The sequence below is a fragment of the Paenibacillus sp. FSL R5-0341 genome (assembly GCF_037975235.1).
Lineage (GTDB): Bacteria > Bacillota > Bacilli > Paenibacillales > Paenibacillaceae > Paenibacillus > Paenibacillus amylolyticus_A.
The window spans coordinates 3515368-3573038 of the sequence record NZ_CP150241.1; the positions used below are offsets into that span (position 1 = coordinate 3515368).

Genomic DNA, 57671 nt, shown 5'->3' on the forward strand with positions numbered 1-57671 from the left:
CTAATTAGTCCTTAGAATTCCATTATAAAAAATAGCTTGCCATAATAAATGATTTGTCATAAACTGTTGATACATCAACGTTGATACATCAACAAAATTAAAAGTTACGAAGCAGGGAATTTATGATTGCTCGTAATAAAAGGAGAAAAACAAATGACAAAGACAGCATTAGTAACTGGTGCGAATAAAGGTATTGGATATGAGATTGCAAAACGGTTGTTAGAATCGGGGTATCGTGTTTTAGTTGGGGCACGTGATCAGGAGCGAGGAGAAACGGCAGTAACTGCGCTCCAAGCATTTGGAGATGCACAATTGGTATTGTTAGACGTTGCCGACTTATACAGTGTTGATAATGCAGTAAAAACGATTACTGAGAATCATCCAGAGTTGTCACTCTTGGTGAACAATGCTGGTATTCCAGGAGATATGCATAAAGTGGGATGGGAATTCTCGGTAGAGGATCTGCAAGCAACTCATCATGTTAACTTTATTGGTCCTTTTGCACTTTCAAAAGGCTTGCTTCCCCTATTGATTGCCAATAAAGGCACAATTCAAAATATCAGTATACCAATTGAGCCGTTGCCTTACTTCAATGCGTTTGCCTATACAACATCCAAGGCTCCTTTGAATGTCATGACAAAGTCTTGGGGAATGAGTTTTGAGAAGGAAAATATACCTGTAGAGATTTTTACAGTGATGCCAGGGGCGGTTTCAACCGATTTGAACGGGCGTATGACAGGAGATTATGTGAAAACACCTGTTCAAGCTGCGGAATTAATCGTTAACTTTGTTCTGGATGAAGAGAGTCACAATGGACAGGTTATTAATTACGACGGTACTTTATCAGTATACTGAGTTTACTTCACAATATTAATCTAATTCCAAACCTAAAAGCCCTTCTCCGCTGGAGAGAGGGCTTTTAGGTTTGGATGATACAATGGGAAGTACTATAACTCAATAGAAAATCGAAAAACCTCTCACTTACAAGAGCGTTGTGTCTAGGAGCCGAATTGCTTGTAAAATGAGAATTTAAGTTGTATATTGACAATACATTGCAAGCCGTTAGCAATAAATATGATTAAGAAAGATGTGATGGTTTTGAGTAAAGATTGGTCACAGAAGTCCACGTTATTATACGAGATGTATCGTGTGAATAACGCCATAAATACTACGTTTGATACCTATATCAGCATCAGCCAATCTCGCTTTGAAATACTCGCATTGATATATAAAGAAATCGAAATCAGTCAAGGTGACTTACAAAAAAAAGTGACACTTGATAAGGCTGCTGTCGCTAGACATCTCAAACAGCTTGAAGACCATAAAATTGTGTCTAGAAGAAAAAAAGATGAGGATAACCGAATTATTTTAGTTCAATTAACTGATTACGGAAGAGAATTAATTGAAACTTCACAAAAGGAAAAAGAACATTTTGCACAGGAACTGTTAACTGATATTAGTGATACTGAGCTTACTTTGCTAAGGAAAATATTAGTTCAATTAAATAAGAATGTTGAACAAATGAAGGAAAAGTAATTTTCATATGTATTAAAAAAGCACTGCCATCTTGATGAGGAACTGACCCCATAACGAGAGACAAATTAAAACACCTTCAAGTGAATGAAACCTTGTCGTAAGATAAGGAGATCATCTTAGAGGTGTTTTTTTACATTGGCAACTAGAGTGAGTTATCCCGTGGAACTAAAAGAAATGAGATTAGCAGAGGTACCCGTTAAAGAAGTTATGGAGAAGCTGGGAATATGGAAGAAGTCACAGCTGAAAACGTGGATGAGGTGGTATCGAAAAGGAGAAGTTCATCTCCTAGAGCAACCCGTTGGCAAGCAGTATAGCTATGGAAAAGGCCCAAAGCAGAAAACCGTTTCCTGAAGCAATAATTGGAACGGAGGTCGTCATCATCTATCTTAAACGGCTATTGTAAGGAAAATACTGTGAGTCAAGGTTGGTTAAACAAAATTCCATTATTTATTAATTTTAAGGCAAGCTAGAGTTTTAGCCACGTTCTATAGAAGCAGAGATTTTAACGCTCCTGATTGGAGCGAATGGGATGAGCAAGCCCGACGCTTCTACTATGAAAATTTGTTAAATAACACTCCCTATATTGATATGGACTTTTTGTGTTAATTTCACTAAAAAGGTGTCGAGGGAAAAGAACATGTTCCTATTACCGATTAAGTATGTATCTAATCGGTCGTCTCCTCATCAATTCATTAAACTAACGGGCAAAATACCGTAATAAACCCAATGTCAGGATCGTTAGAATAAAGGATATAAGTTGGAAATTTACTATTCAATAAAATATTGATTCTGGTCCCGTGTATCTCTCTTGGGTCGAAAACAGGAGCTGTCCTGAACCTTCGGACTTGATATCGCTATAAACGAGGGGATAATCACCTTGACGATAGGCGATGAAGAATCTGCCGCGAAAGCCGAAACATAAAATTAAATACACTACGTCGATTTAGTTAAAACGTACTTATAACTAATTAATATTTTGACATATTGCAAATATACAATGTATAATAGTGTCCATGAACAATCCACTAGATATTTTTAAGGCACTAGCTAATGAGTCGCGTATTCAAATACTAGAATGGTTAAAAAAACCAGAAGCTCACTTTTCACCCCAAGAAGGGATTGATCTTGTTGAAGTAGGGGTATGTGTGAGTCAAATAACTAGTAAAATGAATATGAATCAATCCACTGTTTCTCAATATCTCTCAATACTACATCGAGCTGGTTTAATTAATGCCAAACGTATTGGTAAATGGACATATTATAAGAGAAACGAAGATGTAATTAATCAAATTGGTCTGTATCTACAAAAAGGTGAATGATACTGAGTTAACAATCGTTCAGTAGCATTCACCTGCTTTCCACTTTAATATATTGTTAATTTGCAATATATAAATATGACGAATTAAATAATTCTCAAGGGAGATGATGATGGTTGAATCACACTAGCTGTTCTAGTTTGAACAATTATTTACCACTCAGCATTCCCTTAATAAATGTAGTTAGAAAGAAGGTTTATAAATGAATAGTAAAAAAAAATTAAAACTAGGCGCCGTGATTGAAGGGGTAGGGTTCAACTATATGGGATGGCGCCATCCAGACATGCCTACTAATGCGAGTGAAAATATTGATTACTATGTAAAACAAGCGAAAATAGCAGAAGCAGGAAAATTTGATACCATATTTTTATTCGATGTCAGTCATGTTGGGCCAGGGAATATTCCACATCACTTAAGTATGTTTGAGGGTATAAGTATTTTGTCCGCACTTAGTATGGCAACGACAAATATAGGCCTTACAGCAACAATCGCTACGTCGTATGCTGATCCATTTACTGCAGCGAGACAGATCCTTTCACTTGATAAAATTAGTAAGGGACGAGCAGGTTTGAATGCTATTACGTCAAATCCAGGAGGTATGTTGAATTATAGCAGGTCCCACCTTTCAAAAGCAGATCAATATCCTATGCAAAAAGAATTTATGGAAATTGTATTAGGTCTATGGGATTCATATGAAGATGATGCATTTATACGTGATAAAGCGAATGGTATTTACCTCGATCCGCAAAAAATGCACGCTTTAAGATATAGAGGGAAGTATTTCTCAGTAGATGGTCCATTAAATCTTAGCCGTTCAATCCAAGCCAGACCGCCAATCTTCACGGCTGGTAGTTCTTCTAATTTTGTAGCAAATGCAGCGAAATATACAGATGGTGGATTTATAGCTGCTATTTCACTTGATTATGCTAAAGGAATTGCGGCAGAGCTTAGAAAGCGAGTTGCCTTGGAAGGACGAACAACAGAAGATTTTATTGTTGTGACTTCTCACATACCGATTGTCGGTAGTACTGAAGCAGAAGCAGAAGAAAAATTCCGAGAAATGCAAAGTTTAATGCCAGCTTACAGGATACAAAGACCTTTGTTTTTTGGTTCAGCCGAGAAAGTGGCCGATCAAGTTCAGGAATGGTATGAAGCAGGTGCGATGGATATGTTATTGATACAACAGGAATATCCATCAGGTTTAAAAGATTTCGTAGATTTAGTTGTTCCGATTTTACAAGAAAGAGGCATTTTCCATACAGAATATGAATCAAATACTTTACGTGGGAATTTGGGTCTACCTTATCCAGAAAATAAATTTTCACTATGAAAGAGTAACATAAAATCTATTAATTGTTTCGATAAAATTTCGATATACCGTGGTTCTAAGGACAAGGGAGGTACAAAGAAGTGATTAGAGTGAAGATTACGAGAAGCGCTTCTTCTGGTAAAATCATGTCTTACCGATCAGAGGGACATGCAGCATATGAGGTACCCGGCAAAGATATTGTTTGTGCTGGAGTATCAGCTGTAACGATTGGAACGTATAACTCAATAGAAGCGTTATTGGGGGTTCATCTGAAACACAGAATGTATCACGGTTTTTTGGAAGTGAACGTGTCTGAACAACTGGAATACAAAACATTTGAGCAATTACAGCTTCTCCTGGAATCAATGGTGGTCACATTGCAATCTATACGACAATCTTACGGTGAATATTTATCTATCGAAGAAACTATAAGAAGTCGTTAAATTAAATTTATTGAAATAACAGGAACGAAAATTGAGCTAGAACGGCAATCGGTACAAATCAGGGAGCACACCTGATGAGGATAAAAAGATACTCCAAAAATCAAATGAAGCATATGTGAAAAAATTCAATGTCGAGGGACAAGAACTTGTACCGATTGCCGGAATTGACAAGAACATAGTCCGATTTCCGATTAGATGTATATCTAAACAATGCACGCATGGACTTAAAACCTTTTTTAGCACCATAATACATGAAAATGTTCACATTGTTATGGACAACTAACAAATTAAGAGGGGAGAAATACGCGTGGCTAAGTATTAAAATTGGACTGAAACTAGCTGCTGAGGACAAGAACTTGTACGATTGCCAAAATGGACAAGAACATAGACCGATTGCCGATTAGGTGTATATCTAAATAATCAGCATATGCACTTATTTGGGAACAACTATAAACAAGAGATATATTCGGGCGGACAACCAACTAACAGTATTGAGCCTAATCCGTTAAAAAAAAGTATTCAGAATACCCGATAAAAATAATTGAATAAAATTTTGTTAACTGTATTCTGAAGTAATTATTATATAATTACTTCAAGAGATCTGAAAATTTTTTTTACATAGAATGCGGTATAAAACAGTAGTGTCAACCATAGGACGTGGTAATAAGTTGAGTCGTTGTACGGACAGCAAAGGTGATAAATTAAGCCAAGTAAAGATTATTGATAGTTGGAGATTGCCTTATCAGGAGAGAGTTTCTCGAAGCGAGGGTGAGATTGGCTTACGTCCCCGCCAACTTGGGGCTCTATCGACAATTCGTGCACATTGGGTAACATCATCAAATAACAAATATTGCATTAGGCATGATTGCACTACTTATTGGATCGATCTTTGAAGGGAATCGCATTAAACAAGAACAGGCTGCGGCGAAGCAGCAGCCTGTCAATCCGGAGAAACGGCCTGTTCGGCAGTACACCCCGAATGAACAAGCAGCAGAAGAGAAGCAGGCCGAAGAGGTAGAAGTGCCAACGGAAGAAATGCAGACGGAGATTCAGAAAGTGATTCCGGAGTTTCTGAAGGTGTACGTAGCGTTCAATGCTAAAGATGATTTTTTGAAGAATTCAAAGCCGTATCTGACTGAAAACCTTTATAAAGCATTAGAGCAAGAACAGCACCGCGGAACGCTAACGATCGTCAAAACCAAAATGACCAATGTAGAGCTGGAGCCGCAGAAGGAAGGACTCAAGGAACAATGGTGGAATGCAGATATCGAGGTAGAGAATACCGATCAGGAAGGCCAAATTAGTGGATGGACAATGGAAGATTGATGATTTGGGTGTACGTTCAAGGGCGTGGAACCCATGAGGATATTGCGAAAGAAATCCATGTCGCTCGTGCCATCGACTACCGGAGGATCGAACGGGGAAAGGACTGTGTGTTCTCCAATACCCGTACCGGGCTGGAAGAACTGCTTCAGTGGGTGAAGGAGCTTCAGCAGGAACACGCCAAGAGTGACGTACTCTTTGGCACCCGTGCTTGCCGCATGCGGGTGGTCACTTGATCGGTCAGTTCCAGAATAATGTTACATTAATTAAATCCAAACCCCCGAGTTAGCTGTCTATATAACAGGAGGTGAACGACAATGATCGATGCACAGCAACAAATCAACGCCGCACAAAACGGAGATCACGATGCCTTCGTTTCTCTTATAAAGGATCGAACGGATAAGCTGCACCGAGTGGCTCGCCATTATGTACGGGAGTCCAAAGATGCGGAGGATATCGTTCAGGATGCCCTGGTTAAGGCTTATGAGTCACTGCAAACGCTGCAGCAAGCCGAAGCGTTTGAGAGCTGGCTTACCAGAATTGTGGTGAACCGGGCGCTCAATCATTTGGAGAAATCCAAGCGTGTTCACCTGAGCGAAGACCCGCAGGCGCAAGAGCCATTGGTCGTTAATGATATCGATCAAACCCTGGATCTGGAGCGTGCATTGGCCAGTCTGAATCCGAAGCTGCGTCAGCTCCTGTTCTTAAAATATAAGAAGGACCTGACCCAGCAGCAAATCGCCCATCTCCTGGATATGCCATTAGGTACTGTAAAAACACAATTACGGAAGGGGCTGGAACATTTGCGCAACGAAATGGTTCAAGATTTTCTCGAACGAGACATGGATACATTACGTCTGCAGTTAAGACAACAGGCAGAGCACCAGTTTGCCGTTTCATCGGATTATGATCTGATCGTCAATGACTATCAAGAGAACACCATGAGGGGAACATGGAAGGGAGAAGCGGGATTCTTATGGGTTAAAACGGGGAGTGATGACGCCGTTTCTGCCACGCTTTCCAGGGACGGCAACTTGCTAGACTATGCCATTTCCTGGGCCTCATTGGACAACGAGACACGGCTATCTGAGGAGGAGCTCAAACAGCAGGCAGAGCAATTCCTGGAAGATCATTATCCCGGCGCACTGCGTAATTTTCCGTATTGTGAGATGGAGTGGATGGAAGGAATGTTTGGGTACACACGACAGCAGAAGGCGATGGGCCTGCCGCTTCCTGAGACGGGATGCCTGATTATGGTTCACCCCAGCGGTCGCGTGGTCGGATTTAGGTACTACGGAACCGTTCCAGGGCCAGCACTCCCAACCATGATCACACCAGAAGAGGAACAGATGGCGTGTATGAAGGCGAATTTTTTGCTACATGTGGAATATTGCGTATTGGACAAAGCCGTCTACACGGATGGTGACGATCAGGTCCATCTTGTTTACGCCCCCCGAAATAGAGGACTAATCTATACTGCATCATCACAGGAGGAAGTTCCGACAGCCTATAGGGCAGAAGCTGTACCCTCTGACCCAAGAACTCTGGACGAGTGGCCAGGTGAGTTCCCGCCCGCACGAAGCCTAGAAGAGTGGATTGGCGTAGACAACGACCAATTTCAGTTAGTACAAGACGACAATATTGGCTTGAACACCAAGTTGATGGTGTGGAAGCAACAGAATGAAGAGCGTCCAGACAAGAATGACCAGTCTTGGAAGGCCTATTGGGCTGATCAGATGGAGGGAGCGGTCAAGGCGCGAGTAGACAGCCAAACCGGACAACTGATTGACTTTGTTTCGCATGGTAAGCCAGATCAACTTGCTCCATTAACCTGGGATCGAGACGCATGTATAGAAGTAGCTATGGACTATGTCCGAGGACTAGCAGCCGAAATGTTGCCGTATCTCAAGCTTCTAACTGAAGAGACTGACGACGAAGATCGTTTGGAAATCATTCGCTTTGGTGTATATGTTCAAGACGTATCTGTCAGGGATGAATGCTATCAACTAGCTGTTGACCGCTCTAATGGGAGGGTCCAAAGTTTGATGTCCCCCTCCATAAGGCCAGAACAGTTAAAGAAGCTGGAGACCGTGCCTTCATTTGATTCCCAGACAGCCATCCTCCGATGGATGGCACAGGCCAAGCTGCGTCTGCAATGGGAACGGATGCACAATGCTAGGGCGGAAGAGGCCCCGTACGAACTAGTGTATCGAATGATTGGTAGCGAGCACGAGCGGACACCCGAAGTGCTTGATGCGCATACGGGGAAGTTATACGAAAATACTTTTTACTGACAAACAAAAACATCTAGCCCGAAACTAAGGGCTGGAAGGCTTTCAAAAGCCTGCGGACGTAGAACAGCATTGGAAGGAGGTTGGTGTTCATTCCAGAATGCCCATCGATGTTCCTTATGGAAGGACGACCCCATCCTTTCTTCCTATACTCCGTCCCGTGTATACAAGGTCATCGAGCGAGATCATGCAGGAAGAGCGATGGAGTTTTTGAGAAAGCCAGAGAAGCGGTCTTTGCGTTCAACCGTAATTGGAAAGCTAGCTCGTATTCTCATTGGTATGGTTCAGCATGGAGAAACGTATCGCAGCCTAACCAGAGCACGCAGCAATAACAAAATAACAAAAACCGCACACACTAAGGAAACGCATAGAGACGTTTATTGCAGCACCTGTAGGACGCAAAATGTCGAGGGACAAGAACATTGTCCCATTGAAAGTCGCTATTTTAGCGGCTTTTTTTGTTTTATCGGTACAAGTTCGGGTCCCAAGCCAAGGACAAGAATTTGTACCGATTGCCGGAATGGACAAGAACATAGTCCGATCACCAATTAGATGATCATCTAAATGAAAAAAGCTTTATAATTAGCGTAAAACAGGGCAGTTTTCACATTCTTGTGGAAAACAAAGACTCGATAAGAGAAACACGGTCAGCTAAGGATTTCAGGGAGCGTAATCTATAATTCTTTAATTATTTTGTATTTTCATTTTAAACGTACGCCTTCCAAATCTTCGATTTGCAAATCAGAAATGGAATATAAGACAGCTCTGCCAGCCATTTTCACACGATCATTTCGAGTTTGCAGTATAAAATTTCACCACGTTTAGAAAGCTGTCTTACCGTTAACCTTTTTGCCCAGTAGGGAATGAAGTTACAGTGCGCGGAACCCCATACTGGATCTTCATTTACGTTTAACTTTGGAAAAAAGCTTCTAGATGCAAAATCGAATTTGTCGCTTTTCGCTGTAATGGAGACACCAAGACCGTCTGGTAACTCTTAAGAAAAAACCAACTGAGTGTGCAAACATTTTGAGGAGAAATGCACCCTTTAGGGTGGACATTGAAAAAAAACCAGGTTCAACCTATGAAATTCTATGGGATTAGAATTATTCTGACGAATTCAGGGGAGGGGCTCATTATCATAGGCACGTCGTTCGGATTGATCCATAACGACCAGAAGCATAGAGGAAGCCCCATTTTGCAAACTCCTTCGGTAAAATTAGTAAACCATATAGAATGCAAAGTTAACTTGACACATAATGCAAAGTGAACTATGCTAAAAATGCAAAGTAAACATTGCAAGGACGTGATCATTTGAAGACAAGAATTGCAGAACTGCGTAAGCAGCATAAGCTGTCACAGGAAGAGCTGGGACGAATTGTTGGTGTTACCCGGCAAACCATCACCTCTCTTGAAAGGGGAAAGTATACGGCTTCCCTTATTCTTGCTTACAAAATTGCCAATTTTTTCAGACTCGCCATTGAAGATGTTTTTGATTTCAGCGAAGTGGAGGAAATGTAAATGGACAAGTACAAGATTAAAGTAAAAACTCGCAAAAACGTACTGTCACTGGTAGCCGCTGCTACCCTATTGATCTATGTAGGACTTATATTTTACCAAGGTGGACTACCCGATTTACCTAGTTTTATAAAGGGATTTCACACAGGGGCTTTTATCGGGGTTGAAGTGGCCATCGCATTTTTCCTCGTCAGGTATATAAAAGCCAGCAATAATGAAGCCGAGCTGAAGAAGCAGTATATTGAGGAGAATGACGAGCGGAGTGTAATGATACTCCAGAGTGCCGGCACACTCAGCGCAGCAATCATTCTCATTGGTCTGGGCATTGCCTCCGTGATCGCCGGTTTCTTTAATCCCTTGATATTCTACACCTTACTAACTTGCTTATTATTTGTTTTAATCGTATTTTTTGCACTGTGGATGTATTATGCGAGGAAAATTTAAGGTTTAGATCAAAGCAGAGGAGAGAGGTAAATGTTTAGCGGATATCGAAATATTGGTTCATCAAGCGAAAATTTTTAATAAGACAGTTGATCGTTTCATAACTTAAGAAGAGAATGATGCTCATACAACCAAAATGAATACGTTCAAGGGCGAGATTCTCTCTCCGGTTATCGGCTGGACAACCCACCACTCCTTTGTGCAAGTTGAAGACAAGTGGTATCTGTTCTATCACGACAGCTCCCTGTCGGAAGGTGTCCACCACAAGCGTTGCGTTAAATATTCCGAGCTGAAATACAACGAAGACGGAACGATCCAGAAGATCAATCCTTATCCGGATGCTGAGTAAGTTGGCAGGTTAGCGTAAACAGATAAAATTACAAGATAAGGCATAACATGAGGCAGCACCTGACGGGGCTGCTTTTTTGATAGGAGGATCAGTTGTGTCACTCAAACTTGGAGAAAATCTCTGCTGAACAAAGAATATTTTTACTGTGACACTATGTGTAGAACAGTAGAAAATGATTCTTTCTATTGAGGACATTTGTCGAGGGACAAGAACATATTCCCATTGAAGTCGCTATTCTAGCGGCTTTTTTTATTTTATCGGTACAAGTTGATAATACAGAGGGAATAAGCTAACGAGAACCGTTAGCTCAATCAAACATAACATATGTACAAAATACGAGTTTTGTGAAACAGTAGTAATGATTTAAAAGCTGCACCGGGATTTTTACCCTATAAAGTCGTGAATCGCACGTCGATCTTCACGCAGACCGACCATAAACGCACTCACGATAACTCCGATACCCAAAGTTATTACATACACCACAAGTCCAGCCACAACAACTCGCATCAGCATCGTACCAATTTTTGGTGGTTCATGTGTATCGTAATTACGGATTCGAATTCCACATATACGTTTTCCTATGGTTCGACCATACCAGTAAACTGGTAATAAAATTGAGTATAACGCACTAAGTAGTTTTGCAATCGGCTCATCCGTATCAAAGTTACCCGTAAGAATACCTGCAATAATCACTAACGGAATTGAAATAATAAGACTATCCAATACACCTGCTCCTAATCTAATCCAAAAACCTGCTTTATACAAAATGCTTTCCTCCAAACTACAATTTTAAACTAGACGGCTAATTTACTTCATGAACTCCCTTCATTAAAATATCTAACTTTATGTACACAACTCAGATAGTATAACAGAAAATTTTACCTTTTTACGATATATCTCCTAATTCTTTTCAATTGCATTCTTTGTGAATTTTATAACAAACTCTTAACTGCTGTCCGTGTTTACTACTACTAAACACAATATTAATTATGTAAACCAAAAAGGCTACTCAACTTTTGTTAAGTAGCCTTCTGTTCGTTCTGTATCTGCTCTCTTCGCCAAATCTTATTCTCTACAATAGCATAGACTAACCCAGCGATGCCAAAGATCCATATCGATGTCACTCGATTAAGATGGTATCCATTCACGAAATATGGATTGTACATGAGATCAAAAACCCACAGCCCGCCCCATCCAAAACCCGCCATATAGATGAAAGGTCTCACCATAGGAAAGCGTACATATTTCCGTAGCAGCCATGAGATCGGGCTGAGAATAACAACATAAAATGCGAGTAAATAGTGCCCGAATCCCAGGATGAGCGACAAAATATATATCAGCCCCCCCAAATTACGTAAGCCGTAATACTCTGTCGTTGTAATTTGATACCCTTCAATCCTTTCAAGAATGAGGCCTGCCGTTAAGCTTATCCCGATAAATATAAATGCTAATATCATGTAACGTTGAACCGCGTTCACCAACATCAGATCACCCCAATGTCTAAACGAAACCAGAACAGCTCAAGTTACATGAATTCAAACAAATTAAACAATTACACATATACTGCCATTAAGTTCTGTTAATTGTTAAAGTTAATCCATAGTGAATGCTCTAATCCACCTACACTACTTCTGATCTTCCAGAATCATCGTACCCAGGCGGTCCATAAGCTCCATTCTTCCCATGGCTGTGTACGAGTAGTTGTAATTATCGACATTGGAGATTTTATAGATTTTTCCATTTTTCACGGCGTTCATGTTATTCCACACTTTGCTATCGACCATCTTGTTCTCACTATTCTCCATCAGCAGCAGACGATCCGGATTGACCGATACCATAGCCTCCAGCGCGATCTGTTTACCGCCCCAGCCCTCTGGATCAGGAATACCGTCTGTGCGCTTCAGGCCCCACTCACCGTATAACATCTCCGCTGCACCTTTGTTCGAATAGATGACTAGATTGTTTGGATATGTCTCAATTACGGCAAAGGATTCACCATGTACAGCCGCCTCCAGCTTTTGTTTCCACTCTGCAGATTTCGCATCATATTTGGCCAGATATTCATCTTTCTTGCTTTCTTCTCCAAACGTATCTGCCAGGTAGGTCAGGCGTTCTCTCCAATCGTAGTAGGAGTATGGCAATGCAATCGTAGGCGCTATTTTAGACAAAGTTTCATACTGATCCGTGTTAAAATCCTTACCCAGGATGATCAGATCCGGATTGGCACCCGCTATAGCTTCAATGCTGAAGGGGAAACCATACCAGCCCAGATTAACGGTATCTGCACTCAGCTGATCCTTAATGGTTGGCGTAAGTTCCTCCGGGTTACCATAATCCGCGCTCATTGTCGCTACAGGTGTTTTCCCAATGATCAACAGCTCTTCTGTAGAGCCAGACAGATCAACAATGCGCTCTGGATTCAAAGGGATCGTAATTTCTTCTCCATTCGGGTTAGTAATCAATTTGGTCGTCGCTTGTGTGGTTGCCTCTGAGGAGCTGACCACTTCACTGGTGGTCTCGGTCGTTCCACAGGCCGCCAAGGTGAGCATACAGCATAGTGCAATCCATACAGGAATTCGTTTAAACATCGTCGTCATTCTCCTTTTATGTCAGTTCATTTGCCACATTAGGCTTATTTGCTTCAGTTACTTTATCTATCTCATCGAACTCATGATCCGTTCACTTTTACCTGCCAGCCTTCCGCATCCTGTTGTAATTGCCACAGACGAGCGTAGATGCCCGAGTAATCTAACAATTGCGCATGAGTTCCTTGCTCTACGAGCTGACCTTGGTCCAGAACGAGAATCTGATCGGCATTCTGAATGGTCTTTAATCGGTGTGCAATCAAAATAACCGTCTTGTCCGCAACCAACTCATTGATCGCTTGCTGCACCGCAGCTTCGTTCTCCGGATCAAGTGAAGCAGTGGCTTCGTCAAGCAATACGATCGATGCATTTTTTAACAAAGCACGCGCAATGGAAATCCGTTGTTTCTCCCCACCAGATAACGTCGATCCACCCTCGCCAACGAGCGTATCGTACCCTTGAGGCAGATTGGAGATGAACTCATGACAACAAGCTCTGCGTGCGGCCTCTTCAATCTCAAATTGCGAAGCGTCTTTCTTTCCCACACGAATGTTGTTGCCGATCGTATCCTGGAACAGATACACGTCCTGGAAGACCACAGAGATATCCTGCAACAGCTTCTCCGGGTCCATCTGATCAACGGGTCTGTCACCAATGCGAATGCTTCCTTGCTGTACATCCCAGAAACGGGCAATGAGACGTGTGACTGTACTCTTACCACTACCGGATGGACCAACCAAGGCAGTAATGGTATGCGGCTCAATCGTAAAGGACAAGTCTTTCAACACCGGCTGATGGTCATCATATCCAAAGGTCACCTGTTCAAATGAAATCGCCTGATTAGGCTGTACATCTCCCGTTCCTGCCAACGGAGCCTCCTGCTGCACATCCATAATGCGTCTTGCACTATAAGCGGAGTACCGCATCTCCCCATAACTCATCAGTACAACCGTCAAGGGCTCAAATACCTTTGTACCTACCAGCAAAAATAGCAGAAATACCGGTAGGGACAACTCACCGCCTGCAAGCAAATAACTGCCCACGAGAATCATCCATGTCATTCCTGATCGTGCAAGCAACATCGCGCCCATGATCATTGGCCCCATAATGCCTTCCAACCGAATGGAAGCGGACTTCAATTCGTCAAAAGAACGACGCAGCCGTTCAAAACGTTTGCCCCCCATATTTTGGGCCTTAATCTCACGAATACCGCTCAGGTACTTCTGCAGCCGACTGGCGGCTTCGTTTTTGGCTCGATCATGGTTCTCACTCAGTCGTGCCTGAATGGAATCCGTAAGCCATAACAGCGCCACACCAAAGGGAACCGCAACAAACATGGCTACGGCCATTCTCCAATCCACCAACAGAAGTCCGCCAAAAGCGAGTACCGGAAGCACAGTCGCGCTGATCAGCTGCGACAGATTGTGAGAGATCGTATGCTCGACCTGACCATAATCGCTCAGGATCAGATTCGTTAGATCCCCAGGATCACGTTTTCCGAAAAATCCTAACGACAAATGCCGAATATGTTCGGCCAACTTCAACCTTCCTGAGGCCGCGAGGCTGTATGCTGCTCGATAGGTCTTGTCATAGAGTGAAGCGTAAGCCGCGTATTCAACCAGAAGCCAGGCAAACAGGATGCAGCACACAATCCACATTCGGTTGATATCCAGTCCAATATCCGGATCAGCGAAAGACTTATAGATCGTATTGAATATGTCCACAAGCAGCGCCGCAGGAACGATCTTTGCAATCCCGTCCAGAATCGCTGCAATCACTGAAGGAAGCAGACTACGCGGGTTACCGCCAGATATATTGGTTAAATAATTCTTCATCGCACTGCACCTCCAAGCTTCCAGGAAGCTGCACTGATATGAGCCTGCCACATGTGCTCGTATACCCCGCCTAGTGCACGCAATTGATCATGTGTCCCACGCTCGGCAATCGTACCCTTTCGGATCACGAGTATTTGCTCGGCTGCCCGAATCGTTGTTAGACGATGAGCAATAATCAGTACCGTTTTGCCTTGAACCAATTGGGCCAGACCTTGCTGGATCTTGTGTTCATTCTCTGCATCCGCATAGGCTGTCGCTTCATCCAGGACCAGAATGGGAGCATTTTTGAGCAACGCCCGTGCAATTGCAATTCGCTGTGCTTCACCGCCGGACAGGTACGTGCCGCCTTCTCCGATTTTGGTATCATATCCGGCGTCCAGCTTCTCGATAAATTCATGACAGCAAGCAGTTTGAGCCGCAGCTATAACATCCTGTAGTGAAGCCGATGTATTGCCCATCCGAATATTTTCTTCAATCGTATCGTAGAACAGATGTACATCCTGAAATACAAAGGACACGGTATCCATCAGCTTCTCCGTCCCCATCTCCTGAATCGGAATTCCACCAATCGTAATCTCACCTTCCTGTACATCCCAGAAACGAAGCAATAGATTGGCAATGGTCGACTTTCCTCCACCAGAAGGTCCGACAAGTGCAGTCATCTCTCCTGCTTTGGCTACAAAATCAATCTTTTCAAGTACGGGTTTATATGCTTCGCTCTCCTTACGCTCATAAGCAAAAGATACCTGCTGAAAGGCAACCTCATATGTATCCGGAACTTTAGGCAACACAGGCTCTTGTACAACCGGCTCGGCAAACACCGATTCAATCCGTTTCTGTCCTTCCACAATCTCTCGCATCCCACTACCCAGATACATCAACTTCAATAACGGAGCAGATAGACTCGGGGTAATAATCAGAAACAGAATAAACGTGATCGCAAACGACTGATTCCCCGTATTTCCACTCGACAGCAGAATACCCACCGGAACAATGAAAGTAAATAAAGAGATCATGATCACAAAAAACAGCCCGTAAGATGTTTTACACAAATCTGTTATTCTCAACGAAATATCCCGGTAACGCGTTACCGCCTGTTTAAACGTCAAAAACGAATCGGCTGTAATGCCAAATACTTTCACTGCCGGCATACCTCTCACGTATTCAACTCCAGTCGCATTCATCTCTTCGATGGCAAGTTGAAAATTACGATAAGCCTGACGGCCGCGTTCGCTACGGAAGATACGACTTTGCAGCCAGAACCCAATTCCGATCGGAACTAACAGCGTCAGCGCCATACGATAATCGAGCCAGAATAAGTATCCCAGCAGCATTAACGGAATTACAATCGCACTGACCAGATCCGGCAACTGATGGGCGATAAACTTCTCGATTTTCTCCACACTGACCTCGATAATCTTCTTCAGCTCACCGGTTGCCGTTCGGGTGTGATACCCCATGGGGACTTTGGCAACATGCTCCGCAAGTCTTACTCTGAGCTGGTACAAAATGTTGAATGCGGCAATGTGTGAGCACATCCCCCCGATATAGAGCGCAATAAGCCCCCCAATCAGGGCTACGAATGCGACGATCCCCCAATAGATCAACAGATCCCTATCCATGGCTGAGGGTTGCCCCGCATGAGTTAGCAGTTCCTCGACGATCTTGTACACCCCGATAAAAGGAACAATCTGCAACAGACTCGACAGCGTCGAGAAGATACTTGCTGTGATCAGCAGACCTTTACGCTCCTTCGTCACCTGCATTAACCCGGACACTTCAGATGTGTTGTTCATCTCATCCCTCCTGATATTAATAATCATTCTCAATATGGCGCAGTGCTATATACGCACATTAATATCTCACAGGGACGTGGGCAACCGCTACCCCAATCCGGAGCAAAAATACCTCAATACGGATTAAAAGTAAATGCTACGAGAAGCCTACTAGAACGTTTGATTAAAATACGTGGATGGTGTCATGCCATACTTGCGTTTGAATTGAGCGGAGAAGTGACTCGTTTTATTAAAACCCACCGCTGCAGCAGCCGTGGTCACATTCATCTGTCTGGTCTCCAGCAGGTAATACGCTGCCTCCAGCCTCTGCTCAATGACATACGCATGTACAGGAAGACCGAACAATTGCTTGAATCCTTTTTTCAGCTTGAATTCATTCAGACACACTTGTCTGGAGAGCCCTTCAAGAGTTGGCGGATGTGCCAGATTCGCATCGAGAATGTGCTTCGCCTGTTGCAAACTGGTCAGGTCCGTCCGGGACAAGCCACTATGCTTCGCAGGTAACTGACGCTCCAGAATACATTCACTGAAATATACCGCGAGCAGCTCAAGTGCTTTTCCGTTTAAATACAGTTGTTTCAGTTCTCCCGAATACGGGCATTGTGTCATCTCGTTAACGATTCGAATCATCGTCGGTGTCATCTTCGCATTATAGAAACCTCCCCCACTTCCAGCGATGGCTGTCATGAGCTGTTGTATGGGAAGCTGCTGCATCATTCCACTGATCGGTGTCTGATCCAGCTTCAACGTAAATCCCTTGAAGTGCTGCTGTAATCCAAACTCACACGTACTGCTCGTATATCGACTGCCATATGCAGAACTTTCCTGATTATGTACATGAAATTCACCCAGCTTGCCATCAATGTTCCATGATATGCTCTCACCAATACAGAAGCTTAACTTGATACTATCATCCTGCTCCAAACTGCTCAAAGCGGTTGGTCGATGGAATATCGCATCACTATACACGAGTTCCATGGAGGGATGAATGCGATTCAGCTGCCAGTATCCCTGACCAATCTCTTCAGGAATATGAATGATTCGTTCGGCAGAGCTGCTTTGGTAAAATGTATTTAATCTCGCTGCCAATGCACAGCGCTGATCTTCTTTATTTTGAATGGCGTACCATGTCTCTGACACCTTGGATTGCATCTGGCTTCCCCTCTCGTTGTCTGTTGTTTCAGCTTATTATATAAGAAAGAAGCCATATTGGACATATGGCCTCTGTTACTCAGAATTTAGCGTATGATGTTATGAATGAATACTCACATATGGAATGCTTTCCAGAACGAACCTTCTGTATCAATGATATCCTTGATCTGGGTGAAAGGAATTGTAAACGTTGGAAATCCTGCTGCATAAGGAGCGATATCATAGGGATTGAAGTAGAGATGCAGCGCATCCGCTGTAACAAAAAACGGTTGATCCGCACTAATCCCCTTATACGTGTCCGGAAACACATACGAGTACTGAGGATCATTTTTGATCTGATCTCCCACAATCTGGCTCAACACTTTTACATAGTCACTATTTGGCTTAAATAGATCCTTCAACTCATACAACTGACCATTCGTCAGATTAATGATTGCATAGATCATCGTAGGCATACCATGCGCTGCACCAGCCGGGTAGTTATAACCGGTGAGTTGGAGTTGAAGCAATTGCTGCTGATAGAACGTAATATCAAAATCGCCTGTATACGTGTAATCCAGCTGCTGATCGGCAGGGATCGGTTTAACCTGAGAAAGGGTCTTTAACTTTACATTTACTGCAAGTTGTGCCGCTTGATCCGTCATCCCCTCTACCTGTGGGTAATATACGAGATAGTCCGGATTGGGCTTATACTTCTCTTCGCGTACACGGTACGGTGGGTGAAGTGGAACGATTGTATTTTGTCGCCAGATGATCTGTCCGGCCCGGTTTACATAAGATAAACGCTGATCTACATAAGCCTTAATCAGATCGGGTGCAACGACCTCCAACGTACCCGATCCTTCAACACGTGGATATCCCGGTGCCGGTCTTCCACTCAGATCAAGCAGATAGGTCTGTCTTCTGTCCGATGCGGAAGCAAGGCCGTTTTTGTAATTGCCCACATCGCGATATACAAACTCCGTAAGCCTTCTACCGTTAGTTTCTGCAATTGCGTACACAGAGCCAATATAAGGCTGCTCCGGGTTAATCGCTTGCCCCAGTGCATATCTCTGTTCGCCTAATTCGCGAATGTTATTATAAGCGGGTTGAATGATAAATGATCCTTGCGTATTAATGACACCGTAGATCGATTTGTAATCCTCTGCTGTATTGACGATTGCTTGCCCGCCACTAAAAGGAAATGCCGATGAAAATTTGGGTTGAATGCGAATATTACCCCGTTCGTCGATGTACCCATATTTGCCCGAGGCCTCTTTTTGAAAAGCAAGCAGTCCATCTCCTAAAGGTCCCACATAAGCAAATGGATACGTCGCGAGCCGATGTCCATTGCGATTGATGAGCGCATATTCATTGTCCTTGATCTGCACAACCGCTTTGCCATCTTGAAAATCGTTCGCTGACACGAACTGTGCCGGAATCACCTCATTGCCTGAGGCATCCAGATAACCATACAGACTCACCGATCCATCTGTCTGACCAGGATTAGAATCGTAAAATAACGCTCGGCCGTCCTTCATATTCGAGATATACGAGTATGGACGTTTGGTCAGGACCGTGCCTTGTTCATTAATCATCTTAAATCCTTGAGAATCGATCACCATCGCCCGTTCTTCGGAAAAGGAATTGATGGAATCGTATACAGGTTGAACGACATACTGCCCCTGAAGATTAATCACACCAGCATGGCCGTCCTTCACAACTACAGCCAATCCATTGGGCTGAAACGCTTGCGCGTCATCCAGAACCGGCTCTAGCCGTACATGCCCCTGGGCATCCATATACCCCCAACGGGTCCCCCTCGTGGTTCGAACGGAGATCGGATATAACCATGTCGCAACCCGAGCATGACTTATAGGGACCATCGCCTGCTTAATTTTCTTTTCCAGTTCCAGCAACGCCTCTCGGGAAGGATACGCTTCCGGGAAACTGAGTGCCTTCTGAACGGAAACCAGTGCTGCCGGATACTGGCCTGCGTGGAACTGAGCATCCGCAAGGTAATACCAGTAGAAGATATAATCAGGGTAATGCTGAGTTAATTGCTCGTAATACTGCACCACTTTGGGATAATAGGTTTCATATACGTCCGGTGCAGGAACCCATTTCCCATTCTGCCAACGGATAATCTCCACACGATAGGCTTCCCCTGTGTCATGTATCCAGAGTGCAATCTCCACTTTCCCATCTCGGCCATGCGGACCAGGCATATCTATAATCTCTGCATAGCTATAATATAGATCGTCAGGGGCCAAATCTTTGAGTCCTGATTCCGTCCACTCATATACGGCAAGCTTAGACCAAATAGAACCAATCCGCCAACCGATAATGAGATTGTTCCTTGCCGTTGATGTTACAGGGGCTGCAGTCATTAAAGTCACCCCATACCCCAATCCCTTAATGAGTGCCATCTTGATCCAATGTGCTTGAACAAATTTCAGAATGAGCAAATACAGCTCACCATTCAACTGATAGACTGCAGCAATCTCCGGCATGCCGTCACCGGTAAGATCAGCCGCGTAGATCGCTGGATGTTGGACAGGTTTATCAATAGTGACGACCGTTGCACCAGCCGGAATATGTTGATTCACAATTTGCGTTAACAGCGGTTCGCTCATGGACATCTCAGTTTCCTCCCTTATGACCGCATTCGCCTAATGGTATGCGTCATAAATCGGGATATGACATCAAAACGAATATAACTGAGAACAATTGAAATTCTCATCCTGTTTCTAAACAAACATCAAATGATGATATTTTTCGATCTGTAATACATCAAACTCCAAAATAGCAAAAAAAGATTTGCAGTGACCTTATGGTCTTCTGCAAATCTTCTTATATTCTATAATACATCTTATTTATTACATCATATCGCTTCATGTGCCTTCGCTTGGAATACTAACCAATATTACGCCTCTTCTTGCACACTCAATTGTACATATTGGGTGAGACGACAATACTGAAATAACAGCAACTCTTCATTACCTTGTCCAAGAGCCACGCTACGCCCTTCCTTGATGAGTTGATTCAACAACTCATGCAAGAAAGTCATCTGCAACCGCGAGGATTCAGCTGCGAGCTGCTCAAGTACCTCAATATCCCGAATCGTAAACTGAGATAACCCACGTAGGAGCAACTCTTCCGACCAGCCGCTAATTTTCTGCATGAACTGATTATGATCTTCCAAGTATTCCCATCCTTCCATTGCCGATATCCAGTTTTAGACTGAGCACCGTTTGACCCTTCAGGAAACTGATCGGGCTAATCCGTTTGGATTCCACACGAACAAAGGCATAGAAGTGCTCAAGCGATTGGGAACCATATCCTGACTCCAGTCTTAGGATCATCGTCTGCCAGTCTGTTGAATACGGGAGAGTGAGTGCCAATCGTTCTCCTTCGATACTCTCAACCGTCAGGACAAGCTCCTGTGTTTGTTTGACAAAGTTATGGTCCACGATTCGAGCAACTTTGATCACAGCCAATCGTTCTTTGGGAGCAGCAAACAAATCGAACGATCGCGATTCCTCTTGAAGTACAGACGTTACATCTTGCATGATTTTGCCCATATTCAACGCTTCCACACCCGTTCGAGGCAAAATAGCAAGCTTGGCACCTTCCCCGGAAGAGATCCGGCGCTCTTCATTCACTTTAACGGAATGGAATTGAACTTCTTCACCCACGAACTGGCGAAAGGTCAGATTAGGTAACCATGGTGTGAATCCACCATAATGCTCTGTATACGAGAACTGCTGATCATCATAATATACAGCACGTACATCGCTATAGGTGTACATTTCCTCATCATCGAAACAATAGAAGTAATAGGTAATTCCACGGAAACCGGATCTTGTCTCCCACGCATCAGCCCCCAGTCCATACAGGTGAAGTGAAGGAACTGTATAGTATTTACTTCGAAAACTGCCAATGAGCTGACTCTGCTGAATGACAGATACCTTTTCTTCTTCAAGAACCTGGAGTGCAAGATACAGATTGCTTACCCGATCCAACATGGATTGCATGGAGAAACGTATATGTCTGTTGAAAAACAACTGTAGTTCCCCTTGTATCCCTCGTAAACTGCGTTCTATGTCAGGCAGTTTGCCACTATGAGCTGCGATTGCCAAGGTCTCCAGTTGTGCCATATAAGACTGAGGAAGACGGGCCAGTCCCGTCTTCAACAATCCTGCCAGCATCACGCGACATTCCTGCACCGTCTGCAGAGAGAACTTGGCTTCGTACACTCGTCCGCTTAATGCATCCGTATCATCCAGGCCTCTTAGTACCCGATATCGTAGCAAAGCTTCCAGCTTGGCCATCTTCCCAGCAGTCTGCGGCACTTTACAAAGTGCTTTTGCAAGGCTCGCTTCCTCCGTAAAAGATACCTCGATATTCTGGCTTGTCAGATGCACCGTAAGAAGCGAATCTTCGATGATCTTAATTTCTTCTGGGTATCTCAATCGGAAAACAACTTCCTCAATCATAGAAGAACTATATGACTTAATTAACACGGTAAGGTCAGACTCCGTCATCCAGCGGAAGCGAGACTCGATCTCACGTGATACCGTATGCGGAACTTCGCTTGGACCGTCCACGTTTAATACTACGTTTGATACTGATACTTCTTTTGATGCGTCCGTCGAAGCATTATTCGATATCCCTGAGTTCTTAGCCGGCACATGCTTTTCGTCTGCACTCATCGAATCCTCTGACGATTGTTCCCGTTGATCATATAGAATTGCAATCAGTACATGCTTGCAGATATGTTCTGCCGGGCAGGAGCATTCCCAATGATCCAGCGTATTTTCAAGCGTACAGTGTGTCCCGTCACTGAGCTGACAACTCACCGATGATGCATTCCATGTGTACGTTACACTTACACCATTGTCCAACTCTTTCAAAGACCTTTTGTACAGCCCCTTGTTGGCATAACGAATCAGATAATCCTCTGTACACAGCTTCGAAAAACTTCGGAATTTCTCCTTGAATCCACTCACGTCATCAACGCCCCGTTGCTCTTAGAATATCGTAGATCGTTTCACTGAACACGCGACCTGGAACGTTGCCCAGAGCAATGGATTTATTGTCACCATAATAATAATGTTGCTTGCTACTCGGTTTGAAGAAATGTAGGGATTCCAGTGTAATATCATCCAATCCCTCGTAATACGTGATGCTCGTACCGCTGAATTGCAATTCTGCAACAAGATCTCCGTACTCTTTATAAAATTCATGGTACCAGCCGCCGTCCTGTGCCGGTCCTTTGATCCATCCATATTTCTCCAGTGCTTTAGGGAATGCCGTTGGCGAGAAATCAGACTCGGGCAGATGATCGTATTCATTCTTCGTTTTATCCTCATCTTCTGGCTGGTGAATTTCACGATTCAATTGCTCGAATGGCTGCTTGATCTCGTAATCCTCCAACTGCGTTGTCCAACCTTCAAGGGTAGCCTGATCCAATTCCAGCGGGTGTATAAGTCCCACCTGCGCACCTGAAGGCAGATCAACCTCATCCTCGTCCACTGTATTGAATGTGCCATCCTCCATATAGCGGAACGTGCTGATCAGAGCGCCATCCTCATACGTTCCCCAGATCAGACCAACAGCAAATTTCTGCATAATTACATTTTGTACAAAAAGGGCTTTCCACTCATCAGCAGACCATAGACGTTGTTTGGACAATGACTCTTCCAGACGCTGTGCCTGAATGCTAACCATGGATTTGAGATCTTTTTTCAGTTGCGTGAAACGTGCCTTGGACTGCGCTGCCAATTCAGGATCATCTTTCTGTGCAGGAGCAGGCAGACTCTTCACGGATTTGCCTGTTTCTTCATTTAAGACAACGACTTGCAAGTCTCCATTCACCTTAATCAGGAATGAGCGCTCTCCGTAACTAAGCTGCATGGTTCCTTTTTCATCAAAACCAAGTGTGGTGACCAGACGATCCTCCAGTTGTTCCGAGGTAAGTCCCATATTATCGGCTGCAAGCTGCAACGCTTCTTCTGCTGCACCTTTCACCTGACGGTTCTTCACGCCACGTTTGATCTTGTCAATCGCCATAAGAGCAGATGGATCTTTCAGATAAGCGAGCACTTTCACAGCATCTGCAGCAATCGCGCCGCGGCTATTTTCTGTCCATTCCTTAATTTGCGGAGCTAAAATATTTACAATCTGAATATCGCCAAAGAGTGCGGATACATACATCACCCATTTCTCTTTTGCAGGAGCACCTTCCTGAATCCAGACCTGGAGCAGCTCACTTGCAAAACGAGCGAGAGATGCCTCACTTACGTAATCTCGTAATTCATTCAACCGTTCATTAGGACCGGATGTATGATCCAATGATTGGACCAAAGCATACTGCTTAATCCGATTATCTAAAGGCTGATTGTCTTCAATACGTATCAGTGAAGGGAGATCTTTTAGGGACAACCAGCTCAGTCTCGACAACTTTTTGGCATCTGCCTGATCAGCGAGTGCAGCATGGGCATACTCTGGACTTAAATCTGCGGTATCCAGCAGAATTTGGATCAAGCTCTTCCACTCATCGGACTTCTCTTTCTTCAAAAGTTCACCGTACAGCTCCTTGCTGTTTTCCAGACTGCGGATCGCGGTCAAAGCCATCTCTTTAATCGACACTTTTTTCTCGGAGAGATATACGAGTGTATACAAGTCCTGATCAGGTATCCGGTTGAATTCGGCTAAGGCCACACCGTTGGCCTTTTTGGACGAATCCTGCAATCCGGCACGAATCGCTTCAGCCAGTTGTTTCTTCGTTAGCTCATCCCGCTGTTCAAAGGTAATTTCCAGAATCAAAATACGCGTATCCGTTGGCAGTTTCTTGTACTGTGTCAGCGCATAGTCCAGATTCTGCTGAATGATTCGGCGGTATTCGTCATGTGGCATGGATCTGTATCTATAGTCGGTCATGCCATTGAGAGAGAGCAGACTGGTTAGCAATTTCTCTCGTTGTACCTCAGGATCTTGTCCATAACGTTGAAGCAGTTTCTCTCCACTAAAAGCGTATGAATTGTACATGTCTGAGACAATATCCAGCGTCCAATCGGGATGGGTGGTCAGGATTGCGAATCTGCGCATTGCCTCCGACTCCAAGGGTAAGAAACTGATGCTTATCAGATTGTGAATACGCTTTTTATCCCGATTCAGGTTATTAAACAGACCACGACTATTCGAGTCCTCCCAGTATTCCTCAAGGGTGTTTTCCCCACTTAAGTATCTAGCAATCGCAAGTCCTTGACGCCCCCCATCCAAAGGATGCCGAAGAGCGTTGAATACCGCTTGCTCCAGTGCCCCTTCCGCATTGGGCAAGGTCAATCCCTGATCATCCATGAATTTCTGAATGCAAAGTTTGAGGAATGGCGGTTTGATAATCTCATATGCTCGAATCGCTTGTTCAGGATGATTCGCGATCGCAGATTGTAGCATGTTCCAGGATATCGTGTACGAATTAAGCTCGTCCCGCATCATTTCAACCAACTGGTAAGGCTCATCCAGAGGCACAAGTCCAGCAAGCAGATCATTGGGACTCTTCGCTCTAGGGTCCATACTCAGCAAGTAACGGCGAACTTCGAGTGGGTAAATCTCGTGTAATTGATGTATTGTGTGAAGCAGAACATGTCCAATCTCACTGTTCGTATCAAGGAACCGTTGTTTACCTCCACTAATGTTAATCAGGTACAGCAAGGCACTGCTCACTAGTACCATAGTTTGATGGAACACCGTGTGTGAACATTGCTCTTTTGGAGAGAAAGACGTATTGGGATAAACCTCAGCTATGAGCTGACTACGCTTCTCCTTGAGGAATTCATCCTTCAATTCCTGGGAAGATCCGTTATGCTTCCCTTGAATATTACCGACCACTACAGGTTCAATCAACGTATGTAGCTCGTCCCGCAACTTATCTGGATCATTAGCCATCACATGTTGAAACAACACGGGTAACGATTGAACAGAAGATTGAACCTCTGCAAGATGAGAGGCCGTGTCACTGAGTTTTGAATATAGTTGTAGCAGCATTAACGCATTGATTACATCTCGATAATCCCCCTGGGTGTCAGCCTTTTTGGAATCAAAAAGCCACTGGGCACGCTTTAATTTGCTCTTTAATTCAGCCGAAATTTCGTTCTCGCCCGCAAACTGTTTGATCTTCTCCAACCGGCCCAACAACCCACCCATGCGATCAGCGCTTTTGCTCTTCCCGCTCAATCCGTAGGCTTCTGAATCATTTCCCATACAGACAGTAAAAGCATCCGTTCTCCATGAACTTCTTTTGGAATAATTGGATTCCAGATATATCACAATAGCCCCGGCCCGGTAAAAGATATCTCCATCGTCTTTTTTGGCGAGCTTCATAAGCAGATCAATTGTTTGATACACATAATGACTCGAATTTCCCATCATATCCGGGAATTTGTCTGTCGTTCCCAATACATAATCAATAATTTCGGAGCTTCGGTCTGTTTTTAATGAATACTCGTTTGAACAGGTCACTGCGAATTTCTCCACCAAAGTTTCTACTGCGCGGTCTGCGGTAAGCATTACACATTCCTCCTCAAATTTAAGTGATGATCTCGCCAATCCAATCTGCCAACTCGTTTGGGGTAATTGCTGCTACATGAGCGCCCATATTCGTTAAGGTCTGTGCTGCATGTTTGTTATAGACTGAATCCCCGTTAAAATCGAGTGCGGTGAGAACCAGTAGCTTGCATCCTGCATCGATGATATCTTTACAGGCTTTGTACATCTGCGCAATCGGGTAACCTTCCTCCAGATCACTGACCAGAATAAAGATGGTTTTGCCCGGATTATCGATTAGCGTCTCGCCATAACGCAACGCTTTGGTAATATGTGTTCCCCCGCCGAGCTGTACATTCATGAGCACATCTACGGGGTCTTCCAGCCTGTCGCTCAGATCAACAACTTGCGTATCAAATATGAATAATTTCGTACGTAGCGCATTTAAGCGATAGAAGATGCTCGCCATTACCGAACTGTAGATGACTGAATCCAGCATACTGCCACTTTCGTCAACACCAATGATGATGTTCCACTTGTTATGGGGCTGTATACTCCCATCGAAATACAGACGATCAATTACAAACCTGCGCTTGTTTTTATCGTAATTCTTCAGGTTCTTGGTGATGGTTCGCTTGAAATTCAGATTGCGTAAGGATCGTACTGAACTCGAGGTATAGCGACTGCGTTTGCCCATGATACTGGCTCGGGTCTGAGATTCCAGCTTGCTGCGCAGCTCCTCAACTACGGTTCGTACGATCTCCTTGGCGCTCTTTAACACCTCACCCTTCATCCGTCCTTTGAATTGCATAATGTTCTTGAGCAGATTCATGTTGGGTTCAAGGGATTCAAGCAACTTTTTGTCCGTTAATAATTCTGTCAGACCATAGCGGTCAAGCGCCTGTTTCTCCAATATTTCTACTGTTGGTTTGGGAAATAGGTCCCTGACTTTGTGCAACCATTTCGGTACAGTCAGGTTAGATGCACCGCGTCCTCCCTCTTTTCGGTAACCTTGTTCTTCACCGTACTCACGGTTATACAGATAACCCAGAATCTCATCCATTTCCGTATATTGAAATTCACCCGAAGTGTATTGATCTGTATTACACAACCCTTCTTCGGCGGATTCACCGAGAATCAGACGCCATCGATTCAAGGTTTCAGTAGAATGATGATCTCCTCGGTTGCTTCCATCCGGATTGGAAGTTTTGTCCGTTTCTCCGGTTTCTTCCGTTATCCGATTCGCTTCATTCATATTAGCTTCCATGCGGCAAACTCCTTTCGAAGCGCTTCATCCCATGCTTTGGATTGAATCAGCATCTGTTCATCGACCGCAGGCCTTAACATCTCTTCCGGTTCAACCTGATGCAGACTCGCCACCCGCTCAGCAATTAAGCCTGTTTCCATTGGTGTAAAATAGGTGAATGCCAACCGCAATTCCGGTACCATACTGATGAAGTCGTCGTATGATAGCTTTTCTATCAAATAATTCAACTCGGACAACAGCTGATCTTCATATAAAAAAGCGTCACGTGCTACAGAGAATACTCCCTGTAAAAAAAGTGCCGTTTGACGGGTCTGATCCGGTGTACCATGGATATACCCACGTGCACGATCAACAATCTCTTCCCTAGGCCTGTCGCCGAGCCCTGAGGAAATAGCAACACACACACCTTCCAGCTGAGCCGGAAGCTGGTGATCAGACAGCAGTTCATTCAGGTGAATTCGGAATGTCTCATCCTGAAAATGCTCCTCTGATGACTCCGCGAGCATGGCTAGTAGTTTCAATCCCTGAATAATGGCTTCATGTTCATCCGTGTTGGCTCTGGAGAGCTGTAACAGCTTGTCTACGGCATTCCTGTAAGCCTCGGATACCAGCTCAGGGAGATGTTGCTCGTCAGATAATCCCAGTAGCCTGCGGTGCTGATGAATTCGGTTCAAGACATGCAGACTATTACATAAGGAAAGGAAATTCCCGTCGGTTCTCAGTGCTGAGCGCACCTGTTCATAGAGTTTCATCGCTGTGTCCTGAAGCCCCATGAGCAACGCTTGAAGCATGAGTCGGGCAAGTTCACCACTATGATGATCCGGTATTTCTTGCATTTGTTCTTCCATTTTGCGTGTAGCCGCTCCAGCAAGCGTTCCGCCATAGAGAGAGTTCTCTATCAATCTGGCTTCAATGCGGGATGAGTACATATAAACCCAGGTTTCGCGTACGAGATTCATGTCACGTTCTGCAATCCAGTCCGGCCCGGATTGCCGTTTAGCGAATTCCGGAACCAGATACGTGATACACTGAATCAATTGACTTATGTGACGGTGCTCCGGTTTCGCATACAAATCCAGTACTTTCTTGTGTTGTCCTGTTGTGCGGATCTGCAGTTTGTGTCCTGTACAGCGCACCTTGAAGTCCTCCACGATGGGAATACTGAATGAATTGGGAGCCACACTTCCAATGACGTCTCCTGTCAATAACTGCTGAAGCTCTTGCAGCGGTTTATCGGTCGCTAGGGTAAGTTCCCCCTTCACAAAGGAAGAAAGTGCTGCATCCATCAACTCATAGACGCCGCCTTCCCTTTTCCCACGAAGCCCGGCAAGACCCTGAATCATGCTGTACGCCTCAATCGCATCACTCGTTGATACATGTTCGTGTCCGTCCCGTAATTTGCGCATCAGTCGGGATAACAAGTCCAGAGCCGTTAGATTATACGGTGTACTCTTTTTGCGAAGTAGCTGGTTCCAGATCTGATCGTAATAATTCACATAAGGCATGCCGCTCGCATATCCATTGAGCCGATCCGTTTCAGCAAAGGTATAGACCATCGGGTACATTTGTTGGTGAACCGGATCTGGATCAACTGCACTTTGTTGAGACGTACCTGGTTCACCTCGTCCAACCAAACGTTGGTATGCATGCTGTTTCTCCATTTCCGGCTGTTCCAATTCGGATTCATGTTTCTCTGACATCAACAGTCCATACGTATGAAATCCACCGGTAATGACAAGCACACGATCATACTCTTGTACCGCTTGATTAATACGTTGTTTCATATGTGCTTCTCGTGCCAGATCACCTGAAGACTGTAATCGTTCCGTGGAATAGCACACTCGGGATAACGTACAATACGTGAATACATCCTGCACGAACGCCCGAGTGGATTTCTCCAGACCGCCAATCTCAAACACCTTTTCCCACAATTCATCAAAACTGCGACAGTTTGTTTTTTGACACAACCGATTAATGAAGTCAGACCCCGCAAGCAAGGTCTCGTCCTGGATGGAGATCTCCTTTTGTTCTGTCTGACCGGACTTGGATGCAAGAGTGGAGAAGTGACGATAGTCCAGGTCAATAAACTTTGCTGGAATGTCCAGGCGTTTTGCTTCTTTCAAAGCGACATATTCAGGTGAATAACGAAGCATCGGATAATAGCAGGCTTCTCTCTCCAGTTCACTCTCATAGGTATAGTACAGACTGACAGGAGGTATGGTTGCTTCATCACTCAGCACCGAAATTAATGGATTACCGCTCTCTGGTCCTTCGATCAGGATGATATCCGGCTTGTACTCCCCGATTAATCGTAACAAGTGATATGAACATGCAGGGCTATGGTGTCGTATTGGATAATAGACCGCAGGATTACTCAGGTTATACACCTGGGACTCGAACAAGGATTGTAACTGATCAACATCGGGGTCCAGTACTGCTGTTAACCGATCCATTTTCTCTCCTCATAATAGTCCTTCCACATTCCCTCTTCCCTGGAACGCTCTTTCACGACCTTGGAGAAGTAGGTTTTGAGAATGGACAGATCCTTGTCGTTTTCCTTCGCAATGGTACCCAGCATGTTCTGCACCAACCGATCCAGCGCAATAGCCTTATCTTCGTAATAATAGGAAGTCATCGCACTCTGGACATAGACAGACACCGCTTCTGCCGTGCTCATGGCTGCTTGAGGGGTGTCGAGCTTGTATCCTTCCCGTGTCATGCCAGTGCGCAGTTCCATAAATGTTGTAGCCAGCAATTCAACCACATCCGGGTTAATTTCAATATCAATTCCACTATGTAATAACAGGCTTCGTGCCTGGGATTCAATGATTTTGGCTTCCATCTTCACGTTATGAATGGGCTTGATCATTTCGAAATTGAATCGTCGTTTCAAGGCACCGCTCATTTCGTTAACACCTTTATCCCGAATATTGGCTGTAGCAATGACATTAAATCCCGGTTGGGCAAACCGTACACCACCGTCCAGTTCAGGAATGCTCATGACCTTGTCACTAAGAATACTGATCAGACTATCCTGCGCTTCAGCGGGACAACGTGTAATCTCTTCAAAACGGGTTAAAATGCCTTTCTTCATGCCGTTATATAGTGGCGATGGCACAAGCGCAGCTTCCGAAGGACCTTTATCGAGCAGCATGGCGTAATTCCATGAATACTTGATCATATCTTCCGTCGTGCCTGCTGTACCCTGAATCGTGTTCAGACTGGTTCCAGAGATCGCCGCGGTCAACAGTTCGCTAAGCATGGTCTTGGCTGTTCCGGGTTCTCCCACAAGCATTAACCCTCGATTGCCTGCCAGAGTGACCACGGCACGTTCTATTAACACGTCATTGCCATAGAATTTACGGGTAATCGGGATCTCTTCTCCATTCAATAACGCAGGCTTATCTCTGCCAATAATAAAATCGCGCACATAGGCAGGAGATAACAGCCAGTTTGGGGGACGTTTCCCCTGATCTTCCTCTCGCAGCGCACGTAACTCAACCTCGTATAATATCTCGGCGGGTGGTTTAAGCATCTCCATCGTCAAGGTGTCTCCTCTCACACAAACAGATCGTATGTTCTTATTCCTATCATTTTATCACAGCACTCCAACAACTACCCGGTAAAACGATAAAAATGGTTGAAACGTCCTTCTTATCGGCACTTTTCCTAAGTCCATGGACATAGCCTCTAGCACAAATATGAAGGTGAACTATCCTTACAATCGTGCTGCCAATACACTGGTTTGGGCTCCGAATCAGTATGCTTATTACAAATGTATTCGTATTGTAGACCATATGACCTTATGAATCATTACACGCTCCATATTGTGTTTCAACCACATGAAGAGAATATCGCAAAGAAAACACAGGCCACCAGCAGCCTGTGTCTTCTTATATGTTCAATTTACTATCCACTGTCCAACATCCCTACTTACATTCTGCGACCACACGAAGCTGAGTACAGCTCGTACCACTCATATCGGTTTAGCTCAACCTTTGTCGCGTCACGACAGGCCAGAATACGTTCTGGTCGAATCGAACCAATCACGGGCTGAATACCTGCTGGATGCTTCATTAACCAAGCCAATACGATTGATTCAGGTGTAAAACCACGCTCCTTAGCCATTCGATTAACCAATTGAGCCGTATGGTCAATTTCAGGACGCTGTCCCTCAACCACCCTGCCAGTAAATCGCCCTTGAGCAAGGGGACCCCAAGCTTGCAATTGAATATGCTCTGCCTGACAATATTCCATCGTGCCATAGGGAAACACATTGTCTCTGGCTTGGGGTCTATTCACCGTAACACCAGCTTCCACGAATCCGATTTTATCCAAACTCATCTCCAACTGATTCACAATCAGAGGTACTTTACTATGGAGCTGTAGAAGACGAATCTGTTCAGAACCCATGTTGGACACACCAAAATGGCGCACTTTACCGGAATGATGCAACCTAGCCAGTGCTTCCCCAATCTCTTGCGGATGGGCGAGCGGATCAGGACGGTGCAGCAGTAAAATATCCAGATAATCAATGCCGAGCCGTTCCAGAATCCCGTCCACACTCTCCAGGATATGTACACCTGAGGTGTCATAACGCTGAGGTCCTTCATCATCACCCACAAGGCGTATACCACACTTCGACTGTATAATGATCTGTTCACGCAAACCAGGAGTTTCAGATAAAACTCGCCCCAAGACATGCTCTGCCTTACCGCGTGTATATATATCCGCCAGATCAAAATGATTAATGCCTATTTCGATAGCAGCTTCTACCGCCCGATGACCTTCCACAACAAGATCTGAAGTAATAGGAAGACCGTCCCATTCACCCCCAAATCGCATACAGCCAAGAACCATTCGACTTGCCGGAATCTGGTGGTGATGCAATGGAAGTTGTGCGTATGACATATCAGCATTCACCTCATTTTCTTTTTTTCGAAGCATAATGATCCATTCTCTCTACATGTCTTCTTCTAACTTCCTCTATTTTCCTGCTCCAACATCCACCATAACTCTCATCTATTATGTGAATCAAAAACAAGGTTTCAAAAGCTGCTGTATTGAATATATAGAAGGTGCAAGTATTATGCAGGAATATGAGAGGAGATTTTGCATTTGAACCCGAATGAACCGAACGAATCCTCAAAGCCAGCGTTTTTTACCAAAGAATTCACGCACAACCCTTACCCGGTTTATGAAAAGTTAAGAAAAGAGGAGCCTGTTTTCAGAGTCATGTTTCCCCATGGGGAGTTCGGCTGGATTATTACCCGATATGAAGACGCGGTCCAGATTCTGAAAGATCAACGTTTCACTAAGGATATCGCCAAACGTTATGGCCCTGAAAATCAAAGTATCTTTGTCAATAACATGCTGTTCTCCGATCCACCAGATCATCGCCGACTTCGGGGACTTGTACAGAAAGCATTCACCCCTAAGTTGATTGCAGACATGAGAAGCCATATTCAGGACATTGCAGATGATCTACTGGACAACCTTCCGTCACAGGAAAAAATGAATCTGATCGATGACTTTGCCTTCCCGCTGCCCATCATTGTCATTAGTGAAATTCTGGGAGTCCCTCTTGAAGATCGTGACAAATTCCGCATGTGGTCCAATACGGTAATTGATGCTACCACCGCCGAGAGCGCAGAACTGTTTGAGCAGCATACAAAGGAGTTTACGGATTACCTGACGGCCTGGTTCGAAAAAGTACGCAAAGATCCCGGTACTGATCTGATCAGCCAGCTCGTCATTGCAGAAGAGTCCGGGCAGCAGTTGACTGAACAAGAACTGCTTGGCGTAGTCTCCTTGTTAATCATCGCGGGCCACGAAACGACGGTTAATCTCATCGGCAATGGAATTCTTGCCCTGCTGGAGCATCCGGAGCAACGCGAACTGCTCATTAAGCAGCCCGAGCTTATTCACAAGGCCATTGAAGAGATGTTGCGCTATAACGGGCCGGTAGAGTTCAGTACGTCCCGCTGGGCTCTGGAAGATATCGAATTTCGTGGACAGCATATCGCTCAAGGTGAACTTGTCATCGTTGCGCTTGATTCGGCTAATCGGGACGAACAGCAGTTCAAGGATGCTGATGTCTTTGACATTACCCGCGAGAAGAGTTCACATCTGGCTTTTGGCACAGGCATTCACCTCTGTCTCGGGGCACCGCTTGCACGTCTGGAAGGCGAGATTGCAGTCAGTACACTTCTGAATCGTTTTCCCAATATGCAGCTACAGGCTGACGTGAATGAACTCGAATGGAGACCCGGCATGATCGTGCGTGGTGTCAAGGAGATCCCGGTTCAGCTTAAATAATGGCTTAACATGAATAAATGAAAGTGAGGCACATGACATCATGGAAATGAACACCTTGGTATGGATCGTTTTGCTGCTTCTGATCCTTGTGTTACTGGTCAGAGTCACCAGCCTGCAACGTCAATTGAATGAATTGAAAAGAGATGTCGAGCGTCTGGAGAACGGTACGATCAGCAGCGCCCGCTCTGACTTCAATTACACATTATCGCCAAAGGAAGCACCCCCTGCCCACACAAGCCAACCAGCCCCAACGGATCTGGATCAGGAGCTAATTGCACTTATACAACAAGGAAAAAAAATTATGGCAATCAAACGATTGCGTGAAGCCCGAGGTCTTTCGTTGAAGGAAGCCAAGGACTATGTTGATTCCCTAGATCGCTAATCTACAACCCACATAACTCTCGAGGAAGTTATTCCAGACTTTCGGCTGTTAAATCAGAAGAAAGGTGGAACCTTCACCGAGAGTTTACTTTTCATACGACATATGCTACTGTTATTTCTATATTACTAGAAATAAGAAATAAAGACGAAAGGACAGATTATCATGCAACCTAACTCAAATGAACTCGAACAAGTCGTCAAAATTCATAAAGCACTGGGTGAGCAAACACGCTACAAAATCATTCAGATTCTATCGAGCGAAAGCAATCTGTGTCCTGCCGATCTGGAGAGCCGCCTTGTTACGGTTGCGCTATCGACTCTGTCTCATCATCTGAAACAGCTGTACGATTGCGGCCTACTTACATCGCAGAAGAAAGGTACGTATATTTACTACAGCCTGAACACGGAGACTGCGCAAAAGTTTGTTCCCTATCTGCTAAATAAATAAAAAAATTTGAGTTATATTTCTATATAATTAGAAATATCGAAATATTATGCAATACATTGTACAATATTTCATAATAGAACTCGGTCACATAAGTTTACGCTTATACCAAAATTCATTATCTCGGTTGTAACTTTACCTTTCGCGCAGATGGGTTGCATTCACAGTATTTATGTCTTGTTCTCTTGTCTTTATTTCTATATTTCTAAAAATATCTAATTATAATCAGAAAGAGGTTATGTTTCCATGTCTTCTACGTTTAAAATCTATGTTCTTGCCTTGGTCAGTTTCCTTGTAGGAACGTCCGAATATGTCATTGCCGGCATTTTGGATCGCATTGCAGATACCATGAATATCTCTTTAATCGCTGCCGGACAGCTCATTACGATTTTTTCACTCGTATATGCGCTAGGTACACCTGTCATTATTGCACTGACTTCGCGCTGGGACCGTCGTAAGCTGTTGCTATACTTCCTCGGTCTATTCGTTGTGGCTAATGTTCTTGCCTATCTGTTGCCGGGTTATGGACTGTTCGTCGCAGCACGTGTCTTGATGGCTTTAGGCGCGGGCGTTGTTGTTGTCACGGCATTAACGGTTGCTTCCCAAATAGCGGCTGAGGGCAAACAAGCTAGTGCAATCGCCACAGTAATCACTGGTTTTACGGCTTCTTTGATTGTTGGCGTTCCGCTTGGAAGGCTTGTGGCTGCATCTTGGGATTGGAAGCTTGTTTTTGCCGGCATAGCCGTTCTTGGCGTTCTCGCCATGCTGGTGATCGCGGCCGCCATTCCGCCTTCCAAAGCAGAAGCACCTGTTCCATTGAAGAACCAACTGTCTTTGCTAAAGCAGCCACGAATTGTTTTGGCACTGCTGGTGACCTTTTTCTGGTTAGGTGGGTATTCCACTGCCTACACGTATATCTCACCTTATCTTGTATCCGTCGCAGGAATGAGCGAAGCACTGCTCAGTTCAGCTTTACTCGCATTTGGCATAGCAAGTCTGATCGGTTCAAAAGTTGGAGGCTTCAGTGCGGACAGATTGGGTGTCAAACGAACGCTGGTCACAGGCATGACACTGCATATCGTGAGTCTGGTCCTGTTGAATATAACGGCAAGCTCTCATCTTGCTATCTTCCTAGTTCTGGTTTTGTGGTCTTTTGCCGCCTGGTCTTCGGGTCCAACTCAGCAGTATAACCTTGTCACCATGGCTCCGGAATCCTCAGGCATTATGCTTAGTCTGAACAGCTCGGTGATGCAACTGGCGATGGCTGCCGGAGCAGGTATTGGCGGAATCGCGGTCAGTAGCGTTTCATTGTCATCCATTACCTGGATTGGAGCTGTCGGGGTCGCTGTTGCCATCATCATCGTTATAAGCTCATATCGTTCAGCACCTGCGAAAAGTACACAAACCGATACATCGCATAACGTTGCCTGATATGAGTTTGTAGTACAAAAAAACAAACTAAAAAGAGAGGCACTGTACGCATACAGTGACCTCTCTTTAACCATTTTAACGGCTGTTCTTTTACCGATAAGCAGAACTCTTATTGGGCTGTAACGGCACCATCAATCGGATATACTGCACCATTGATATATGGCGCTTCATCACCCAGTAGGAAGGAAACCAGGTTCGCGATCTCTTCTGGTCTGCCCAGACGTCCAGATGGAATGCTGTCAACGGTCGCCTTGAACACTTCAGGGTTGTCTTTACCGAACTGAACAACCATAGGTGTCTCAATGGTACCTGGCGCAATCGCATTTACACGAATGTTGTCCTTGCCATATTCAATCGCAGCTGTACGGGTCAAGCCCACCACGCCATGTTTGGTCGCAGCGTAAGGTGCAACTGCGGGTACACCAACAATACCGGCTGTGGAGGCTGTGTTCAGAATGGAACCCCCACCTGTTTTGAGCATTTCTGTAATCACGTACTTCAACCCGTAGAATACACTTCTCAGGTTGATATCAATAATCTGGTCAAACTGCTCGATTGTATGTTCGATTAACTTGATCCCAGGACCTGCAATACCTGCATTATTAAAGAACATGTCGATTCGTCCGAACTCTTCGACTGCTTTTTTCACGTAATTCTCAACTTCAGGTGCTTTACTCACATCTGCTTGTACAAAAATGGCTTTACTTCCCAGCTTCTCAATCTGCTTAACCGTTTCAAGGCCTGTCTCTTCGACAAGATCCACGACAACAATGGTTGCACCTTTCTCAGCCAGCTTCAGTGCTGCTGCTTGGCCCAATCCACTTCCTGCTCCAGTAATAATGGCTACTTTTCCTGCGTGACTCATGTTGATCTCCTCCATGTGTGTGTGTCATCTTGTGATTGGATCGATGAATACGATATGAAACTTCGTACATGTAATGATGCAATATGTAAGTCAAAAATGGCATAAAACCTTCCTGACTTTACCTATTCTAATAGACTTTCGACATAAAAACAATTCATATAATATGGATTCATACTATATCATATATCACACATTCAGCACGAAGTTGGAGGAGTAGACAACAATAATGACTTCTGCCTGCTCCTCCTTTGGATGCTAGACGCTATTTACGTCGATTATCTTAACAACTTCACACGGTGCAACTCCGCTTATCGAAGCACCTATCTTAGCAAATTCGTTTTGGCCAATTCAATTATCTCGTCTCCGCGTCCATTCAGCACGGCTTTCATCATCCATAGCGTGAATCCTTCCGCCTGTTTGATATCGATCTTCGGAGGTAAGGACAATTCCTGACGATTCACCACCACGTCAATCAGCACAGGACCATCATGCTGAAGCGCACGCTGCACAGCCCCTTCCAGTTCATCCGGATCCTCAACCCGAATACCTTCCATGCCCATGGCTTGAGCACCCATCGCAAAGTTAGGATTCACAAGCTCTGTTCCCGACTCTAGGAATCCGGCAGCTTTCATCTCCAGCTCAACAAAACCGAGTGCTCCATTATTAAACACTACAACTTTAATTGGCAGATTATGCTGTTTCAATGTCAACAGATCACCCATCAACATCGTAATACCACCATCACCGGACAACGAGATGACTTGTCTGCCCGGATCAGCGACCTGGGCGCCAATCGCCTGTGGCAAAGCGTTTGCCATCGTACCGTGACTGAATGAACCGAGCAGTCTGCGATTGCGAGACATCTCGATATAACGTGCCGCCCATACTGTCGGAGTACCGACATCACAGGTGAAGATTGCATTTTCTGCTGCGGCATCACTAATGACCTTGGTCAGGTACTGCGGATGGATGGGCTTTTTACCCGGTTTGCCAACGGCCAGCTCGTCCAGATCTTTGCGTACTTTCACATAACGGTCCACACTTTTACGCAGATGTTTGTCACTGTGTTCTTCTGTCAGATAAGGAAGCAACGTTTCAATGGTCGCTTTCACATCCCCACATACGCCATAATCCAGCTTCGTGCGCCGACCCAGATGGGAAGATTGAATGTCGACCTGAAGGACTTTCGCATCTTCGGGATAGAATTGACGATATGGGAAATCCGTTCCCAGCATCAGTAGTACATCACAGTCCATCATGGCATGATAACCGGATGAATACCCGATTAGACCCGTAAGGCCTACGGAATAGGGGTTGTCATACTCCAAATATTCCTTGCCTCGTAACGCAATGACCATTGGAGATTTTAACCGATCGCAGAGCTGCATGAGGGGTTCTCGAGCGCCCGCGCAGCCTGCACCGCACAACAACGTAATTTTTTTACCTTGATTCAGATATTCCGCCAGTTTCACGATTTCCGGCTCAGATGGATGTACCACGGGATTGGTCGCATGATACACATGCTCAGGCACAGGCAGATCCGCTGCTTCAAGTCCTGCTACATCCCCCGGCAATACAACGACAGACACACCTGAACGTGCGACTGCTGTCTGGATGGCCATCGTGAGGGAACGCGGCATCTGTTTCGCTGTCGTAATCACTTCACAGTAATCACTGCATTCCTGGAACAGATACTCGGGATGTGTCGCCTGGAAATATTCACTGCCAATCTCATCACTTGGGATATGTGCAGCGATAGCGAGTACAGGAACACGGTTGCGGTGACAATCGTACAGACCGTTAATCAGATGCATGTTACCAGGGCCACTGCTACCAGCGCAGACAGCGATACTACCACTGACCTCAGCGTCTGCCCCAGCAGCAAATGCCGCCACTTCTTCATGTCGTACATGAATCCACTCGATCTTGCCCGAACGACGGATGGAGTCGAGTACTGCATTCAAGGAGTCTCCCACAATGCCATATATGCGTTTGATGCCAGCGTTCAATAAAGATTCAACCAGAACGTCCGCGACTGTTTTTTTCATAATTGATGGGTCTCCTTTAATTGCTCATTTTGATTATGTTTCCACTCTGGTAATATACCTATTCTTATACCCCAATCTTCTCAAACCCGAACCAAATTATATGTATCTCTGGATATATGAAACGAAAAGCCTGCCCTTCAATCGTTATTTTACTGTTAGCAAAATGCCAAAAAATCCGCTTGTCGAATGACAAACGGATTACGATTAAACTAGATTGATTCGTATTTCATCTGAATTCCTGAATCCACAGAGTACTCTAAATGGCAGGCATAACATTACCACCACTTACAGGGATATAGGCACCCGTGATAAATGAGGACAGATCCGAAGCGAGAAAAACCACCGCATTGGCGATTTCCTGATCTTCACCCCTGCGCTTCAGCGGCACAGTACGCGTATATGCCTCATCATGCCCAGGCTCACTGGAGCGATCACGTTCACTAATCGTCCATCCAGGTGCAACCTGGTTCACGGTAATCTGATACTCGCCAACCTCTTTGGCAAGCACTCGATATACACCATCCATTCCACGCTTACCAGCGGTGTAAGCAGACTGGTGAGCGAAATTTTGCATCGCACATTCTGTATTGATGCCAATGAAGCGACCGGCTCTGACGTTTTGCATATGAGGAATGAAAGCTTTGGCAAGATATACACTCTGCATGACACAAGATTCGAACTGGCTCAAATAATCTTCAGGCGACTGCTCCAACACTGTTGTCCATTCATATTGAATGACCGCATTGGCAACAACGATATCCACTCCGCCGAGGACAGACTGAATCTCATCACGCATCCGAAATGCCGTATCCTGCTTCGTAATATCTCCCTGTACAATAACAGCCTGACGACCGAGTGCTTCAATCTCACCCTGAAGCTCACGAGCCTTCGTATCATTATTTATGTAATGTAGAGCCAGATTGGCGCCACAGGCTGCCAACGTGCGGGCAATTACTCTCCCCAGTTGACCGGTTGCGCCTGTAACCAGAGCCGTTTTTCCTGTGAGATCCAATTGCATAACAGCGAATACCTCCTTAAATTCATTTCACCGAAAACGATTTCGACTTTGTCTGTTTCTCAACACGAATTGACTTCATCTAGAGGGATATACAGCATTATTCAATGCTGTATATGTCAGTTCAAACTTAGATCCTCTATGAGGTATGATTATTTATCATGTTGAATGAGATCAATTTCCTGGAAGCGACTGACTTCCTTTTCCCAACGCTCTTCTACATATTGACGGTGAACCGGATGATTGTTGTATGCATCATACGCAGCCTGATCGGCAAAGACCATCGAGAAGCTATAATCGAACTCATTTTTCTCACTTACCTGTCTCAGAACCTGAAACTGCTCTACGCCAGGAATGACTGCAAGTGCGTCTGAACTTTCCTTCAAAAAGGCTTCCGCCTCCGGTGTATCCTTACCTGCGTAAAGTGTAAACGTTACCATATGTGTGATGCTGCTCATCTCTATTTCCTCCTCCAATATGTTCTTACTCTGTTTCCTAGTGTACATCCGAATGTGTTGTAAGCGCAATAATTGGTTGAATTAATTTTTAATGAAGTGGATATTTCTAGTCACAAATATTAATTTCAAGTAAAATTCAAAAGCCTTTACCCTGAATATGTACACAAAAAAACCTCAGGACGAATCCCGAGGTTTTCTTGTAATGTATGGTCAAACTATTTGTTGATGTTGTATTTACGGTTAAATTTATCAACACGGCCACCGATATCCACGTTTCTTTGTTTACCAGTGAAGAACGGGTGGGATGCGGAACTAGTGTCCACACGGATTACTGGGTAAGAGTTACCGTCTTCCCATTCCATAGTTTCGTTAGAGAACTTCGTGGAAGAACTCAGGAATTTGAAATCAGCACTTGCATCGTAAAAAATTACGAGTTGTGTCTTTGGATGGATGTCAACTTTTGGCATAATCTATTTACACTCCTTTAATATGGGTACTTCTTTAGAATCAAACTAAATTTTATTATACTCTTTTTTTGTACAAAGTACCAGCAGGATTTGAGGAATAGCTAAAAAAATTATGATTTCTGTGATTTTTGCACCCAATCAGGTGTCACGCCGTCCCTTTCTCCAGTACATTCAGCATGTACTCCAGTGCCTCCAGCTCATCCCTGCCTCTTGTCTGTAATCTGACAACACTACCATATCGAATGGGAAGTAACGCCATTCCAAGCAGGCTTTTGACATCTACTCGATGTTCATGCTCAGACTCCATATACGACAAAATAATATCCGAGGAAAAACGTGACGCTTGAGAAGATACCGACATCAGATCATCCCGATGAAAATCAGCGTGAATCATAAATTCATGTACTCTCACAACCTTCAGTTCCTTTCGCTAAGTACTTGTTCACCTAAAAGGTGTGTATCATTTTATATATTAAAATCTTCATGAATTATACCATGTTATGGGAGCTTGTCTATCCCTTTATTTTCCGAAAAAAAATCACAAAAGAGTCCTGAACTCCAGGACTCTCCGAGTATGGTTCTATCTGCCGTTCGGATATACCATGACCTTCAGACTGCCACTCTTATTGTGCAAAGCACGCTCCATCGCCTGCTGTGTCTCCTCCAGAGAATAACGATCTGTAATCAGAGACATCACGTCATGCTGGCCGGAGCTCAGGAACTGAATTCCTGCCGGATACGTGTTGGCATAACGGAATATACCATAGATATCAACTTCATTGTCTGCGATAAAGGGAACATTAAGTGCAATCTCGTCCTGTGCCGGCAGGCCAACAATCGCAAGCTTGCCTCCACGTCGAAGTGAATACAGAGCGGATTGTAGCGCCTTCGGATTCCCCGCTGTTTCCCATGCGGTATCGACACCCACACCACCTGTTAACTCACGAATCACAGCCAGCGCATCTTCATTCCGCACATTAATGGTATGGGTGGCACCCATGCGGCGAGCCGCTTCCAGCCTAACTTCCTCCAGATCCGTTACGATGATCTTCTCTACGCCAAATGATTTTGCAGCCGCAACAGCCATCAGTCCAACGGGCCCCATCCCCATAATCGCAAGAGTCGAACCCGGAGCCAGCTTGCTCCGGCGAGCTGCGTGAATCCCAACGGAGAATGGCTCGTTCATGGCCGCTTCCTCATAGGACAGATGGTCTGGAATCGGGAACACCATATCTTCACGTATCACCATATATTGCACAAATGCCCCGTCCACCGGAGGGGTCGCCAGAAACTGAACATCCGGACAGAGATTATATCGACCTTCCTTGCATGCTGTGCAACGTCCGCAAGTCACCCCAGGTTCAATAGCAACCCGATCCCCTGTTTTCAAACGTGATACGCTCGATCCCACAGCAGCAATGATCCCCGCACACTCATGTCCCAGAATGATCGGTTTCTCCACCACAAATCTGCCGATGCGTCCATGCTCAAAATAATGCACATCCGATCCGCATACCCCTACAGCCATCACTTGAATTAACACCTCATCTGCAGCCGGTTGCGGGACGGGTTGTTCCTCAATAATGATATGTCCTGGCTCTGTCATGACAGCAGCTTTCATGGTCTCGGGCAATTGATGTTGTCCCATACCTATCTCCTCCTCATGTATGTCCATGCTGTCTATTTTACATCAAAAAAAACAAGGTATCTTCTTTTTCATATCACCAAGTTCATCCGCATTCGCAATTCCACTCAATAAATTGTTCGACCCTGTTCATCCGCAATGCCGCTCTTGCGATAGAAGTACGTATTGATCATGTCCCGCCATTCCTTCGCATGTTCGGCCTGATTCTCCTGTAATGAAGCAACTTTGCTGAAGATAACTGGGTCCACTTTTCCCTCCAGCTGTCTCCATGTATCGGCTAACACCTCTGCCTGCGCGGCACCTTCAAAGTGTGTATCATAAATATGCTGAATGACTGTCTTACCCGAATGCAGAACATGAGTGTACGGCACGTAATGGAAAAATAAGATCAACTCATCCGGACAGGTGTCCAAGGACTCATAACGATCAGCATTCTCAGGGTGATACTGCGAGGTATACCCTGTTCCGCTCTTCACGGTTCGATCTACACCAATGCCGTGACAATCGGCAAAGTGATACGTTCCCCATTTGGAATACTCGTACCCATCTACATTTGGCCCATAATGATGCTCCGGGTTAACCATCCAGCCTACACCGAGAGGTGCAGTATAATTTTCATAGATATCTAGCGAATTCAAAAGCATACCCGTAACCTGCCGCACGACTTCATCTTCATGTCCAAACGTCAGTCTCACCCACTCATCGGCAATCTCTTCTGTGGACAACTCCGGATTCCACGCAAGTCTGCCATATCCATACAGATTCGCCTGCGCGAGCGGATGTCCTGTCCAGCAAGCATCTGCACCAATATTGGATACTGCGGCGAAGCCACTATAAGGTCGTTTATACAGAGAACCATCCGCGATTCGCTTGATCTCTGAACCTTCGCCTTTGGCGTAAGTGTCGAAGTCCAATACTTCTTTCCACTGGGGAACCAGATAACACAGATGACGCTGCTGCCCGGTATACTCTTGCGTAATCTGAAACTCAATGACCTGATTCGTATTTTCCATGGCGCCGAAGAGCGGGGATACCGCTTCTCTCACCTGAAAGTCCATCGGCCCGTTCTTAATCTGCAAAATGACATTGTCGGCAAACCGCCCATCCAGCGGCGTAAAGTGGTCATACGCTGCCCGCGCACGGTCTGTGGAGCGATCCCGCCAGTCCTGCTTGCAGTTATAGACGAAGCAACGCCAGATCACCAAGCCACCGAATGGCCGAAGCGCTTCGGCCAGCATGTTCGCACCATCGGCATGATCCCGGTTATACGTGAACGGCCCTGGACGATTCTCCGAGTCTGCCTTGATCAGGTATCCGCCAAAATCCGGAATGGCTGCATACACCTTGGCCGTTTGAATGTTCCACCATTCCCGGACCTGCGCATCCAGCGGATCTGCCGTATGCAAACCACCAATCTCAATTGGACTAGCGTAGTTGGCGCTCAGGAATAGTCGAATACCATACGCTCTGAATTCAGCGGCAACCTTCGCAACATCACCAAGATAACGTTCCGTTAGAAACAGGCTCTCACGGCGGTGTACATTTACGTTGTTGATCGATATGGCATTGATACCCGTCGAAGCAAGCAAGCGTGCATAATCTCTGATGCGTTCCAAGTCCAGTGTGAATTCCCCGTTATCGTAGAAAATCGAGTCCCCAGCGTAACCCCGTTCAATGCTGCCGTCCACGTTATCCCACTGATTAATCATTCGTAGCGCATTGGTTGGCTGCTCGGCAATAAAACTCCACTTGTTTGCAGCTTCTTCCGCTTCGCTTGCAATTTTTGGATCAAGTGTCAGCTCCCGAAGCAGATGGAATGCACCATACAGCACTCCTTGGGGAGTCTCTGATCCAATGACCAGTACACCTTCTGCCTCGTCCTTGCGAAGGATATACCCTTCCCCTTGCACAGCAGAACGCTCGGTTTCGCTAAACGCTTCGGCCACAGAATGGCTTCCAGCCCATGTACCAATTCGTATTGCAGGAGCATGCTCGTTCCGCTCACTAGCCTGAGAAGCAGTCAGCTGACTGACCGTGGGTTTCACGCCATACAACTTCTCCAGTCCCAGTGAAAGCTCGGTCAGGGCTGTCGTAATGATCTGATGGTTTTCTTCGGCCAAGATCAGCCTGCTCCAGAGTGGAGCCGTCTTCTTGGCAAAGCCATTCTCTCCTGACAATGTGGAGTGGTACCCCAGCCATGCATCGTATTGTGGACCTGACAGACCAGATTGAACGACAGACTGGCTCATTGTACCGCCTCCTTGCTGGCATAGATCTGCGCAAGTTGATTTCCTTTGCCTTCGAGTAGCCATAGAATGGACGTTACACCACGCGGATAATACTTGCTGCCAACCGCCACACCAGACAGGATCTGGTCACTCCAGCACCAGTAGGATTCTTCCGGATGCAGCAGCCAGTTTACATGAGCCGCATCTGCTGCCTTGCCTGTCTCATCCCATTCCACACCCAGCAGTTCTCTAGTGATAAATTGGGACAGATAGATTTTGCTCAGCCACGAGTTATTGCTTGTTGAGGACAGTTTCCAACCACCATCTTCGAACAGACATGTTCCCGGTACAAGAACCGTTTTCAGATGGGTTTGGAGTGCCTTCAAGTAAGGTCCAAAACGACCATTCACATCCAGTGCTGCTTCACAGCCTGTAAAGTAAGGGAACACCAGACCTTCAATCGCCGGAATAATTCGGGAATCATTATTTTCTGCAATCACAGCCGGAATGTAGCCACCATCAGTCAACTGTGCAGCGATACTGGCGGCGCAGCGATCGGCTTGAAGCCCTGCTTGATGTGACAGATCCGCCAACTTCTCAGTCGCGAACAACTTCTCCAAGGCAACATAGACCGCCCAGCATTTGCCCGCCAGATAGATATTATTGCGAGACTGTCCAAGTGACACATCCAGGCTGTCATAGGTTGTAATCTCGGCTCCACCTTGGGTACGGCTGCTATCCAGGCCCATCAGACCGTTACGCTGTTCTGCATCGGGATGGTCCCGATTAAGCATGCTGTCGAAGCAATCCCGAATAACAGGCAGCATGTCTTTCACAAAAGCTTGATTCTGTGTCTGTTCGATATATACCGTCGCACAGCAGAGCCAGTTCACCAGTTCTTCATGGCTCATCTGTGAGAAGCAGTCATCGATGCCCACTAGCTCATATGCCGAGTATCCGGGGCGTGAGAACACATTGGCTACACCAATGTCATGAGTAAACGTAATTCCGCCCGGATATAACTTCTCTTCCCCCGGAAAACGAACCTGATCCGTATAACTGTACCGTTTTACAAACCACTCCAGCTCATTCCGCACCGTCCAGGGATTCAAGGCAAGCTCGAAGTACAACTGATCAGCCGTCAGATCAAGTGTGTTCATCATCCGATACTCCCCTTCGTTCACCACCCAGAGTGGCTCGCCATCGGCATCCAGCAGTTGAGTACTGGCATAATAGCTATGAATGGAATGAGCAAGCATGAATGATTGATCTTCACTCAGAGCAGCCGTTCCAAGGCGCTGTTCAACCTCTTCACAGGATGCGGTCAACTCACTGAAACGTTGAAGTGCATACTCTCCTGCGGCCTGGATATCAGCAAAATACCGCGTATACCAATACGTCGTGTCCATTCCGGTCGTCACAATACCCCCACGATAGAAACATACTGCGAATTGATATGTACGTTTCTGTCCAGCCGGTACCTCCATTAGTAATGCCGCAGTTCCGCCAAGTCCAAAAGCCAGATTCTCCCGATGCTTCTCCTGTAGCAGCTTCTCCAACGTAAACCCGCGCGCAGGCCATAGTCCATCATCTGCTGACATAATGGCTGTAAGCCGACCTTGTCCAACACCTGTGATGGAGCCACCTTCTGGTCCTCCAATCAAACGCATCGCAGAGTATGGATCATTGCCCTGATAGCCAAAGTAAGCTTTGCGAGATTGTTGACCTTGCGTGTTGTCAATCGTCATTTCCACCAATACGGCAGGTACGAGTGCATCCATTAAGGCTTCACGATCTCCACTCGTTGGATCAGGTACTGGACGTACAGGCGAGTAGATCCGGAACGTCAGATCTCCCGCAGTCCACGTATCCGTACCTGAGGTGAATTCACGTGTAATATCTTCATCACGAAAAGCCGTAATAAGAGGTTGTAGAACCTTTGACGCAGTCGTCGACGAGGCCGTGTCCCCCTTTACCTCCATATCTACGGATGTCTGTGCCTGATCCCCATTCTCTAACTTCTCTACATCATAGCGGCTACTCTCATCCTCGGAAGCTTCATAAAAAGGAAGTGCCTGATAATACTCTCCATCGCGAGATTGTAATCCAATATATACATTCTGATCAGCCGGCTTGCCGAGTTCCAGACCCAGCCCGCCCTTGGCTCCTTTGTAACCCAGTGTAAAACTCGCAAAAGCACCAATCGGTGCGTGATGTGCATTATAAAAGATGGATTTGGATGTGCTCATGAATCATAACCCCTCTCAGAATGGTATGCATACGTTTTCATTAGCCCCATCCTAACATGTGGTTCCATCTCAGACCATGATCAAATCAATCGGATATTTACCCAAATCAAGCTGATAGACTATAATAAATTAAAGCGGTTACAAAACTATTCCATTTGATATAAGGGGGATCTTCCATGTCTTCAACGTATTTGCCTCCCGATTTGGGAGAAAGTGTCCATGAAGTTTTTTATCCAGATGTGCAAACAACGGTCAATCTGTTCGCCATTCATTTGCGAAGTGTCGGTACAGACTGGGATTACCCGGCGCATGAGCACCCTCAATATGAATTAAACTATGTCACGGAAGGCGAGCAACGCATGATGGTGAACGGTACACTGTATATTCAAAAGGCTGGCGAACTGCTTTTGATTCCTCCGGGCAGCATTCATTCAAGCCAAAGCCATAACGGCAAAGGATTCACGTATTTTTGCATGCATTTTGATATTGATGATCAGTTGTTCTTATCGTTGCTGGCCCGCATCAAACAAGTGCGATTCACTGCGGATAGTCCGGTTACGCAGCAGATCGAGCCCGTTTTGCGCAAATTGATGTCATCCGCGGATGATGAAGCAGCAAGTACGATGATGCAGCGAATGCAGCTGCAATCTGCAGTATTCGAACTATTCGGCCATCTGTGGGAGGCGGTCTCGCAGGAGGCAGCGCAATGGTTTACGGAAGGACACGAGAAGATCGAACTCGCCCATCGGATTCGCAATCGATTGCAAGGACTGATGAGTCAGCAATTCAAACAGGGACACGAATCGGAAGGACACTATGGCATTGATGATATTGCAGCAGAGCTGGGCATCAGTTCTTCTCACTGTAATCGTGTCTTCAAGCAGGTATTCGGTCAGTCTCCCCGCGCTGTATTGTCTCAGTTGGTTCTGCATGAAGCGAAGCTTCTCCTTGGCAATCCGAAGCTGTCTGTTCAAAATATTGCAGTCATGCTGGGGTACAAGGATATTGCCCATTTCAGTCGTCAATTCAAGCGCTGGTCCGGCATGTCGCCATCCCGTTACCGACAGGAACAGCCTGCTTTGGATTAAAGTCCAGTAGCAGGCTGTTGGGCTTAATTCAACATTTCGCTTGATTCGATTCAAGAGGTTCTCTGTATTTATATAAGGGTTATTTCAACAAACGCTTAATCAACTTCAGCTTGTTATCATACGGTGGATACAGAATCGGCAGATTCAATTTGGTGCTTTTTTTCAGAACACTTTTGAGATGGGAGAAGGTCTCGAAACTATACTGCCCATGATACGAGCCAACACCAGAATGACCAACACCGCCAAATGGCAGACGCGGATTCGCTACATGCGTAATGGTATCGTTAATGCAGCCGCCTCCAAATGAAACTTCGCGCAGCACTTTGTCCTGAACTTGGGTGTCAGAAGTAAACAGATACAAGGCGAGCGGTTTTGGCCGTTTTACGATCTCTGTAATGGCTTCATCCAGGTTACGATAACTGATGATCGGTAGAATCGGTCCAAAAATCTCATCTTCCATCGTCGCTGCATCCCAGGACTCCGCATCAATCAAAGTAGGTTCAATGAATCGATCTTCCTCATCCGAAGCTCCCCCGTAGATCACTTTGGCCTTATCCCGTTCTATCAGAGTCGTCAGACGTTTAAAATGACCCTTGTTGACGATTCGCCCATAGTCCTTGTTGTGCTGAATATCCGAACCAAAGAAGGACACGATCGCTGCTTTCATCTCCGTAATTAACGGTTCCTTCACGCGCTCATGCACGAGTAAATAATCAGGTGCAATACAGGTCTGTCCTGTATTGAGCAATTTTCCCCATATGATGCGCTCCGCAGCTACTTTGATATCGGCCTGTTCATCCACGATGACTGGGCTCTTGCCGCCAAGTTCCAACGTAACGGGAACCAGATTTTTGGCAGCTGCCTCCATTACAATCTTGCCAACCGGTACACTGCCTGTAAAAAAGATATAGTCAAACGGCGCGTTAATCAGCGCGGTCGTTGTGTCTTTGGCACCGTCAAGTACCTGTACGTATGACGGTTCGAACACGGTCGCGATCATTTCACGGACAACAGCGGACACCGCAGGTGTATTCTCTGACGCTTTGAGTACGGCTGTGTTGCCTGCCGCAATCGCACCTACCAATGGTTCGATTAAGAGTTGAAAAGGATAATTAAATGGTCCGATGATCAGAACCGTCCCGTAGGGTTCGGGTATGATATAACTTTTCGAACCCAGGAGTGCCATTTGCGTTTTGACTTTAACGGGTTTCACCCATTTCTTCACTTTACGAATGGTGTGTGTAATGCTGTCCATCATGAATCCGATCTCGGTCGTGTAGGATTCGAACTCACTTTTTCCCAAATCCTGATAGAGGGCTTCTGTCAGTCTGGTCTCGTACTTTTGAATCGCCTGCTTCAGTTGGGTCAGACGGGCAATTCGGGCTTCTGCCGATCGTGTTGCCCCGGAACGAAAGAACTGTCGTTGCTGCTCCAAAATCTGTTCAACTTCCTGACTGGTTACTTCCTGTATAGTTGTTGTCATATTTACATACTCCTCTATTTATTATTGATCAAGTGTTTAAACTCACGAACCTATAAGACACATGCAAAAGCATGTTTGATCACCATTAATCTACAGACACTCTTCTTCCAAAGCAGCTACCAGTTCCTTCAGCAGTTCTACCGATGCATTCAATGAAGCCGAATAATAGCGCTGTGTGCCCTTCTGTTCCACAGATATAAGCCCCTTCTCTAACAACAGCTTAAGATGATGAGATATCGCTGGCCGGGATAAGCTGGATTGTTCGGTAATTTCATTCACCGTCATTCTGCCCTTCTCGGTAAGTGTCAGCAAAATGGCTTGACGATGGTTGTCACTTAATACTTGAAATAACGGGATACAGGTTTGAAAAACGCTAATCGCTTTTTGTCCCATGGTGTTCACCTCTGTACTATTCTTCGTATATTATTCTCTATCCGATATCTGTTGGTTTAAACATTCGAACCTAATGATTGAATTGTACTCTCTACTCCTTTGAACTGCAAGTAAATCATCAAATAAATTCAATACAATGACGATAAAGCGCTTCCATACTACCATACAAGTATGGTAGTATGTCAATGAAGGAGTTGAAGTTGTGGAATATACCCCAAAGTTATCATCCAAAGCCGGCTTGTCGCCTGCTGCGAACAGTCTATCTTCTATGAACAAGCAATCTTACTCGACACGAGATGCCGTATATGTCACGCTGAAGCAGCTCATTTTGAACCTGAAAATGCCTCCGGGAACAGCCATTTCCGAGAAGGAAATTTCGCTGGAGTTCCAGGTCAGCCGGACACCGGTTCGAGAAAGTTTTGTAAGGCTTGCTCAAGAAGGTCTGCTGGAAGTGTATCCACAGCGTGGCACATACGTCTCTCTAATCCAGCTCGATCTGGTTGAGGAAGCAAGGTTCATGCGAGAACAACTCGAACGAGCCGTGATCAGACTTGCCTGCGAGCATTTTCCGGATGAACAGATGATGGCACTTGAACAGAATCTTGCCCGTCAACAGGAATGCAGGGTCAATCCGGATGATGAACGAATGTTCCAATTGGATGAGGAATTCCATAGCACTCTTTTTGCAGGCTGTAACAAAAGTAACACCTGGACTGTCATCCAGCAGATGAATGTGCATTTGAATCGCAGTCGCATGCTTCGCCTGTCCTCGGATCACCAGTGGGATCACCTGATCGAACAGCACAGGTCCATGGTCCAGGCTATACAAGAGCATAATGCCCTGACGGCAGAGCGACTGATGCAGGAACACCTGCATTTAACTGTCACCGATTTGGCTGTCCTGCAGGATACATATCCATCCTATTTTCAATGACTGAATTCTTCTTACTACTATTCATGATGAGGTGAACGTGATGAGAATGGTGTTTCGCTGGTTTGGCGAAGGCAATGATACGGTAACACTGGATCACATCCGGCAGATTCCGGGTGTTGAAGGTATTGTGTGGGCGCTGCACGATGTTCCTGCTGGCGAGGAATGGCCGATGGACAAAATACTCGCTGTCAAAGTGGCAGCAGACAAGGCCGGTTTACATCTGGATGTCGTTGAGAGTGTGAACATCCATGAGGATATCAAGTTGGGCCTCCCATCAAGGGATAAATACATTGCGAACTATATTAAAACGATGGAGAAACTGGCTCAGGTGGGTGTGAAGGTCATCTGCTACAACTTTATGCCGATCTTCGACTGGCTTCGCACGGATATGCACAAGGAAATGGAGGATGGCTCAACGGCCCTCTTCTATGAGCACAGTAAACTCGCAAATATAGAACCCCTGGAACTGGTTCGACGCATTACAGAGAACTCAGCACTTACCATGCCAGGTTGGGAACCGGAACGATTGCAGTATTTAACCGGACTGTTTGAAGCATACAAGGATGTAACTGAGGAACATATGTGGGAGCACGCGCGTTACTTCCTGCAAGAGATTATTCCTACAGCGGAACGGCTGGGGATTCGAATGGCGATCCATCCGGATGACCCGCCATGGCCGATCTTTGGATTACCGAAGATTATTACGAGTCAGGAGAATGTTCGCAAATATCTTAATCTTTATGATAGCCCTTACAATAGCGTGACGCTGTGCAGTGGCTCCCTTGGAGCGAATGCCGACAATGACATTATCGGAATGATTCACGAGTTCAAGGACCGGATTCCATTTGCCCATATTCGTAATGTTAAAATCTACGATAACGGCGACTTTATCGAAACCTCACACCGCAGTCAGGATGGCAGTGTTGATATTGCAGGGGTTGTTGAGGCTTATCACGATATTGGTTATGAAGGTTATGCAAGACCCGACCATGGTCGTCATCTCTGGGGGGAACAATGCCGACCTGGCTATGGACTCTATGACCGGGCTTTGGGGATCATGTATCTCTGGGGCGTCTGGGATTCCCTGCAAAGGAGGGCAAAAGCATGAGTGAACACATATATGAACGCTCATCTCGCCTTGAAGGCAGAACGGCTGTAATCACTGGAGGTGCTGGAGTATTATGCCGCTCCATGGCGGAAGAACTTGCTCGGCATGGTGCAAGTGTAGCCATCCTGAACCGCACCGTGTCCAAGGGTCAGGAAGTTGTAGCTACGATTGAAGCTGCCGGTGGCCGAGCGATTGCTATTGCTTGTGATGTAACCCAGGCCGATAGTATGCAGGCGGCGGCAGATGCTGTGCTGGAACAGTTTGGACCCTGTGATATTCTCATTAATGGCGCGGGTGGTAATAACGCCAGTGCCAACACTACGAATGAAATTTTCAGATTGGAAGATCTGGAACAGAGCGACGTCACTACGTTTTTCGATGTGAGTGTAGAGGGATTTCGGCAGGTCATGGATCTGAATTTTGTCGGTTCCCTCATCCCAACGCAGATCTTTGCAAAACATATGATTGAGCGTGATGTTCCGGCAACGGTCATTAATATTTCTTCCATGAGCGCCCCATCGCCCATGACGAAAGTTCCTGCGTACAGTGCTGCCAAGGCAGCGATTAACAACTTTACGCAATGGCTCGCCGTTCATCTGGCTGAATCCGGTATTCGTGTCAACGCCATTGCACCGGGGTTCTTCTTGACTGAACAAAATCGCAATCTATTGCTGCAACCAGATGGCTCACCTACGGAACGTTCCAGTAAAATCATTGCGCATACTCCTATGCGCCGCTTCGGCAAACCGGAGGATCTGCTGGGCACATTGATGTGGCTTGCGGATGAAAGACAATCCGGCTTCGTCACAGGCACAGTCATTCCCGTAGATGGCGGATTTATGGCGTATTCTGGTGTTTAATGATTTCTTACACAGACACTCCGATGAAAGAACAACCTTCCAATCGCTGTTATCCCAGATTTTAACGATTCACTTCTCCAAAGGAGAAATCCGGGGATAAAGGCGAGCGCTTCGCTTTTTCAGGTTTTTTCTTTCCTCTCCGTTACGTGTAAATGAATCAGTTCAACTAATATAGGTATTTAATGAAACCGAAGCTTGGGATACTTACCCAGGTTTCGGTTTTTGGCGTTCAAGCATAAGATCCTCCAGCGTAGGAAAAGCTTGTTATAATACGTGTTCAAAAGCAAACTTTTTAAACAACCTCTTATAGAGCTATGGTGAAATAAAGGAAGGTGATACATATATGATGGAAGAAACATGGGTTGTTGCCGTACGGTCTATTATTGCCTTTCTGACCCTGATCATCTATACAAGGGTGCTGGGCAAGCAGCAGATGGGTAACTTGACGTATTTTGATTATATTAACGGCATTACAATCGGTTCCATTGCGGGTACGTTTGCAACTGATCTCTCCTCCAAGGCGTGGATTCATTTTGTGGCCTTGACCATTTTCACAATCATTACGATCATCTTTCAGTATATTACACTGAAAAATCGTACCATCTCCAAACTGATGGACTCTGATCCCACATTGATCATCCAGAACGGTAAAATTCTTGAACAGAACCTGAGTAAAATGCGAGTCAAATTTGACGAATTGACCATGATGCTGCGCCAGAAGGATGTATTTGATATCACGACACTGGATTACGCCATTCTGGAGCCGGATGGCAGCCTCTCGGTTGTTTTAAAACCCGAGAATCAACCGGTAACCGCGAAAGACATGCATATGCACCCGCCCAAGAGCAAGCTGATGACCGAGATTATCATTGATGGCCTGCTGATTAAGCAAAATCTGGAGGAAAGAAACAAAGATACGAACTGGCTCAGTGAGCAGCTGAAAAAGCAAAACATCACGATACAGGATATCGCTTTTGCCGCCATATTACCCAATGACAAATTGTATGTGGACCTGTTCAAGGATAAGATCACCGAAAAAATCGATATGGGCGATTATGAGGGGCCTTTCTAAACTCTTTACATCAAGGAGGCGGTTGAATGAAAACGCGTTTCTGGCTGCTATATGTGCTTCCGATCTTCCTCATTCTTGTGTTCGTTGCCATTATGGCTAGCGGAGCTTTTCTCAAAAAGCCCTTTGGCACCGATGATCGTTTGCTTGAATCTATACAAACATTAGAGAAACAGGTTGAGGGTAAAAAATGGACTGAAGCCACGTCTCAAGTTAATTACGCAATGAAGGCCTGGGATAAAATCGTAAACCGTATTCAGTTCAGTGTAGAGCGTGAAACGATATATGATATTCTGGGCACCCTTGCTCGGATCAAGGGCGGCGTTGCGGCAGAGGATGATAAGGCGATTATGGAAGAGATTTATTACTTTTATGTGCTATGGGATAATCTTGGAGATTAGGTTCAATATCTTTAATATCAGACTTCAATATCAGATGTACGTCCAAAATTAAAAGGCACTCTCCTTTCATGAAGAAAGGAAGTGCCTTTTTTGCTTTGTATACCTTTATAAACATTACGCTCTTCGTAATCCCCGAGACCGTGACGATCGCGAAGTGCCTTCTTTGCGGAAAAAGAGAGTCAGCGCTCTGTTTGCACACCACAGTGCAAATAGAGCAAATAGTGTGCCCCAGAACAGCGCGGGAAGGAATGTCTGCTGAGCGAGATTCGCTGCATCCCCTGCCCGTGAAGGCTGAGTCCAGGACATAAATCCAACGTATACAGCACTAACGACTGACTCTTCCAGCGTAAGAAACGCTAGTAGCAGATAATAGAACTTCACGATCTTGGCACCAAATATCATAATGACCACATTCAGGACGATGAACCCGGTCAGCCATAACATGCCGAACTCCCCTCTTACATATAACAGGAGTGACACCAGAGCTACAGCCGTCATAATCCCAAGTCCCCACATATGCAAGCCTTTGCGGTATAAGTAGAACAATAACCAGGCGAACAGTGATGCACTGATATATCCAGCCAGAGAAACCAGGATCGATCTGCCTGGAGTCAGCATGGATGAATAGGTCACGCCGCTATGATCAGCGTACAATTCTATCCGCAGCACTTTACCGGACAATACCAGTGTCATTAGTGCATGACCGAATTCGTGAATCATCGTGTCCAGGTTACGGAACAAGGACGAGAATGGAATAAATCGTGTTAGAAAGACGGAGCCTAGCAGAAACAGTATCGTTTTGACCCACTTATTCAATCGTGCCATACCTCCTTTACTTTCAAGTAAACAAGCCTATCCTTTATACTACGCTTTTTTCACTCGATTCGTTTCGGCTTCCAAACTGTAGGGCGCAGTGCTCCATCCACCAGCAGAAGCTTCGATTGTGTCCAATGAAAAAAGAAGAGAGATCATAGCGGCCCTTTTCGGCCTCTAGCGTAACGAGCAGTCGATTCCGCATCCGACGGAGAGCATAGTGTACGAATTGATCTGCAACCTCACTTTGTATCAGGGTAACATAAGCATAAAGGGAATGATCGACAGGTTCATCGAGCGGACTCACCCCTGCACATGAAAATTCCGTCCTCACGCCCGCACTCTGAAGTATGGACAATGCCTTCGCAAGTTCAGCATCGACTTCAACACCATTCCAAATCACTGTTCTCTTCGCGGATACCGTATGTTTGTCACGTTCCGTCCATTGCATCAGCTCGAGCTTGCGCCGTCTCCACAGATGGGCAGGCTGTTCACTTAACAGCACTTCATGCTCCTCATTTAAATTCATCTAATGCGTCCTCCTGTTTTCCTTGATCCGGTCACCTTATCAACAAAGAGAGAGCACATCCCTGTGCTCTCTGCTTGGCAAAAGGCAAAGGAATGGAACTCCATTCCTCAGCATGTTGTATTATTGTACCTTTTTCGGTGAAAGGCATCAAATCGATCTTTTATTATTCGTTCAGCGCCAGTTTCAGAGCCTCCAAATTTTGTCTCATCACGCTAATGTAGTCCATACCCGCCGCGATCTCTTCTTCGGTGAGTCCCTCAATCGGATTTAATACAGCCGTTTTGGCTCCCACTTCACTTGCGATCGTCTCAGACACTTTGGATGAAACCAGTGTTTCGAAGAAAATGGTCTTCACCTGATGCTCTTTCGCAAAATCAATGACAGATGCCATCTGTGCTGCCGAAGGTTCTTGCTCAGGAGACAATCCTGCGATGGGCACCTGTTGCAATCCATATTCCTGTGCAAGGTAACCAAATGCAGCGTGTTGTGTGATGAAATCCTTGCGCTTGCTATCCGTCACAGCCGCTTTGAAGTCCTGATCCAGTGACTCAAGTTGAGCAACGTAGGCATCTGCATTCTGCTTGAACTGTTCAGCATGTTCCGGGGCAGCCTGTGCCAATCCCGCTTCAATATTGCGTACTTCCTTTACAGCCAATGCAGGTGACAGCCATACATGGGGATCAAGTCCACCGTGATCGTGATCATGTGCTTCTGCCTCGGCGTCATGATCGTGGTCGTGTTCTTCAGTAGTCGCTTCATCCGCATGTTCGTGATCATGTGCTTCTGTAGTCGCTTCATTCGCATGGTCATGATCGTGGTCATGTTCTGTTGCCTCTGAATCTTCATGATGGTGATCATGCTCTCCACCTTCAAGCAGGTTGATGCCCTTGCTTGCTTCCACCTGAATGAGCGAAGCGTTGCTTAGACTTCCGGTGACCTGATCAATCCATGATTCCATACCCGCACCGTTGTATACAAGTACGTCCGCTTTTTCAATGCTGGCAATATCTTGTGGTGTGGGCTCCCAATCATGAGGCTCCATTCCTGCTGGAACGAGTGTATGCACATCGGCCAGATCACCTGCCACATTTTTGGTGAACTCATACATCGGGTAGAAGCTGACCTGCACGTTTAATTTTGCGGTTTCCGTCTCGACTGGAACGGAATTGCCTGTCGAAGCTGTATTTGCATCAGAAGCGGATTTTTGTCCGCAGCCTGCGACGATAAGTGTGAGACTGAACAACAATCCGAGCGTAGCTTTTTTACTGAATTTCATGTGATGTATTCCTCCTAGAATGGTTAACCAAGATGACGTGCTGTGATTTCGTTTCTTTGCGGTGACGCTTGCGGTTATATCGTGCAATCAGCTTTTGCGCTGATATTCCAGTCAATAGGATGACCAACAGGATAAGTGCAATTGTTCCTCCCGGTGGTGTATTTAGATGATAAGATGTGGTGAGTCCGCTAAAAATACCGATTAAACCTGTAATTACCGCGACAATAATCGCTGCTGCAAAACTGCGAGACACTCTTAGTGCCAAGGCAGCAGGCAATACAATGAGAGCAGAAACCAGCAACACACCGACGATCGGCATGGCTGAAGCTACCGTCATTCCTGTGAGAATGGCAAATGCAAACGATAAACCTCTTACCCGAACGCCTCCAATGGAAGCAGTCTCTTCATCGAACGTAAAGCTATACAACGGTCTTCGGAGCAGGATGAAAAAAAGTAAACCTATGACACATACTCCTGCCA

Annotated in this window: 49 protein-coding genes and 3 pseudogenes (1 of these 52 running past the window's edge); 22 read left to right on the top strand and 30 right to left on the bottom strand. The window is 45.4% G+C overall.

Annotation, left to right across the window (positions count from 1 at the left end):
* The first annotated feature begins 153 nt into the window (after positions 1-153).
* The 9 genes and pseudogenes from MKX75_RS15655 to MKX75_RS15695 all read left to right on the top strand — a co-directional run bounded on the left by MKX75_RS15655 (position 154) and on the right by MKX75_RS15695 (position 8221).
* On the top strand, positions 154-855 hold the full coding sequence (locus MKX75_RS15655) for an SDR family NAD(P)-dependent oxidoreductase (protein WP_076334201.1): 702 nt from the start codon (positions 154-156) through the stop codon (positions 853-855).
* A 243-nt stretch (positions 856-1098) separates the two neighbouring features.
* Positions 1099-1536 (top strand): MarR family transcriptional regulator, encoded by a 438-nt coding sequence (locus tag MKX75_RS15660; protein WP_076334232.1) that lies wholly within the window; start codon positions 1099-1101, stop codon positions 1534-1536.
* A gap of 135 nt (positions 1537-1671) precedes the next feature.
* Positions 1672-1869: pseudogene (locus MKX75_RS15665) on the top strand (helix-turn-helix domain-containing protein); the annotation flags it as partial.
* A gap of 680 nt (positions 1870-2549) precedes the next feature.
* A complete protein-coding gene (locus tag MKX75_RS15670) occupies positions 2550-2855 on the top strand; it encodes a metalloregulator ArsR/SmtB family transcription factor (protein ID WP_025677227.1) in 306 nt (101 codons plus the stop codon).
* A gap of 199 nt (positions 2856-3054) precedes the next feature.
* Entirely contained in the window at positions 3055-4182 is a 1128-nt protein-coding gene (locus MKX75_RS15675) for an NtaA/DmoA family FMN-dependent monooxygenase (RefSeq protein WP_076334202.1), read from the top strand.
* An 80-nt stretch (positions 4183-4262) separates the two neighbouring features.
* Complete coding sequence (locus MKX75_RS15680; RefSeq protein ID WP_339165940.1) at positions 4263-4604, top strand: ribosomal-processing cysteine protease Prp; 342 nt, start codon at positions 4263-4265, stop codon at positions 4602-4604.
* Positions 4605-5465: 861 nt separating this feature from the next.
* The gene (locus MKX75_RS15685; protein WP_076334204.1) at positions 5466-5930 is read left to right on the top strand and encodes a hypothetical protein; all 465 of its coding nucleotides are present in this window, start codon (positions 5466-5468) and stop codon (positions 5928-5930) included.
* Positions 5912-6163 carry a hypothetical protein gene (locus MKX75_RS15690; protein ID WP_339165941.1) on the top strand — a complete coding sequence of 84 codons (252 nt, stop codon included), beginning with the start codon at positions 5912-5914 and terminating at the stop codon, positions 6161-6163. Before MKX75_RS15685 ends, MKX75_RS15690 begins: the two co-directional genes overlap by 19 nt.
* Before the next feature lie 81 nt (positions 6164-6244).
* The gene (locus MKX75_RS15695) at positions 6245-8221 is read left to right on the top strand and encodes a sigma-70 family RNA polymerase sigma factor (RefSeq protein ID WP_076334205.1); all 1977 of its coding nucleotides are present in this window, start codon (positions 6245-6247) and stop codon (positions 8219-8221) included.
* Between the two features lie 698 nt (positions 8222-8919).
* Here the strand turns inward: MKX75_RS15695 and MKX75_RS15700 are convergent.
* Positions 8920-9200, bottom strand: a pseudogene (locus MKX75_RS15700) (PhzF family phenazine biosynthesis protein); the annotation flags it as partial.
* 329 nt (positions 9201-9529) lie between these two features.
* Between MKX75_RS15700 and MKX75_RS15705 the strand changes: the two are divergent.
* The 3 genes and pseudogenes from MKX75_RS15705 to MKX75_RS15715 all read left to right on the top strand — a co-directional run.
* A complete protein-coding gene (locus tag MKX75_RS15705; protein ID WP_339165942.1) occupies positions 9530-9736 on the top strand; it encodes a helix-turn-helix transcriptional regulator in 207 nt (68 codons plus the stop codon).
* Positions 9737-10177, top strand: a complete 441-nt coding sequence (locus MKX75_RS15710; protein ID WP_289389320.1) for a hypothetical protein — start codon at positions 9737-9739, stop codon at positions 10175-10177. It abuts the gene before it with no gap.
* Positions 10178-10319: 142 nt separating this feature from the next.
* A pseudogene (locus MKX75_RS15715) lies at positions 10320-10523 on the top strand (alpha-N-arabinofuranosidase); the annotation flags it as partial.
* Positions 10524-10907: 384 nt separating this feature from the next.
* On the opposite strand, the gene MKX75_RS15720 reads toward MKX75_RS15715, so the two are convergent.
* From MKX75_RS15720 to MKX75_RS15785, 14 genes are all read right to left on the bottom strand, one after another.
* Positions 10908-11288, bottom strand: a complete 381-nt coding sequence (locus MKX75_RS15720; RefSeq protein ID WP_083679515.1) for an RDD family protein — start codon at positions 11286-11288, stop codon at positions 10908-10910.
* A gap of 254 nt (positions 11289-11542) precedes the next feature.
* Positions 11543-11980: a hypothetical protein gene (locus MKX75_RS15725; protein ID WP_175623708.1), complete on the bottom strand. Its 438-nt coding sequence runs from the start codon at positions 11978-11980 to the stop codon at positions 11543-11545.
* 168 nt (positions 11981-12148) lie between these two features.
* Positions 12149-13111 carry an ABC transporter substrate-binding protein gene (locus tag MKX75_RS15730; RefSeq protein ID WP_254847866.1) on the bottom strand — a complete coding sequence of 321 codons (963 nt, stop codon included), beginning with the start codon at positions 13109-13111 and terminating at the stop codon, positions 12149-12151.
* Between the two features lie 80 nt (positions 13112-13191).
* The gene (locus MKX75_RS15735; RefSeq protein WP_339165943.1) at positions 13192-14943 is read right to left on the bottom strand and encodes an ABC transporter ATP-binding protein; all 1752 of its coding nucleotides are present in this window, start codon (positions 14941-14943) and stop codon (positions 13192-13194) included.
* Entirely contained in the window at positions 14940-16739 is a 1800-nt protein-coding gene (locus MKX75_RS15740; protein WP_339165944.1) for an ABC transporter ATP-binding protein, read from the bottom strand. Before MKX75_RS15740 ends, MKX75_RS15735 begins: the two co-directional genes overlap by 4 nt.
* Positions 16740-16889: 150 nt before the next feature.
* Positions 16890-17891: an AraC family transcriptional regulator gene (locus tag MKX75_RS15745; RefSeq protein ID WP_339165945.1), complete on the bottom strand. Its 1002-nt coding sequence runs from the start codon at positions 17889-17891 to the stop codon at positions 16890-16892.
* Between the two features lie 113 nt (positions 17892-18004).
* On the bottom strand, positions 18005-20512 hold the full coding sequence (locus MKX75_RS15750; protein WP_339165946.1) for a WG repeat-containing protein: 2508 nt from the start codon (positions 20510-20512) through the stop codon (positions 18005-18007).
* 284 nt (positions 20513-20796) lie between these two features.
* A complete protein-coding gene (locus MKX75_RS15755) occupies positions 20797-21075 on the bottom strand; it encodes a hypothetical protein (protein WP_339165947.1) in 279 nt (92 codons plus the stop codon).
* On the bottom strand, positions 21062-22882 hold the full coding sequence (locus tag MKX75_RS15760; RefSeq protein ID WP_339165948.1) for a hypothetical protein: 1821 nt from the start codon (positions 22880-22882) through the stop codon (positions 21062-21064). Before MKX75_RS15760 ends, MKX75_RS15755 begins: the two co-directional genes overlap by 14 nt.
* Before the next feature lie 4 nt (positions 22883-22886).
* Positions 22887-26444 (bottom strand): DUF4132 domain-containing protein, encoded by a 3558-nt coding sequence (locus tag MKX75_RS15765; RefSeq protein WP_339165949.1) that lies wholly within the window; start codon positions 26442-26444, stop codon positions 22887-22889.
* Between the two features lie 19 nt (positions 26445-26463).
* On the bottom strand, positions 26464-27687 hold the full coding sequence (locus MKX75_RS15770) for a VWA domain-containing protein (protein WP_339165950.1): 1224 nt from the start codon (positions 27685-27687) through the stop codon (positions 26464-26466).
* Positions 27672-30140, bottom strand: coding sequence for a DUF5682 family protein (locus tag MKX75_RS15775; RefSeq protein WP_339165951.1), 2469 nt, complete (start codon positions 30138-30140; stop codon positions 27672-27674). Before MKX75_RS15775 ends, MKX75_RS15770 begins: the two co-directional genes overlap by 16 nt.
* Positions 30128-31228, bottom strand: coding sequence for an AAA family ATPase (locus tag MKX75_RS15780; protein WP_339165952.1), 1101 nt, complete (start codon positions 31226-31228; stop codon positions 30128-30130). Before MKX75_RS15780 ends, MKX75_RS15775 begins: the two co-directional genes overlap by 13 nt.
* A gap of 392 nt (positions 31229-31620) precedes the next feature.
* Positions 31621-32598 carry an aldo/keto reductase gene (locus MKX75_RS15785; protein ID WP_339170487.1) on the bottom strand — a complete coding sequence of 326 codons (978 nt, stop codon included), beginning with the start codon at positions 32596-32598 and terminating at the stop codon, positions 31621-31623.
* Between the two features lie 207 nt (positions 32599-32805).
* Here MKX75_RS15785 and MKX75_RS15790 point away from each other — a divergent pair, with 207 nt between their 5' ends.
* The 4 genes from MKX75_RS15790 to MKX75_RS15805 all read left to right on the top strand — a co-directional run bounded on the left by MKX75_RS15790 (position 32806) and on the right by MKX75_RS15805 (position 36262).
* On the top strand, positions 32806-34005 hold the full coding sequence (locus MKX75_RS15790; RefSeq protein WP_076331671.1) for a cytochrome P450: 1200 nt from the start codon (positions 32806-32808) through the stop codon (positions 34003-34005).
* Positions 34006-34045: 40 nt separating this feature from the next.
* The gene (locus tag MKX75_RS15795; protein WP_076331670.1) at positions 34046-34387 is read left to right on the top strand and encodes a ribosomal protein L7/L12; all 342 of its coding nucleotides are present in this window, start codon (positions 34046-34048) and stop codon (positions 34385-34387) included.
* 162 nt (positions 34388-34549) lie between these two features.
* Positions 34550-34834: a metalloregulator ArsR/SmtB family transcription factor gene (locus tag MKX75_RS15800; RefSeq protein WP_083679514.1), complete on the top strand. Its 285-nt coding sequence runs from the start codon at positions 34550-34552 to the stop codon at positions 34832-34834.
* Between the two features lie 243 nt (positions 34835-35077).
* Complete coding sequence (locus MKX75_RS15805; protein ID WP_076331668.1) at positions 35078-36262, top strand: MFS transporter; 1185 nt, start codon at positions 35078-35080, stop codon at positions 36260-36262.
* A gap of 109 nt (positions 36263-36371) precedes the next feature.
* Here MKX75_RS15805 and MKX75_RS15810 read toward each other — a convergent pair whose 3' ends face one another.
* The 9 genes from MKX75_RS15810 to MKX75_RS15850 all read right to left on the bottom strand — a co-directional run bounded on the left by MKX75_RS15810 (position 36372) and on the right by MKX75_RS15850 (position 47237).
* Entirely contained in the window at positions 36372-37127 is a 756-nt protein-coding gene (locus MKX75_RS15810; protein ID WP_076331667.1) for an SDR family NAD(P)-dependent oxidoreductase, read from the bottom strand.
* A gap of 320 nt (positions 37128-37447) precedes the next feature.
* Complete coding sequence (gene poxB, locus MKX75_RS15815; protein WP_339165953.1) at positions 37448-39175, bottom strand: ubiquinone-dependent pyruvate dehydrogenase; 1728 nt, start codon at positions 39173-39175, stop codon at positions 37448-37450.
* A 256-nt stretch (positions 39176-39431) separates the two neighbouring features.
* Entirely contained in the window at positions 39432-40193 is a 762-nt protein-coding gene (locus MKX75_RS15820; protein WP_076331665.1) for an SDR family oxidoreductase, read from the bottom strand.
* A gap of 149 nt (positions 40194-40342) precedes the next feature.
* The gene (locus tag MKX75_RS15825; protein ID WP_076331664.1) at positions 40343-40648 is read right to left on the bottom strand and encodes a Dabb family protein; all 306 of its coding nucleotides are present in this window, start codon (positions 40646-40648) and stop codon (positions 40343-40345) included.
* Between the two features lie 215 nt (positions 40649-40863).
* The gene (locus MKX75_RS15830; RefSeq protein ID WP_062834756.1) at positions 40864-41115 is read right to left on the bottom strand and encodes a type B 50S ribosomal protein L31; all 252 of its coding nucleotides are present in this window, start codon (positions 41113-41115) and stop codon (positions 40864-40866) included.
* Positions 41116-41260: 145 nt separating this feature from the next.
* On the bottom strand, positions 41261-41509 hold the full coding sequence (locus MKX75_RS15835) for an HPr family phosphocarrier protein (protein WP_017688214.1): 249 nt from the start codon (positions 41507-41509) through the stop codon (positions 41261-41263).
* 186 nt (positions 41510-41695) lie between these two features.
* Positions 41696-42763, bottom strand: coding sequence for an NAD(P)-dependent alcohol dehydrogenase (locus MKX75_RS15840; RefSeq protein ID WP_076331663.1), 1068 nt, complete (start codon positions 42761-42763; stop codon positions 41696-41698).
* Positions 42764-42867: 104 nt separating this feature from the next.
* Positions 42868-45009, bottom strand: coding sequence for an alpha-glucuronidase family glycosyl hydrolase (locus MKX75_RS15845; RefSeq protein ID WP_076331662.1), 2142 nt, complete (start codon positions 45007-45009; stop codon positions 42868-42870).
* The gene (locus MKX75_RS15850) at positions 45006-47237 is read right to left on the bottom strand and encodes a glycoside hydrolase family 52 protein (protein WP_076331661.1); all 2232 of its coding nucleotides are present in this window, start codon (positions 47235-47237) and stop codon (positions 45006-45008) included. The genes MKX75_RS15845 and MKX75_RS15850 overlap by 4 nt, the downstream gene beginning before the upstream one ends.
* A 176-nt stretch (positions 47238-47413) precedes the next feature.
* Here MKX75_RS15850 and MKX75_RS15855 point away from each other — a divergent pair, with 176 nt between their 5' ends.
* Positions 47414-48325 (top strand): AraC family transcriptional regulator, encoded by a 912-nt coding sequence (locus MKX75_RS15855; RefSeq protein ID WP_076331660.1) that lies wholly within the window; start codon positions 47414-47416, stop codon positions 48323-48325.
* Between the two features lie 79 nt (positions 48326-48404).
* Here the strand turns inward: MKX75_RS15855 and MKX75_RS15860 are convergent, their stop codons facing one another.
* Together MKX75_RS15860 and MKX75_RS15865 are read right to left on the bottom strand one after the other, a co-directional pair.
* Complete coding sequence (locus MKX75_RS15860) at positions 48405-49808, bottom strand: aldehyde dehydrogenase (RefSeq protein WP_339165954.1); 1404 nt, start codon at positions 49806-49808, stop codon at positions 48405-48407.
* A gap of 90 nt (positions 49809-49898) precedes the next feature.
* Positions 49899-50201: a metalloregulator ArsR/SmtB family transcription factor gene (locus MKX75_RS15865; protein WP_076331658.1), complete on the bottom strand. Its 303-nt coding sequence runs from the start codon at positions 50199-50201 to the stop codon at positions 49899-49901.
* 268 nt (positions 50202-50469) lie between these two features.
* Here MKX75_RS15865 and MKX75_RS15870 point away from each other — a divergent pair, with 268 nt between their 5' ends.
* The 5 genes from MKX75_RS15870 to MKX75_RS15890 all read left to right on the top strand — a co-directional run bounded on the left by MKX75_RS15870 (position 50470) and on the right by MKX75_RS15890 (position 54573).
* Positions 50470-51135 (top strand): GntR family transcriptional regulator, encoded by a 666-nt coding sequence (locus MKX75_RS15870; RefSeq protein WP_339170492.1) that lies wholly within the window; start codon positions 50470-50472, stop codon positions 51133-51135.
* Positions 51136-51175: 40 nt separating this feature from the next.
* Complete coding sequence (gene uxuA / locus MKX75_RS15875) at positions 51176-52243, top strand: mannonate dehydratase (protein ID WP_062834763.1); 1068 nt, start codon at positions 51176-51178, stop codon at positions 52241-52243.
* Entirely contained in the window at positions 52240-53103 is an 864-nt protein-coding gene (locus MKX75_RS15880; protein WP_339165955.1) for an SDR family oxidoreductase, read from the top strand. Before uxuA ends, MKX75_RS15880 begins: the two co-directional genes overlap by 4 nt.
* 343 nt (positions 53104-53446) lie before the next feature.
* Entirely contained in the window at positions 53447-54175 is a 729-nt protein-coding gene (locus MKX75_RS15885; protein ID WP_062834765.1) for a DUF421 domain-containing protein, read from the top strand.
* A 26-nt stretch (positions 54176-54201) separates the two neighbouring features.
* Entirely contained in the window at positions 54202-54573 is a 372-nt protein-coding gene (locus MKX75_RS15890; RefSeq protein WP_062834766.1) for a DUF4363 family protein, read from the top strand.
* A 114-nt stretch (positions 54574-54687) separates the two neighbouring features.
* Here MKX75_RS15890 and MKX75_RS15895 read toward each other — a convergent pair whose 3' ends face one another.
* The 4 genes from MKX75_RS15895 to MKX75_RS15910 form a co-directional block, all read right to left on the bottom strand.
* Positions 54688-55389: a M50 family metallopeptidase gene (locus MKX75_RS15895; RefSeq protein WP_062834767.1), complete on the bottom strand. Its 702-nt coding sequence runs from the start codon at positions 55387-55389 to the stop codon at positions 54688-54690.
* A 43-nt stretch (positions 55390-55432) separates the two neighbouring features.
* Positions 55433-55915 carry a hypothetical protein gene (locus MKX75_RS15900; RefSeq protein ID WP_062834768.1) on the bottom strand — a complete coding sequence of 161 codons (483 nt, stop codon included), beginning with the start codon at positions 55913-55915 and terminating at the stop codon, positions 55433-55435.
* A gap of 163 nt (positions 55916-56078) precedes the next feature.
* On the bottom strand, positions 56079-57191 hold the full coding sequence (locus MKX75_RS15905; protein WP_339165956.1) for a zinc ABC transporter substrate-binding protein: 1113 nt from the start codon (positions 57189-57191) through the stop codon (positions 56079-56081).
* Positions 57178-57671 carry the 3' portion of a metal ABC transporter permease gene (locus MKX75_RS15910; RefSeq protein ID WP_339165957.1) on the bottom strand. 400 nt of this gene lie beyond the right edge of the window, so 494 of the gene's 894 nt are visible here — the last part of the coding sequence; its start codon lies off the right edge, out of view; the stop codon is at positions 57178-57180. Before MKX75_RS15910 ends, MKX75_RS15905 begins: the two co-directional genes overlap by 14 nt.

Bases quoted from the DNA above. Each gene is read 5' to 3' on its own strand.
- MKX75_RS15880 (WP_339165955.1), top strand. From the start codon at position 52,240: ATGAGTGAACACATATATGAACGCTCATCTCGCCTTGAAGGCAGAACG.
- MKX75_RS15725 (WP_175623708.1), bottom strand. From the start codon at position 11,980: ATGATATTAGCATTTATATTTATCGGGATAAGCTTAACGGCAGGCCTC.
- MKX75_RS15890 (WP_062834766.1), top strand. From the start codon at position 54,202: ATGAAAACGCGTTTCTGGCTGCTATATGTGCTTCCGATCTTCCTCATT.
- MKX75_RS15795 (WP_076331670.1), top strand. From the start codon at position 34,046: ATGGAAATGAACACCTTGGTATGGATCGTTTTGCTGCTTCTGATCCTT.
- MKX75_RS15810 (WP_076331667.1), bottom strand. From the start codon at position 37,127: ATGAGTCACGCAGGAAAAGTAGCCATTATTACTGGAGCAGGAAGTGGA.
- MKX75_RS15825 (WP_076331664.1), bottom strand. From the start codon at position 40,648: ATGAGCAGCATCACACATATGGTAACGTTTACACTTTACGCAGGTAAG.
- MKX75_RS15855 (WP_076331660.1), top strand. From the start codon at position 47,414: ATGTCTTCAACGTATTTGCCTCCCGATTTGGGAGAAAGTGTCCATGAA.
- MKX75_RS15840 (WP_076331663.1), bottom strand. From the start codon at position 42,763: ATGGGACAACATCAATTGCCCGAGACCATGAAAGCTGCTGTCATGACA.
- MKX75_RS15675 (WP_076334202.1), top strand. From the start codon at position 3,055: ATGAATAGTAAAAAAAAATTAAAACTAGGCGCCGTGATTGAAGGGGTA.
- MKX75_RS15770 (WP_339165950.1), bottom strand. From the start codon at position 27,687: ATGGAAGCTAATATGAATGAAGCGAATCGGATAACGGAAGAAACCGGA.
- MKX75_RS15820 (WP_076331665.1), bottom strand. From the start codon at position 40,193: ATGCAATTGGATCTCACAGGAAAAACGGCTCTGGTTACAGGCGCAACC.
- MKX75_RS15800 (WP_083679514.1), top strand. From the start codon at position 34,550: ATGCAACCTAACTCAAATGAACTCGAACAAGTCGTCAAAATTCATAAA.
- MKX75_RS15845 (WP_076331662.1), bottom strand. From the start codon at position 45,009: ATGAGCCAGTCTGTCGTTCAATCTGGTCTGTCAGGTCCACAATACGAT.
- MKX75_RS15730 (WP_254847866.1), bottom strand. From the start codon at position 13,111: ATGTTTAAACGAATTCCTGTATGGATTGCACTATGCTGTATGCTCACC.
- MKX75_RS15710 (WP_289389320.1), top strand. From the start codon at position 9,737: ATGGACAAGTACAAGATTAAAGTAAAAACTCGCAAAAACGTACTGTCA.
- MKX75_RS15905 (WP_339165956.1), bottom strand. From the start codon at position 57,191: ATGAAATTCAGTAAAAAAGCTACGCTCGGATTGTTGTTCAGTCTCACA.
- MKX75_RS15670 (WP_025677227.1), top strand. From the start codon at position 2,550: ATGAACAATCCACTAGATATTTTTAAGGCACTAGCTAATGAGTCGCGT.
- MKX75_RS15805 (WP_076331668.1), top strand. From the start codon at position 35,078: ATGTCTTCTACGTTTAAAATCTATGTTCTTGCCTTGGTCAGTTTCCTT.
- MKX75_RS15765 (WP_339165949.1), bottom strand. From the start codon at position 26,444: ATGCTTACCGCAGACCGCGCAGTAGAAACTTTGGTGGAGAAATTCGCA.
- MKX75_RS15900 (WP_062834768.1), bottom strand. From the start codon at position 55,915: ATGAATTTAAATGAGGAGCATGAAGTGCTGTTAAGTGAACAGCCTGCC.
- uxuA (WP_062834763.1), top strand. From the start codon at position 51,176: ATGAGAATGGTGTTTCGCTGGTTTGGCGAAGGCAATGATACGGTAACA.
- MKX75_RS15655 (WP_076334201.1), top strand. From the start codon at position 154: ATGACAAAGACAGCATTAGTAACTGGTGCGAATAAAGGTATTGGATAT.
- MKX75_RS15690 (WP_339165941.1), top strand. From the start codon at position 5,912: ATGGACAATGGAAGATTGATGATTTGGGTGTACGTTCAAGGGCGTGGA.
- poxB (WP_339165953.1), bottom strand. From the start codon at position 39,175: ATGAAAAAAACAGTCGCGGACGTTCTGGTTGAATCTTTATTGAACGCT.
- MKX75_RS15780 (WP_339165952.1), bottom strand. From the start codon at position 31,228: ATGGAGATGCTTAAACCACCCGCCGAGATATTATACGAGGTTGAGTTA.
- MKX75_RS15740 (WP_339165944.1), bottom strand. From the start codon at position 16,739: ATGAACAACACATCTGAAGTGTCCGGGTTAATGCAGGTGACGAAGGAG.
- MKX75_RS15865 (WP_076331658.1), bottom strand. From the start codon at position 50,201: ATGGGACAAAAAGCGATTAGCGTTTTTCAAACCTGTATCCCGTTATTT.
- MKX75_RS15785 (WP_339170487.1), bottom strand. From the start codon at position 32,598: ATGTCATACGCACAACTTCCATTGCATCACCACCAGATTCCGGCAAGT.
- MKX75_RS15870 (WP_339170492.1), top strand. From the start codon at position 50,470: ATGAACAAGCAATCTTACTCGACACGAGATGCCGTATATGTCACGCTG.
- MKX75_RS15695 (WP_076334205.1), top strand. From the start codon at position 6,245: ATGATCGATGCACAGCAACAAATCAACGCCGCACAAAACGGAGATCAC.
- MKX75_RS15835 (WP_017688214.1), bottom strand. From the start codon at position 41,509: ATGATTCACGCTGATTTTCATCGGGATGATCTGATGTCGGTATCTTCT.
- MKX75_RS15885 (WP_062834765.1), top strand. From the start codon at position 53,447: ATGATGGAAGAAACATGGGTTGTTGCCGTACGGTCTATTATTGCCTTT.
- MKX75_RS15750 (WP_339165946.1), bottom strand. From the start codon at position 20,512: ATGTCCATGAGCGAACCGCTGTTAACGCAAATTGTGAATCAACATATT.
- MKX75_RS15775 (WP_339165951.1), bottom strand. From the start codon at position 30,140: ATGGATCGGTTAACAGCAGTACTGGACCCCGATGTTGATCAGTTACAA.
- MKX75_RS15685 (WP_076334204.1), top strand. From the start codon at position 5,466: ATGATTGCACTACTTATTGGATCGATCTTTGAAGGGAATCGCATTAAA.
- MKX75_RS15850 (WP_076331661.1), bottom strand. From the start codon at position 47,237: ATGAGCACATCCAAATCCATCTTTTATAATGCACATCACGCACCGATT.
- MKX75_RS15830 (WP_062834756.1), bottom strand. From the start codon at position 41,115: ATGCCAAAAGTTGACATCCATCCAAAGACACAACTCGTAATTTTTTAC.
- MKX75_RS15860 (WP_339165954.1), bottom strand. From the start codon at position 49,808: ATGACAACAACTATACAGGAAGTAACCAGTCAGGAAGTTGAACAGATT.
- MKX75_RS15745 (WP_339165945.1), bottom strand. From the start codon at position 17,891: ATGCAATCCAAGGTGTCAGAGACATGGTACGCCATTCAAAATAAAGAA.
- MKX75_RS15735 (WP_339165943.1), bottom strand. From the start codon at position 14,943: ATGAAGAATTATTTAACCAATATATCTGGCGGTAACCCGCGTAGTCTG.